The sequence below is a fragment of the Leptospira kanakyensis genome (genome assembly GCF_004769235.1).
Lineage (GTDB): Bacteria > Spirochaetota > Leptospiria > Leptospirales > Leptospiraceae > Leptospira_A > Leptospira_A kanakyensis.
On the sequence record NZ_RQFG01000018.1, the window covers coordinates 115,343 to 173,013 of the forward strand.

The 57,671-nt window shown below is 38.8% G+C and carries 56 protein-coding genes (2 of these 56 running past the window's edge); 24 read left to right on the plus strand and 32 right to left on the minus strand.

Annotation, left to right across the window (positions count from 1 at the left end):
- A protein-coding gene (locus EHQ16_RS13030) for a LamG-like jellyroll fold domain-containing protein (RefSeq protein WP_135633919.1) crosses the window boundary here: on the minus strand, positions 1–4,093 show its 5' portion. The gene continues 1,784 nt to the left of window position 1, outside the view; 4,093 of the gene's 5,877 nt are visible here — the first part of the coding sequence; the start codon lies at positions 4,091–4,093; its stop codon lies beyond the left edge, outside the window.
- Between the two features lie 219 nt (positions 4,094–4,312).
- Complete coding sequence (locus tag EHQ16_RS13035) at positions 4,313–5,287, minus strand: cysteine synthase A (protein WP_135633917.1); 975 nt, start codon at positions 5,285–5,287, stop codon at positions 4,313–4,315.
- A 47-nt stretch (positions 5,288–5,334) separates the two neighbouring features.
- Between EHQ16_RS13035 and EHQ16_RS13040 the strand changes: the two genes are divergently transcribed.
- The 4 genes from EHQ16_RS13040 to EHQ16_RS13055 are packed head-to-tail and all read left to right on the plus strand — an operon-like array spanning position 5,335 to position 9,176.
- Positions 5,335–6,654: an MFS transporter gene (locus EHQ16_RS13040; RefSeq protein WP_135633915.1), complete on the plus strand. Its 1,320-nt coding sequence runs from the start codon at positions 5,335–5,337 to the stop codon at positions 6,652–6,654.
- A 42-nt stretch (positions 6,655–6,696) separates the two neighbouring features.
- On the plus strand, positions 6,697–7,239 hold the full coding sequence (locus EHQ16_RS13045; protein WP_135633913.1) for an SRPBCC family protein: 543 nt from the start codon (positions 6,697–6,699) through the stop codon (positions 7,237–7,239).
- A 15-nt stretch (positions 7,240–7,254) separates the two neighbouring features.
- Positions 7,255–8,319 carry a glycoside hydrolase family protein gene (locus EHQ16_RS13050; RefSeq protein ID WP_135633911.1) on the plus strand — a complete coding sequence of 355 codons (1,065 nt, stop codon included), beginning with the start codon at positions 7,255–7,257 and terminating at the stop codon, positions 8,317–8,319.
- The gene (locus EHQ16_RS13055) at positions 8,316–9,176 is read left to right on the plus strand and encodes a pirin family protein (RefSeq protein WP_135633909.1); all 861 of its coding nucleotides are present in this window, start codon (positions 8,316–8,318) and stop codon (positions 9,174–9,176) included. The genes EHQ16_RS13050 and EHQ16_RS13055 overlap by 4 nt, the downstream gene beginning before the upstream one ends.
- Before the next feature lie 17 nt (positions 9,177–9,193).
- Here EHQ16_RS13055 and EHQ16_RS13060 read toward each other — a convergent pair whose 3' ends face one another.
- The 4 genes from EHQ16_RS13060 to EHQ16_RS13075 are packed head-to-tail and all read right to left on the minus strand — an operon-like array spanning position 9,194 to position 12,025.
- Positions 9,194–9,496: an LIC_10421 family protein gene (locus tag EHQ16_RS13060; RefSeq protein WP_244242076.1), complete on the minus strand. Its 303-nt coding sequence runs from the start codon at positions 9,494–9,496 to the stop codon at positions 9,194–9,196.
- 55 nt (positions 9,497–9,551) lie between these two features.
- Positions 9,552–10,568: a mannose-6-phosphate isomerase, class I gene (gene manA / locus EHQ16_RS13065; RefSeq protein ID WP_135633907.1), complete on the minus strand. Its 1,017-nt coding sequence runs from the start codon at positions 10,566–10,568 to the stop codon at positions 9,552–9,554.
- Between the two features lie 11 nt (positions 10,569–10,579).
- Positions 10,580–11,290: a DnaJ domain-containing protein gene (locus EHQ16_RS13070; protein ID WP_135633905.1), complete on the minus strand. Its 711-nt coding sequence runs from the start codon at positions 11,288–11,290 to the stop codon at positions 10,580–10,582.
- A 15-nt stretch (positions 11,291–11,305) separates the two neighbouring features.
- A complete protein-coding gene (locus EHQ16_RS13075) occupies positions 11,306–12,025 on the minus strand; it encodes an LIC_12936 family protein (RefSeq protein WP_135633903.1) in 720 nt (239 codons plus the stop codon).
- Positions 12,026–12,143: 118 nt separating this feature from the next.
- On the opposite strand from EHQ16_RS13075, the gene EHQ16_RS13080 reads away from it, so the two are divergent.
- Entirely contained in the window at positions 12,144–12,488 is a 345-nt protein-coding gene (locus tag EHQ16_RS13080) for an STAS domain-containing protein (RefSeq protein WP_135601399.1), read from the plus strand.
- 6 nt (positions 12,489–12,494) lie between these two features.
- Here EHQ16_RS13080 and EHQ16_RS13085 read toward each other — a convergent pair whose 3' ends face one another.
- Positions 12,495–13,064 (minus strand): LIC10729 family protein, encoded by a 570-nt coding sequence (locus EHQ16_RS13085; protein WP_244242077.1) that lies wholly within the window; start codon positions 13,062–13,064, stop codon positions 12,495–12,497.
- A 36-nt stretch (positions 13,065–13,100) separates the two neighbouring features.
- Here EHQ16_RS13085 and EHQ16_RS13090 point away from each other — a divergent pair, with 36 nt between their 5' ends.
- A complete protein-coding gene (locus tag EHQ16_RS13090) occupies positions 13,101–14,033 on the plus strand; it encodes a bifunctional riboflavin kinase/FAD synthetase (protein ID WP_135633899.1) in 933 nt (310 codons plus the stop codon).
- Here the strand turns inward: EHQ16_RS13090 and EHQ16_RS13095 are convergent.
- The 6 genes from EHQ16_RS13095 to EHQ16_RS13120 form a co-directional block, all read right to left on the minus strand.
- Positions 14,019–14,783, minus strand: a complete 765-nt coding sequence (locus EHQ16_RS13095) for a hypothetical protein (RefSeq protein WP_135633897.1) — start codon at positions 14,781–14,783, stop codon at positions 14,019–14,021. The genes EHQ16_RS13090 and EHQ16_RS13095 overlap by 15 nt on opposite strands.
- Positions 14,784–14,791: 8 nt before the next feature.
- On the minus strand, positions 14,792–16,306 hold the full coding sequence (gene rodA, locus EHQ16_RS13100; protein WP_135585541.1) for a rod shape-determining protein RodA: 1,515 nt from the start codon (positions 16,304–16,306) through the stop codon (positions 14,792–14,794).
- A complete protein-coding gene (gene mrdA / locus EHQ16_RS13105; RefSeq protein WP_135633895.1) occupies positions 16,306–18,243 on the minus strand; it encodes a penicillin-binding protein 2 in 1,938 nt (645 codons plus the stop codon). Before mrdA ends, rodA begins: the two co-directional genes overlap by 1 nt.
- Positions 18,240–18,755 carry a rod shape-determining protein MreD gene (gene mreD, locus EHQ16_RS13110; RefSeq protein WP_135633893.1) on the minus strand — a complete coding sequence of 172 codons (516 nt, stop codon included), beginning with the start codon at positions 18,753–18,755 and terminating at the stop codon, positions 18,240–18,242. The genes mrdA and mreD overlap by 4 nt, the downstream gene beginning before the upstream one ends.
- Complete coding sequence (gene mreC / locus EHQ16_RS13115; RefSeq protein ID WP_135633891.1) at positions 18,752–19,933, minus strand: rod shape-determining protein MreC; 1,182 nt, start codon at positions 19,931–19,933, stop codon at positions 18,752–18,754. The genes mreD and mreC overlap by 4 nt, the downstream gene beginning before the upstream one ends.
- Positions 19,934–20,007: 74 nt before the next feature.
- Positions 20,008–20,628: a hypothetical protein gene (locus EHQ16_RS13120; protein WP_135633889.1), complete on the minus strand. Its 621-nt coding sequence runs from the start codon at positions 20,626–20,628 to the stop codon at positions 20,008–20,010.
- A gap of 89 nt (positions 20,629–20,717) precedes the next feature.
- On the opposite strand from EHQ16_RS13120, the gene EHQ16_RS13125 reads away from it, so the two are divergent.
- From EHQ16_RS13125 to EHQ16_RS13135, 3 genes are all read left to right on the plus strand, one after another.
- Positions 20,718–21,125, plus strand: a complete 408-nt coding sequence (locus EHQ16_RS13125; RefSeq protein ID WP_135633887.1) for a hypothetical protein — start codon at positions 20,718–20,720, stop codon at positions 21,123–21,125.
- 241 nt (positions 21,126–21,366) lie between these two features.
- Positions 21,367–21,819 carry a hypothetical protein gene (locus tag EHQ16_RS13130; protein WP_135633885.1) on the plus strand — a complete coding sequence of 151 codons (453 nt, stop codon included), beginning with the start codon at positions 21,367–21,369 and terminating at the stop codon, positions 21,817–21,819.
- Positions 21,819–22,781, plus strand: coding sequence for a hypothetical protein (locus EHQ16_RS13135; protein ID WP_135633884.1), 963 nt, complete (start codon positions 21,819–21,821; stop codon positions 22,779–22,781). Before EHQ16_RS13130 ends, EHQ16_RS13135 begins: the two co-directional genes overlap by 1 nt.
- An 82-nt stretch (positions 22,782–22,863) precedes the next feature.
- Here EHQ16_RS13135 and EHQ16_RS13140 read toward each other — a convergent pair whose 3' ends face one another.
- From EHQ16_RS13140 to EHQ16_RS13160, 5 genes are read right to left on the minus strand one after another with little or no spacing between them, the layout of a single operon-like run.
- The gene (locus EHQ16_RS13140; RefSeq protein ID WP_135633882.1) at positions 22,864–23,658 is read right to left on the minus strand and encodes a hypothetical protein; all 795 of its coding nucleotides are present in this window, start codon (positions 23,656–23,658) and stop codon (positions 22,864–22,866) included.
- Positions 23,659–23,685: 27 nt separating this feature from the next.
- The gene (locus EHQ16_RS13145; protein WP_135633880.1) at positions 23,686–24,276 is read right to left on the minus strand and encodes an LOG family protein; all 591 of its coding nucleotides are present in this window, start codon (positions 24,274–24,276) and stop codon (positions 23,686–23,688) included.
- Positions 24,277–24,324: 48 nt separating this feature from the next.
- Positions 24,325–25,161, minus strand: coding sequence for a DUF4846 domain-containing protein (locus EHQ16_RS13150; RefSeq protein WP_135633878.1), 837 nt, complete (start codon positions 25,159–25,161; stop codon positions 24,325–24,327).
- Between the two features lie 16 nt (positions 25,162–25,177).
- Positions 25,178–26,200 (minus strand): zinc-dependent alcohol dehydrogenase, encoded by a 1,023-nt coding sequence (locus EHQ16_RS13155; RefSeq protein WP_135633877.1) that lies wholly within the window; start codon positions 26,198–26,200, stop codon positions 25,178–25,180.
- A 55-nt stretch (positions 26,201–26,255) separates the two neighbouring features.
- Positions 26,256–27,083 carry a hypothetical protein gene (locus tag EHQ16_RS13160; RefSeq protein WP_135633875.1) on the minus strand — a complete coding sequence of 276 codons (828 nt, stop codon included), beginning with the start codon at positions 27,081–27,083 and terminating at the stop codon, positions 26,256–26,258.
- Positions 27,084–27,169: 86 nt separating this feature from the next.
- Between EHQ16_RS13160 and EHQ16_RS13165 the strand changes: the two genes are divergently transcribed.
- Positions 27,170–28,810 (plus strand): ankyrin repeat domain-containing protein, encoded by a 1,641-nt coding sequence (locus tag EHQ16_RS13165; protein ID WP_135633873.1) that lies wholly within the window; start codon positions 27,170–27,172, stop codon positions 28,808–28,810.
- Here EHQ16_RS13165 and EHQ16_RS13170 read toward each other — a convergent pair.
- Together EHQ16_RS13170 and EHQ16_RS13175 are read right to left on the minus strand one after the other, a co-directional pair.
- Positions 28,807–29,244: an ABA4-like family protein gene (locus tag EHQ16_RS13170; protein WP_135633871.1), complete on the minus strand. Its 438-nt coding sequence runs from the start codon at positions 29,242–29,244 to the stop codon at positions 28,807–28,809. The genes EHQ16_RS13165 and EHQ16_RS13170 overlap by 4 nt on opposite strands.
- Positions 29,241–30,164 (minus strand): hypothetical protein, encoded by a 924-nt coding sequence (locus EHQ16_RS13175; protein WP_135635476.1) that lies wholly within the window; start codon positions 30,162–30,164, stop codon positions 29,241–29,243. Before EHQ16_RS13175 ends, EHQ16_RS13170 begins: the two co-directional genes overlap by 4 nt.
- A gap of 71 nt (positions 30,165–30,235) precedes the next feature.
- Between EHQ16_RS13175 and EHQ16_RS13180 the strand changes: the two genes are divergently transcribed.
- Complete coding sequence (locus tag EHQ16_RS13180) at positions 30,236–30,907, plus strand: TetR/AcrR family transcriptional regulator (protein ID WP_135633869.1); 672 nt, start codon at positions 30,236–30,238, stop codon at positions 30,905–30,907.
- Here EHQ16_RS13180 and EHQ16_RS13185 read toward each other — a convergent pair.
- Genes EHQ16_RS13185 through EHQ16_RS13195 form a run of 3 tightly spaced genes read right to left on the minus strand, consistent with a single transcriptional unit; the run spans position 30,882 to position 33,958 of the window.
- Complete coding sequence (locus tag EHQ16_RS13185) at positions 30,882–31,466, minus strand: DUF6272 family protein (protein ID WP_135633867.1); 585 nt, start codon at positions 31,464–31,466, stop codon at positions 30,882–30,884. The two genes, EHQ16_RS13180 and EHQ16_RS13185, sit on opposite strands and share 26 nt — an antisense overlap.
- 31 nt (positions 31,467–31,497) lie before the next feature.
- Positions 31,498–32,436, minus strand: a complete 939-nt coding sequence (locus tag EHQ16_RS13190) for an adenylate/guanylate cyclase domain-containing protein (RefSeq protein ID WP_135633865.1) — start codon at positions 32,434–32,436, stop codon at positions 31,498–31,500.
- A 10-nt stretch (positions 32,437–32,446) separates the two neighbouring features.
- On the minus strand, positions 32,447–33,958 hold the full coding sequence (locus tag EHQ16_RS13195; protein WP_135633863.1) for a PP2C family protein-serine/threonine phosphatase: 1,512 nt from the start codon (positions 33,956–33,958) through the stop codon (positions 32,447–32,449).
- A gap of 119 nt (positions 33,959–34,077) precedes the next feature.
- Here EHQ16_RS13195 and EHQ16_RS13200 point away from each other — a divergent pair, with 119 nt between their 5' ends.
- Complete coding sequence (locus tag EHQ16_RS13200; RefSeq protein ID WP_135633861.1) at positions 34,078–35,238, plus strand: GNAT family N-acetyltransferase; 1,161 nt, start codon at positions 34,078–34,080, stop codon at positions 35,236–35,238.
- Between the two features lie 21 nt (positions 35,239–35,259).
- On the opposite strand, the gene EHQ16_RS13205 is transcribed toward EHQ16_RS13200, so the two are convergent.
- The 5 genes from EHQ16_RS13205 to EHQ16_RS13225 form a co-directional block, all read right to left on the minus strand.
- Entirely contained in the window at positions 35,260–35,607 is a 348-nt protein-coding gene (locus EHQ16_RS13205) for a slr1659 superfamily regulator (protein ID WP_135601374.1), read from the minus strand.
- A gap of 13 nt (positions 35,608–35,620) precedes the next feature.
- On the minus strand, positions 35,621–36,178 hold the full coding sequence (locus EHQ16_RS13210; protein WP_135582949.1) for a slr1658 superfamily regulator: 558 nt from the start codon (positions 36,176–36,178) through the stop codon (positions 35,621–35,623).
- Between the two features lie 12 nt (positions 36,179–36,190).
- A complete protein-coding gene (locus EHQ16_RS13215) occupies positions 36,191–36,970 on the minus strand; it encodes a class I SAM-dependent methyltransferase (RefSeq protein ID WP_244242078.1) in 780 nt (259 codons plus the stop codon).
- A 140-nt stretch (positions 36,971–37,110) separates the two neighbouring features.
- A complete protein-coding gene (locus tag EHQ16_RS13220; protein ID WP_135633859.1) occupies positions 37,111–37,971 on the minus strand; it encodes an LIC_13355 family lipoprotein in 861 nt (286 codons plus the stop codon).
- A 71-nt stretch (positions 37,972–38,042) separates the two neighbouring features.
- Positions 38,043–38,612 (minus strand): hypothetical protein, encoded by a 570-nt coding sequence (locus EHQ16_RS13225; RefSeq protein ID WP_135633857.1) that lies wholly within the window; start codon positions 38,610–38,612, stop codon positions 38,043–38,045.
- 461 nt (positions 38,613–39,073) lie between these two features.
- On the opposite strand from EHQ16_RS13225, the gene EHQ16_RS13230 reads away from it, so the two are divergent.
- A complete protein-coding gene (locus EHQ16_RS13230) occupies positions 39,074–39,835 on the plus strand; it encodes a lysophospholipid acyltransferase family protein (RefSeq protein ID WP_135633855.1) in 762 nt (253 codons plus the stop codon).
- Between the two features lie 39 nt (positions 39,836–39,874).
- Here the strand turns inward: EHQ16_RS13230 and EHQ16_RS13235 are convergent, their stop codons facing one another.
- From EHQ16_RS13235 to EHQ16_RS13245, 3 genes are read right to left on the minus strand one after another with little or no spacing between them, the layout of a single operon-like run.
- A complete protein-coding gene (locus tag EHQ16_RS13235; RefSeq protein WP_135633852.1) occupies positions 39,875–40,507 on the minus strand; it encodes a TetR/AcrR family transcriptional regulator in 633 nt (210 codons plus the stop codon).
- A gap of 60 nt (positions 40,508–40,567) precedes the next feature.
- The gene (locus EHQ16_RS13240) at positions 40,568–42,406 is read right to left on the minus strand and encodes an alginate export family protein (RefSeq protein WP_135633850.1); all 1,839 of its coding nucleotides are present in this window, start codon (positions 42,404–42,406) and stop codon (positions 40,568–40,570) included.
- A gap of 34 nt (positions 42,407–42,440) precedes the next feature.
- Positions 42,441–43,427 carry a sodium-dependent bicarbonate transport family permease gene (locus EHQ16_RS13245; protein ID WP_135633848.1) on the minus strand — a complete coding sequence of 329 codons (987 nt, stop codon included), beginning with the start codon at positions 43,425–43,427 and terminating at the stop codon, positions 42,441–42,443.
- Between the two features lie 257 nt (positions 43,428–43,684).
- Between EHQ16_RS13245 and EHQ16_RS13250 the strand changes: the two genes are divergently transcribed.
- The 11 genes from EHQ16_RS13250 (at position 43,685) to EHQ16_RS13300 (ending at position 56,685) form a co-directional block, all read left to right on the plus strand.
- Positions 43,685–45,124: a helix-turn-helix domain-containing protein gene (locus tag EHQ16_RS13250; RefSeq protein ID WP_244242079.1), complete on the plus strand. Its 1,440-nt coding sequence runs from the start codon at positions 43,685–43,687 to the stop codon at positions 45,122–45,124.
- Between the two features lie 38 nt (positions 45,125–45,162).
- The gene (locus EHQ16_RS13255) at positions 45,163–46,773 is read left to right on the plus strand and encodes a SulP family inorganic anion transporter (RefSeq protein ID WP_135633845.1); all 1,611 of its coding nucleotides are present in this window, start codon (positions 45,163–45,165) and stop codon (positions 46,771–46,773) included.
- Between the two features lie 132 nt (positions 46,774–46,905).
- On the plus strand, positions 46,906–47,757 hold the full coding sequence (locus tag EHQ16_RS13260; RefSeq protein ID WP_244242080.1) for a TPM domain-containing protein: 852 nt from the start codon (positions 46,906–46,908) through the stop codon (positions 47,755–47,757).
- 61 nt (positions 47,758–47,818) lie between these two features.
- Positions 47,819–49,165, plus strand: coding sequence for a TolC family protein (locus EHQ16_RS13265; protein WP_135633841.1), 1,347 nt, complete (start codon positions 47,819–47,821; stop codon positions 49,163–49,165).
- Positions 49,155–50,099 (plus strand): efflux RND transporter periplasmic adaptor subunit, encoded by a 945-nt coding sequence (locus EHQ16_RS13270; RefSeq protein ID WP_135633839.1) that lies wholly within the window; start codon positions 49,155–49,157, stop codon positions 50,097–50,099. Before EHQ16_RS13265 ends, EHQ16_RS13270 begins: the two co-directional genes overlap by 11 nt.
- A gap of 3 nt (positions 50,100–50,102) precedes the next feature.
- Complete coding sequence (locus tag EHQ16_RS13275; RefSeq protein WP_135633837.1) at positions 50,103–52,049, plus strand: ABC transporter permease; 1,947 nt, start codon at positions 50,103–50,105, stop codon at positions 52,047–52,049.
- The gene (locus EHQ16_RS13280; RefSeq protein ID WP_135633835.1) at positions 52,046–52,672 is read left to right on the plus strand and encodes a TetR/AcrR family transcriptional regulator; all 627 of its coding nucleotides are present in this window, start codon (positions 52,046–52,048) and stop codon (positions 52,670–52,672) included. The genes EHQ16_RS13275 and EHQ16_RS13280 overlap by 4 nt, the downstream gene beginning before the upstream one ends.
- A 77-nt stretch (positions 52,673–52,749) precedes the next feature.
- Complete coding sequence (locus EHQ16_RS13285) at positions 52,750–54,723, plus strand: right-handed parallel beta-helix repeat-containing protein (protein ID WP_135633832.1); 1,974 nt, start codon at positions 52,750–52,752, stop codon at positions 54,721–54,723.
- Positions 54,724–54,738: 15 nt separating this feature from the next.
- The gene (locus EHQ16_RS13290; protein ID WP_135633831.1) at positions 54,739–55,050 is read left to right on the plus strand and encodes a PLDc N-terminal domain-containing protein; all 312 of its coding nucleotides are present in this window, start codon (positions 54,739–54,741) and stop codon (positions 55,048–55,050) included.
- 19 nt (positions 55,051–55,069) lie between these two features.
- Positions 55,070–56,137 (plus strand): multicopper oxidase domain-containing protein, encoded by a 1,068-nt coding sequence (locus EHQ16_RS13295; protein WP_135633829.1) that lies wholly within the window; start codon positions 55,070–55,072, stop codon positions 56,135–56,137.
- Between the two features lie 23 nt (positions 56,138–56,160).
- Positions 56,161–56,685, plus strand: coding sequence for an SCO family protein (locus EHQ16_RS13300; protein ID WP_135633827.1), 525 nt, complete (start codon positions 56,161–56,163; stop codon positions 56,683–56,685).
- Here EHQ16_RS13300 and EHQ16_RS13305 read toward each other — a convergent pair.
- Positions 56,663–57,671 carry the 3' portion of a sensor histidine kinase gene (locus tag EHQ16_RS13305; RefSeq protein ID WP_135633825.1) on the minus strand. Its footprint extends 908 nt past the window's final position, so only the last 1,009 of its 1,917 coding nucleotides appear in the window; the start codon falls outside the window, past its right edge — the gene reads right to left on this strand; the stop codon is at positions 56,663–56,665. The genes EHQ16_RS13300 and EHQ16_RS13305 overlap by 23 nt on opposite strands.

Sequence of the window (57,671 nt, forward strand, 5' to 3'; positions counted from 1 at the left end):
GTAATCCGAGTTCTGCTCCATTCGCATAACCTGCATTATCTGCTATAAATCGAATACTAGAACCCGGACTTCTATCGCGACCTGGTGCAAATCCAGTGAAACTCCCATACATGGAAAGGGTTCCACCTACCGGGCCTGTAGGATTCAAATTCCCGTTCATTTCATATTGCATTAAGAGTTCGATGGGCCGTGAGGAATAAGAGTTTCCAACAAGGGCGGAATCAGCGTTTCGAGCCAGGTCATTCACTTCCGCTTCATTTAATACTTTGGAATAATACCGAACATCCGCAATCCGTCCTGGAAAAAAATTGGCAAGAGAAGCAACACCGATGGAAAAATCTCCCGTTGGTGCGTTGGTTGAAAATTGTTTTTGAAACACCAAATTACCGTTCATATAAATGCGGTAAACGTTGTTGTTATCCACTGTCATGGCTACGTGTGTCCATTGTCCAGGGATGACATTCATAGGAACAGGATCAAGAGGGTTCCCTCCCCTAAGGATCCCGAGTTGGTTTTCGTTCGTGATAATGAGTCCATGACCGTTGGCACTGGCTGTTCCATTATAAACAATGACCTTGGAGGAAGCAGGACTTGTTCCATCCCATTGAAACCAAGCTGTCATGGTGATGTTGTTTACTGAACCGGCAGGTAAAGGTGCAATCCCTGCGTTGCCTGTGGACGTGGCTGCGGCTCCCGTAGTTTCTCCAAATCGGCCGAGTCCAAATCCAGGACTACCCACAGCAGTGATGGTTTGGCTATTTACATAATTTTGAACGGATCCATTCAGAGGGTAATAGGCTAAGAGTCCAGAGGCATTGAGAGACCTAAGTGCATGTGCGGTTCCAAATACTAAAATATTTCCAATGTTTGCAATGTACATCGGAGAGTCGATGATTGCATTCACACCTTCCCCATCCGCAAGACCAGTCCCACCGGAACCTGCAATGGTAATCACCTCACCCGTTGCCATATGGACACGTCTGATGCGATGGTTTCCATAATCTGCTACATATAAAAAAATACCATCATGAGTAATCCCATGTGGCATCACAAAGCTGGCGTTAGTTCCTGTAGCATCAACAAATCCAGTACTGGTGTTGCCAACAAGGATTGTGGTGACACCAGTGTTTTTATGAGTTTTTGTAATGTTATGAGTTCCCAGGTTGGTTGTATAAATATAATCACCAGAAATTGTAATTCCTTCTGGTTGGTTGATATCGCCACCACTCGTGAGTGTTGAAACTTCTTTGGTTCTAAGTTTCATGATGCGGATTGCTGAATTGTTTCTGTCAGCAATGTATAGTTTGTCATCATCGAAAACAATTCCTGTAGGAGAAGCAAACCTTGCGAGTGTAGGATCTGTGGAATCCACATTGGCATTGGTCGGCGAAAGAGTTGAATTGTCTCCGGCAAATGTTTCCGTGAAACCAGAGCTAATCAAAACTCTTTTGATTCGATTTCCCGTGAACTCTGTAACATAAAGATAGGTTCCATCGGTTGTGATTCCTCTTGGAAAATTGAAAGCACTGACAGCGCCTGATCCCGCTGTATTGCCAGGAGTTCCATTTCCTACAAGGGATGTCACTGCACCTGTGCTAGGAGTGAAGATTCGAATTTTATGATTTCCTGAATCAACAATGAATCCTCTAGTTCCATCAAAAGTAATCCCACCAATACTGGAGAACGTCGCGGAGGTTCCCGTCGCATCTGTGGATCCAGCTGTAGTTTGTCCAGCTGCCGTATTCACCAGACCCCGGTAGTAATGGATCTGCAAAGGTGCTGGTTTTTTTGCGGTGATGGTATTTCCATACCGATATCCTGCAACACAGTTCACTGCCACATTGGTAATGTTAGCTCCGAGTATTGTTCCCGAATGGTTGGACTCGATGGCACAAACATATCCCGGCGGTTCTGCCGTGATGCTAATGTCATAAGCAGTTCCACTCGCAACGGGAGTGGTAAAAGAAATGGGAGTGGATGTGGAGCCACCAGGAACATTGATGGAATCGATTCCATTGGTAACAGTGAGGCCTAAAGGTAAAGGAACCGTACTTGTGATGTTCCCGCTCATGTTATACTGATTGACCGAACAGATGATGGAAACATTGCTGATGGCCGTCGAACCAACGGTTCCAGTTGCATTGCCTACACTACAAGTTTGCCAAGGGTTTTGTGGACTAGAGAGAACGGTTACAGAATAATTGGAACCAGTCGGAATGGCTGTGTTGAAGGTAAATGTTCCATTCCCCGCAATGGTCAAATCATCACCCAAATTATTTTGTAAAACAAAGGTATTCACTCCAAAAGGAATGGTAAGCATACTGATGGTTCCACCCACTGTGTACACATTGGGTTGGTAGTTTAGGTTTAAGATATCACTTCCCACATAGTTTACTTTACACATTCGCGCCTTTACATTTTGAGAAGAACCAGGAGTAGGGAAAACATAGTTCCCTGCTGTTCCCGAAGAACAAGTATTTGCCGTCATTCCACAAACGGGATCTGTGGGAGTTCCCGCGGCCCCTTCTTGGCAGACCCATGTGGTTCCTGTCGTTGTGGTCGAAAAACTCACAGTTTGGCCTGAGTTCAATAGGAAACCTGTCGCCAAACTAGGAGTTGGTGTAGCAACTTTCAAAGTGTAGGTTGAACTTACAACTTGAGATTCCACCCAACCCGTTTTACAATGGATGGCTTTGATGACACCGGAGTTTGTATCCGTGATCGGAACTGTTGATGTTGTCATTGTTCCTGTAGAACAGGTGGGATCCACTTGGCCTCCGTTTCCTAAAGTATAACGATACTCGGAACCAGGGATGAGAGTGGAGAGGGTCACCGTTCCATCATCATTAAAAACAGATCCAGTGACAGGTGAAAAATTAGCAGTAGGCAAACTACAATTCACTACGGCGGTTCCCATATCGGAAACAGTCCCTGAATGTGTGGCACCGGCGGTAATCGTACATACTTGGTTAGGTGCTGAAGTAGCCACCGCAATTTGGTAATTGGATCCACCCGGGATTGTTGCGGGAAAGGTAAAGTTTGTCACTCCTGCATTGATCGTGACTTGTTGGGATACAAAGGGAGTCCCCCCTGTATTGACCAAATCCAAAGTTACAGAATTACTGAGGATACTCGTTGTAGTTCCCCCTGGGCTCGAAACAGTCCCGCTAATGAGATAGGCATTACTACAATTGACAGGAATGGTATAAGCTCCATTGGCAATTGTGACGGAACTTGTGGAGATCGAACAAACTCCCGTGGTGATGATACCACCTGGGTTATCAATTCCAATGGAAAATGTTCCCCCACTCAAATAGGTTCCAGGAAAGGCAAAGGTTCCATCGGAAGTTACATTGATTGTGTTAGAACCATCTAACGTCAGTTTGAGTTCGTTCCCTACAGAAAGAGTACCTAAAATCCCTGTGACTTGTGCGTTTACGGGAAAGGAATTGGTATTACAATTGATAGTAGCAGGTAAGTGTGCTGCTGCCATAGTTCCTGTCGTCATTGCCGGTGTTGTGATCGTACAAGTTTGGCTTGGATTAGTGGGTTGGCTTATGATGCTAAAATTATAAGTTTCACCAGCAGGGATGGGTGGGAGAGAAAAACTTGTGGAATTGACATTGATTACGTCAGTGCCTGCACCAGTTACATTTTGTACTTGGAGCCCATTCCCCAGAATCCCTGTGACCGTTCCATAAATCAGATAAAGTGCATCTCCACAAACAATTTGGATCCCTTCTATATTTCCGTTTAACACGGTTCCTGATCCTGAAGATACAATGCATTTTTGGATGGGAGCGGAAGGTTGTGTTTTCACGGTAACGTTGTAAGGGGAACCGGATTGGATTTTTTTGGAGAAGGTATAGGATTGGTTGGTAGCGACATCCACGACATCGCCGCCATTTTCAATTTGGAGTCCGGATCCCATAAGACCTGATACACGGAAAGAAACAGAATAGGTTAAGGTGTTGGATTGTAAAAAACGAAAAGTCGTGTAGGTTTCCAAAAATGACCGATTGATACTTGGGAATTGGCAAGCAAACAGCGGTAATATGATGGAAATAATGAATATTTTCGGCAGAAATTTCATAAAGTAACGTCGATCAGAAAAAGATTTTCCTTATCTTTTGTGACTCTTTCTATTATCGAATACTTAAAGGAAAGAATCTATAAAGTCCAGATTATTTCTTTCCTTAAGTTTCTATGACTCGATTAAATTTTACAAAACCTAGTACATAGCGATAACTAGCGCATACTTTTGAGAGAGAGTTTCATTTAAAACTCTTTTATTAACAAACGTCTGTTTGGTTTAATTGAGGCCTTTCGAAGCCAAAAACTCAGGATTGAAAATTTTTGACTGGTATTTGGCTCCACTGTCACATAACACGGTGACTATGGTATGGCCTGGGCCTAAATCCTTGGCAATTTGGTAAGCGGCAGCAAGGTTTATCCCCACACTTCCGCCCATAAACAAACCATCTTTTTTTAAAACCAAATTTAAAATCCGCAGGGCTTCTTTGTCATGGATCCGTATGGCGTCGTCAGCCGGCATCCCTTCCATATTTTTGGTGATCCTACCTTGTCCAATCCCTTCGGTGATGGATGAACCTTCGATGGTGATTTGTCCTGTTTTGACAAAGGAATAAATTCCAGACCCATGGGGATCGGCAACAATGCATTTGATATTCGGATTTTTGGATTTGAAGTAGAGGCCAGTTCCCGCGTAGGTTCCCCCGGTTCCGAGGGAAGCCGTCCAAACATCGATTTTGCCTTGGGTTTGTTCCCAAATCTCAGGCCCTGTAGTTTCAAAATGAGCATTCCTATTGGCTAAGTTATCAAACTGGTTGGCCCAAACAGAATTGGGAGTTTCATTGGCAATTCGTTCCGAGACTCGTACATAGTTTCCTGGATCAGAATAGGGAACCGCAGGGACGAGGGTCACATCGGCACCTAACGTGCGTAGCATTTCAATTTTTTCTTTGGACTGGGTTTCTGGGATAACGATGACTGATTTATAACCTTTGGCATTACAAATATGAGTGAGTCCAATTCCGGTATTACCAGCAGTGCCTTCCACTACAGTGCCACCGGGCTTTAGGAGTCCCTTCCTTTCGGCATCTTCTATGATGTACAAAGCGGCTCTATCTTTGACAGACCCACCCGGATTTAAAAACTCAGCTTTGCCTAAAATCTCACATCCTGTTTCTTCACTAAGTGAATGGATGCGTATGAGTGGGGTGTTCCCAACAGTATCAATAAATCCGTTTCTAATATTTGTTTTCATGAGAATCGACTTGACTCCTTCTCTTTAGACTTTCATCTTCCTAGTCTATGTTACAAACCATTCGCCGGTGGTTCGCTCCTGCTCCGTCCATACCCAAAAAGTCCGAAAAAGAAATCCAATCTCTATATCCGAAATTTCGTTTCAGAGTCTTGGAATCAACTTTTCTTGGTTATACGACCTACTACCTAACTCGAAATAACTTCTCTCCCGTATCCAAAGAAATAGGAGAAGCGTTATCTTATTCGAAAGCAGATATAGGTGACATCCTCGCAGTGACTGCCATCACTTATGGGATTGGAAAATTTTTAATGGGAGCACTCTCCGATCGTTCCAATCCAAGAAAGTTTATGGCTGTTGGTTTGTTTCTTACCGCCATTTTGAATTTTTCATTTGGATTTGCGAATCATTATTGGATTCATCTTTTTTTATGGGGAGCCAATGGTTTAGTGCAAGGAATGGGTTGGCCACCATGTGGACGTTCACTGGGTCATTGGTATTCAGTAAGAGAACGTGGAACTACGTTTGCATTTTGGAATATTGCACATAATATTGGAGGCGGGCTTGTCGGAGTGGTTGCTTCTCATTCGGCACTGCAGTTTGGTTGGCAATATGCCTTTTTTGTTCCGGGGATCATTGCCCTTGTTGGATCAGTTTATATATTCATTCGACTTGTTGACACACCACAATCTGAGGGTCTTCCTCCTGTCGAAGTATACCGAAATGATTACCCACCAGAAGAAAAAGAAAATCACGAAGCAGAACTTTCCACCAAACAATTGATTGTTGAGCAAGTTTTACTTAACAAATACATTTGGTTATTTGCAATTATTAACTTTTTTGTTTATATCATTCGTTATAGTTTGATCGATTGGGGCCCCACTTACTTAAAAGAAACAAAAGGGGCTGATCTTTTGGGTGGTGGATATTCCACACTCATTTTAGAATTTGGAGGAATTGGTTCCACAATCCTTATGGGCTGGGTATCCGATAAATTCGATGGGAGAAGGGGAATGGTAAGTTTACTTTGTATCATTCCTATTTTCTTTGCCTTTCTTGGAATTTTATGGAATCCACCCGGCAATATTATGATTGATTATATACTATTTGGTTTGATCGGACTTTTTATTTATCCACCTGTTATGTTGTTAGGTGTTGCTGGGATGGATTTTACTTCTAAAAAAGCGGTAGGTACTGCCGCGGGTTTTATTGGTCTTTTTGGATCTCTTGGACGAACAGCTCAAGGCAAAGGTCTTGCCATCCTTGCTACCAATTACTCTTGGGATGTGGCTCTCGGTGCCATTTTGGTATCAACATTGATTGCCATCTTACTTCTTGTTTTCAGTTGGAATTTACGACCACGTGGGTAAATAAATTGACTAAATCAAAAAAATAGATAGGATATTTAACTTATGACACTCGGCAAAAAAATTTCTATAGGAATCATTGGCCTTATCGCCATCCCACTCATTGTTGCACTCTTTCTACCTACGGGGTACCAGGTGGAACGTACCATCGATATAGCCAAACCAGCTTCCGATGTATTTGATTATATTCGTATGTTAAAGAATCAAGACCAGTATAGTGTTTGGGCCAAAAAAGATCCGAGTATGAAGAAAATTTATACAGGAGTAGACGGCTCTGTTGGTTTTATTTCTCGTTGGGAAAGTATGGATAACGAAGTGGGAACGGGCGAACAGGAAATCAAAATGATCAACGTGGATGCCCTTGAGATGCAAACGGAACTTCGGTTCATCGAACCAATGGAAGCTACCGAAAAAAGTTATATGAAGGTCTCTTCATTGGACCAAAAAAAATCCAAAGTCATTTGGGGTTTTGAAGGTTCTATACCTTATCCCTCCAATTTGATTTGCCTTTTTATGAATTTTGAAGAATTAATTGGAAAAGACTTTGAAGAGGGACTATCCAACCTTAAAGTTGTCTTAGAAAAATAAGGATATTCATTTCTATTGAACAAACAAAATATCTATTGGCAATTATACCAAGATGATCCAATTCTAAAACCCGGATTCCCATCCCCAATTTTGGCGGATCCGAGTTTTTTATTTCCTGAAAATTGTCCCGACGGCCTTTGGCACCTCTTTGCACACAATGTATTGGGAGTGCAAGAATTCCTCTCCGAAGATGGGATTCAATGGAAAAAAAGAAAAACTGTGGTGTGGAATGCCATGCGTCCCTTTATCTTTTTTGAAGACGGAACTTACTATCTCTATTACGAAAAATATAAATTTTTACATATCCTAATGTCTTGGTTTCCTTATCGGAAATGGAAGTCTCATATAGAAGTGCGAACGAGCAAAGACTTGAAGTCTTGGTCTTCTCCGAAAACTGTCATTTCACCAAAATTTCCTTTCCATAAAGATCCAAAATTTGGAGACTCAGTCAGTAATCCATGTTTGGTGAAGTTTGGCAAAAAGTACAGAATGTACTTTTCTTCTTCCTTGGTTTATATTCCTGATTGTGGTTTTTGTGAACCTAAACATATCACTGTAGCCGAATCCGAATCCCCACTCGGACCATTTTCTTATTTCTCAGATCCCATCCTTTCTCCCAATGAGATGGATCCATTTTGTAATCTCGGTGCAGGTTCCTTAAAGGTGATTGAATGGAAAGGTCGTTACCTTGGATTTCAAAATGGAATTTTTTGGAATCCAGTGAGGAAGGAATCTTGTTCTGCCATTCTCTTTTTACAAAGCGATGATGGTCTTAATTTTGAACGAATCAACCAAACACCGATTCTTGGGCCAACAGGACGAGGATGGAAGGCAAGCCATGTTTATGCTTGTGATGTAAAGTATTCGGAAGCCGAAAAAATCTTTATCCTGTATTTTAATGCGAGAGACAAGGCACATTGGTCCAAAGGAAAAGAAGCCATTGGTCTTTTTGTGGGTAAGGTGGAAGAATCAAATCTTTCTACTAAGAAATCCAACAAACAAATTCAAAAAAAGAAACCCAATCCAAAAAAGAAAATAGCAAAGCCAAAATCCAAAGTGGTTAAGTCTAAACGTAAATGACAAATTCACTCAAAGGACATTCCAAAGATTTAGGAGACAATTTCGTCATCCGCCGCGTTCTTCCTGCGATGGAAAAACGTTCGGTGGGACCTTTTGTTTTTTTTGATCACTTTGGCCCAGTGCCAGTTGTTACAGGTGAAGAACTTGTGGTTCGTGCCCATCCTCATATTGGTCTTGCTACCATTACTTTTTTATACGACGGGGTCATCACTCACCGGGATAGTTTAAAAGTGGAAATGGACATTCGTCCCAATGAAACCAATTGGATGGTGGCAGGTTCTGGAATCGTACACAGTGAACGCTCCAAATTTGATCCCAAATATGAAATATTAGAAGGTATACAAACATGGATTGCTCTTCCAAAAGAAAAAGAAGAAATAGATCCTAGTTTTGAACATTTTTCAGAAAAAGAAATGCCCGTTTTATCCAAAGATGGTTTGGTGTTTCGTCTGTTAGGTGGTAGTTTCCTTGGATTACAATCCCCGGCAACAGTCCATTCCCCTTTGTTTTATGCTGACATCGAAATCAAACCAGAAGCAGGTGAGGTAGATTGGATTCTGTCTGACAAAGAAGAGGCTGGACTCTACGTTTCTCGTGGTTCTATCGAATCCAATGGAGAATCCTACGCGGTAGGATCTATGGTTTTGTTTGAAAAAGGTTCAACTGTAAAATTTAAAGCCAAACAAAACAGCCGTTTGATGTTACTAGGAGGGGAACCCTTAACAGAAAAAAGAAATATATTTTGGAACTTTGTTTCTACAAGACAAGAAACAATTGAAAAAGCAAAGGAAAGATGGGCAAAAGATGAATTTCCAAAAGTTCCAGGAGAAACCGATCGAATTCCTTTGCCCAACTAAAGGGTAAAGATCGATTTTTATTTCAGATCATCTGCGGCTTTTTTGTATTCTTCCGCTTCCGCTCGAAATTCTTTTGCAAGGCTCAGGCAATGTTCTTTAAACTTTGCTTGGCTGATTGCTTTTCCACCATTGTTCCCTGCCATTTTTTCGTGTCTTACTGCATTGGCTTCCTTCTCTTTCGCAATTGAATTTAAGTAGGAACGTGCTGCCTGTTTACTTTCTGGAGAATTTGCCTCTTTAATCATCAAGTTTTCCAGTTCAGACAAAGCAAATACAGATGTAGATGCTAACACGAGTAATAGGGAAATAATTTTTTTCATAGTAACCTCTCTGGTGACTATTATACCAATTTTACCAGATTGTCAATAGGGTCGGTTATTGATATTTTACGTGATCCAAACCAGCTGACATAAAAGCCAGTTTGGTTCCAGTTTCGGCAAAGGCAGAAATGGTTTCTGAAAAACCAGAAGCTGTGATCATAAATGACTCGTTAGGGCCCACCAACTTTTGTAATTCAGGAAAATAAACCGATCCAGAAATTGTATAAAAAATTCCAAACGTGACAGGGTCGCATAACGGTGAAAAGTTGAAATTTTGTGCTTGGTTAAACTCCCAAGATTCCAATCGAAACTTGTCATTAGAGGTAAAAAGATATCTTGGAAAAGGATGGTAAGTGATGAGTTCTTTGATTTTTTTTTCAGTACCATCAGAGTTTTGAAAATTCAAAACCGCCAGCGCTTTTTCTAAATGGAGTTCTCTTGGATTACCATCATCACCCAACCTACCATAATCATACACTCTATAAGTAGAATCGGAAGACTGTTGGACTTCTAAAAGGAGAACTCCTCCTCCGATAGCATGAATGGTACCAGGATTTAATAAAAAAACATCTCCTGGTTTGACCTTCCATTTCCGAAGGACAGTTTCTCCGAGATTTTGTTTTACAAGTGATTCGTATTCTTCGCGGGTTGTGTTTGTATCAAATCCAACAACGAGTTCTGCTCCTGGATCTGCGGACAAAACGTACCAACATTCTTTTTTGCCATTGGATTTAGGGTCATATTTGAGTGCATAATCATCGTCTGGATGTACTTGGACGGAAAGTTTTTCTTTGGCATCAATGACTTTGACAAGTAAAGGGAGGCTAGACTTGGCAAAAGGTTTGCCTATTACTTCATTTGGTGCTTTTCGTATAAGATCTGTTAGTGGTGAATTTTGAAACTCAGGATTTTGGATGGGAGAAATGTCTGATCCGTAAACGGAAACTTCCCAAGACTCACCGATTTGTCCTTCTGGAATGTTTCGACCGAGTTTTGTTTGGAACTTTCGGCCTCCCCAAATTTTTTCCTTATAGATAGGGTTTAGAAATAGGACTTTGGGAATCTTTTCCATCGATTTCCTTTTTAGACGGCACTCCTAACCCGTAAAGGGATATTTTTGTGAACCAAGAGTTTCACCCTTAGGTATTTTTTCTTAAAATGGGTAAAGGAGTCAGGTCGGAATTTGGAGAGATCAAACTCAAAAACCTTTCCATGGATTAGGGCCGATCTTGGAAATTCTACCTTTAGATTTTTGTATCCTTTGTAACTTCCTCTTCCACTGCAGGCAGGACAATGTGGGTCACCACCCATACAATCGCGGCAAACTATTCTCACCGTGAGCGGGATGACAGCAATCACAGGTCTTATAATTTCTGATTCTTTTAAATCAATGATCAAATCATAATCAATTCCTGTAACTTTGCGTCTATCTTTGTTGCGGAAACCTTTTCGCATTAACCCGCGTTTGGCGAGTTCCAAAATTCCTGTTGTGAATCGGACACGAGAAACTGGTAGGACTACTGGATGTTCTTCGAGTTTACGTTTTAAAAATTCACGTGCGTAGTTTTTTTTGAATTCTTCATCATACAACTTTCGTCCTTCACCGCTCAAGGTTTGGTAAGCAGAGTATAGACTTTGGAATTTAGAATAGGAGCCAGTGAAGGGGTTGTCTGGATGGAATTGTTTCACCAGATGACGGAAAGAGGATTTAATCTCTTCCGTCGTGGCTCCAAAAGGAATCTCTAGGACTTCGTAAAGGTTGGTAGGTTGCTGTGGTGGTATGGAAAAACTCATGCCACCCTCATTGGATTATGGTTCTTGGAAATCTCCACTGACGGATACTTCCATAACGGATTCAGAAACCATTCTAGTTTCCAAACTACCTTTTGCTTGGATGTATCTGTCAATGGTTCTTGCAACTTCACGGAGTCTATCTCGGTAAGCGGTTGCTAAACGTAATCTTTCCCATGGGCTTTGGATTTTCTCTAATTCGAAGTTCAGAGTGTTGTCATCAGCATTTGTCACCGTGCGAACAGAAAGAACAAGTCCCTTCACTCCACCAGATGTATTGTTTTTCAATTCACGGTAAGTGGTCACGGGGTCTTTGCCTTTTTCAGTCAGTGATTTTCTGGACCAAAAGGAAATTTCATCTAATGAGAATCCACCGCCTTCTGCTCCGCCACCACCTTTCAATTTCATAACAAAACGACTATGTAATACATAACGTGGTTCGAATGGGAGGTGGATTTCCCTTGCATTGGTGACTTGGCCATAACGACTGTCTTTGATTTTCTTTTCGAAACTTAGGAATTTCACCTTATCGTTGATGACAGCATGGTAATCATCGACTTCTTTTCCGATTCTTTCAATCTTCTGCTGTTGTTTGGCGTTATAAGGAATGAGAGCAATGCTTCCATCCGGGTTTAACTTTTTAGAATCTGCTTGGCTTACAGGTTCATTTTTTTCATCCGCGGCCATTAGACCAACGGTGAGTAGAAAGGATAAAATTAGGACAAACGAGATGCGCATACGAACTCCCAGATAGTAGACTCTATATATATTTTCGACTTTTGAAATGAAATCATTAATTTGTTAAAAATAAGGTTGATAAAAAACGCAAAAACCCGATCCTTGCGGAAGGTCTCCCATGGAAATAAATCTAAAAAAAAATGCAGACGCCTATGTGATCAGCATTTCTGGAAGTTTGGACATTTACACTTCCCTGGATTTTAAAAACTTCCTGGAAACCAATGTTCCCACCCAACCGACTGAAAATCTACATGTCATCATCAATTTAGAGAAACTCAATTACATTGATTCCTCTGGAATTGGAATGCTCATCAAACAGTTGAATTATGTCCAAGAACTGAAGGGAAAATTCTCCATTGCCAATATGAAACCGGCGATTGAGAAGGTTTTTAAAGTGGCAGGCCTAACTAGTTACTTCCAAACCATTGGTGAAGACGAATACCGCGAAAAATACGCAGTTTAGTCGTTTCTAATCCTCTCTCGTCAGTCGATTTTCCAAAACAAAGGCATCCCAAACCCCCCAGAACCGTCCCAGTGAGTTATTGCTAGGAACCAGGTCTACATAGATCTTTCCGTCAGGATATTCCGATGGCTCTAGAGAAATTTCGACGGGATTGGGAAAACTTTGGTTTCTGTCCGCATAAATAGAAAGTTTGGGCCTTCCATTCACAAGGATGTTTAGTTTTCTCGGTTTGAATTTGGAACCTTTTAAGGGTCTGTAACGAGTTATGTCTAAATAGAGATAAACTGTAGATTTCGAAACAACGGATTTTTCCAAAAGGAAATGAAGCCCTGTTTCTGGAACCATCCGACAAATGTAATCTTGGAGTCCGAGGTGGGGTGCATCTGGTTCCAATTCGTAGGATTGGTAAATGGCCCAGGTTTTTAATTCAGGGTAGGTGGCAATGTCTTCGGGGAGTAAACCTTCTTCCAATCCAAATTCCTGTTTGGGAATGATCGAGTCGGATGCGAACACAGAAACCAAGTTTGATAAAAAGATTGCCGTAAGGAGAAGGATTCGTAGTTTCAATGGAAGCACCTAGTACAAGTATCGGATTACGAGACAAGTCCCCCTTTGAAAATTATTCGCTCTTTAGAATTGATCCAAAACGAGTTTCGAAATGGCTCCTCTTTGACTCTCGGCAACTTTGATGGAATCCATGTGGGCCATCAGACCTTACTCCTTCGTACTGTGGAGAAGGCCAAGGAACTGGGTTTACCTTCGGTAGTCGTAACATACTTTCCCAACCCTTCTGTGGTTCTTGGTAAAAAACCTAATTTTAAATATCTATCTTCGGAAAAGGAAAAAGAAGAACTCATTCGCGGGTTTGGGATCGACTATTTACTTGTTTTGGATTTTACCTTGGAACTATCTAAAATGTCAGCAGAAGATTTTTTAGAAAAAATCATGATCCAAACTTTGAACGCCAAACATATTGTGATCGGTTATAATCATTTTTTTGGAGCACAGCGTCGTGGTAATTTTACGTTACTCGATTCCAATAAATCTAAATATAGTTATGCGGTTGAACTAAAAGAAGCTGTTTTAAAAAAAGAAAGCAAAATCTCTTCTTCTCTCATCCGTGGATTTTTGGAAAAAGGGGAAATGGAGGAGGCTAAAATCCTTCTCGGTAGAAATTATCATATCACAGGGATTGTTTTCGAAGGTGCCAAACGAGGAAGGACCATTGGATTTCCTACAGCAAATATAAAAGTCCCCGAAGATAAACTTCTTCCCTCGATTGGAGTTTACGCTTGTTTTGCGAAGTTTGATGGAAAAGATCATAAAGGAATGGTGAACATTGGCCACAATCCGACTTTTGATGGTTTGGGACTCCATATAGAAGTGAATGTTTTTGATTTTGATGGTGATTTGTATGGGAAAGAAGTCGAATTAGAAATTGTTCATAAAATTCGAGAGGAAAAAAAGTTTAGTGGTTTGGATGAGTTAAAAGACCAGCTAACAAAAGATAGAACCACTGCTGTTGAAATTTTAGATTTTCACTAAGTGGTATAATTTTCCTTTTCGTTTGATTTTTCCTAAAATTTGCCCATTGGTAGAATCTTTCTCCAATAAACCTTCTAAGGATGTTTTGGAAACCGCCCAATCTTCTTTCAGTTCATCAAAATAAAATCCAAATTCTTTTTTAGAACTGTCCTTCATCAGAATTACATTTTTTTGTTTTTTTTCGCCTTCTTCCATCAACACAAAACCAGGCCCAGGGAATAAGGGTACGGATTTATCTTTTATCCGTAATTGTTTTTTAAAGGCGGGAATATCTCGTAGGATACGATAACTCTTTTTAGGAATTAAAAAGTTTACACCTTCTAACACATAACAGATAAAAATCATTTTTCCGTTTAGGTTTTTTGAAAGGGTTGGTGTTTGTTTTTTGTCGGAGATACGATTTGCGATCCGGGTGATTCGATTTTTTAATGCAGAATCTAAAAATTCTATTTTGTCTTCCGATTTAATTTTATCTAAAATATGAAAGAGTGAATCAAACTCTTTCTGTTTGTATTCGTTTTTGATTTGGAACTTATGAAGTTCTGTATTTAGGCGTCGGCTTCTTTGTAAAAAATAAGGAGATTCGTTAGATTCGGAAAGTTGGATCAACTTTTCTGAGTAACCCAAAATGTTTGTGAGGTGGTCTTTTGATTCTCTTTCCAGTTCTTCCAGACGGATCAATTCATTTTCTAATTTGATTTTGATCTGAAAGAACTCTTCTGCCCCCAATACTTTTTTGGTTGGTTTCATGGCGGTGTTTAGTTTGCAAACTTACGTTTTTTAATGGAAAGAATGATTCCCACAGCAGTCATTGCCATCACCAAATGCGATCCACCATAACTCATAAATGTGAGTGGAACACCTGTTACCGGGAGAAGGCCAATCACAATCCCCACGTTGATAGCAATGTGGAAAAATATCATAGCCACAATTCCCGCTGCAAGGAGTGAGCCAAACCTGTCCTTACTTTCAAAACTAATTTGTAAACCTCGGAGTGGGATCGACATTAGGAAAAATAATAATAACACACTACCAAAAAATCCTGTTTGTTCGGCCCAGGATGCAAAAATAAAATCTGTTCCCGATTCGGGAACATGGGGAACTCTTCCTTCCGTCATCTCTCCATGAAAAAGTCCCTTTCCAAAAACCTTTCCCGATCCAACCGCTGGTTTGGAGGCTCTGAGTTGGTATCCCGCACCTTGTTTGAATTGGTCAGGATTTAAAAAAGCAGTGAGACGAATGACTTGGTTTTCACGAAATGGAATGGATTTGTGAACGGCAATGGCCGAGAGGATGGAAAGTCCCAAAATTCCAATTGTGATATAGTAGTTTCTAAGATGTTTCGAACCACGAGCAATTCGGATAAAAATCATCACCAAACTAATCAAAGCCAGTGTTCCACCGAGACCAAACATAAAGGCTTCGTTGGATAGAATTTTATATCCGACACTCGCATATTCATCTTTGACTATTTCTGCCGCTTCGCGGATCATCTGGAGATTTTTTGGATTTTCAATTCCAGGTAAGGTGAGACCAGAAACTTTTTTTCCATCTAAAATTAACCAAATTTTACCTTGGAGTTGGTTCACAAGCGAAACCAATTCTACTTTGTTATCTTTGCGAAGTAAATCGATGAGTGGTTGGATGAGTGTTAGCTGAGAGTAAGCAAGATACATGGGAACCATGAGTGATATTCCACCGAAGGTAAGTAAAGATCCAACATGTAAAATATCTGCTCCACCTAAGTACAACATGGTGAATAACATAGGTAAAAATGAAACAGCAGTTCCAAAGTCTGGTTGTAAAATGATGAAAAGCATTGGCACCAAACAAATGATAAATGGTATGATGAGTACCGTAATTTTGTGCATTTCCTTTTCTTTCAAAACCAAATATTGACCGAGAAGGATCACTGTGGCTAGTTTTGAAAACTCGGAGGCTTGGAGAGTGATGGGTCCAAGTTTTAACCAAGAACGAGCACCACGTCCAGAAGGAAGGTATCCAATTCCTGGAATTAGAGTGAGGACAAGTAAAACAATAGAAAAAATATAAATGAAGAGGGCATAAGAACCTATCAACTGGTAGTTGATCCTCGACATAAACCACATGGAGATGAGTCCCACAAAAACAAAGGTGAACTGTTTGTACCAGCGCCCAAGTCCATCTGCTGTATTAGCTTCCTGGGTGTATAAGGTCAGAACTCCTGCCATTGCCACGAGGACAACAGAGATGATGAGAAAAAAATCGAGTTTTTCTGTATTACGATCAGCCATTAAAATGCCTCTTGTTCAACGGGTGCTTCTTCTTCCATGGTTTTGGCACGTGATCTATCTGTTCTTGGGAAAGATCCTGGTGGAAAAGCCGCTTTAAATACTTCACGGGCCGCAGGAGCCGCAGAGGCCGCACCGCCAACACCATATTCTACGAATGCAGCAACTAATATCTGTTTTTCGGGCGGTGCATTGACAGGTGCATATCCAATAAACCAAGCATGGTTGGAGGAAGATGCTCCTCTTCTTCTCGTTTGTGCAGTTCCCGTTTTACCTGCAATTTCTGGTAATGTTGGTGAGTTGAGAACACCAGATGCTGTTCCAGAATAACCAACTAAATACAATCCTTCTTTGAGGGCTTCCACAGTAGAACGTTTGAGAGGAATGTCTCGTAGAATTGTAGGTTCTGTTTTTTGGATGAGAGAGTTATCAAGGGGGCTTCTAATTTCAGAAACCACATAAGGTTTGTAAATTTTTCCATTGTTGACAACAGCCATATAAAACAAAGCCATCTCAATAGGAGTGACAGAAATAAATCCCTGTCCAATGGAGAGGTTGACTGTATCTCCATCAAACCATTTGTTCCCATAAGTTCGTTTTTTCCAATCGGAACTGGGAATAAAACCAGTTGCTTCTCCGGGAAGATCAATTCCTGATTTTTTGTCTAAACCAAATAACCGTGAGTAGGCGAGAATAGGTTCTGCACCTAATTTGTATCCTAATTGGTAAAAGTATACAGAGTTAGATTTTTCTAAAGCTTGGGCAAGATTGAGTTCCCCATGGTTTTTTTTGTCCCAGTTATAGAATACTTGGTCAGGTACACCTTTGAAGGTTGACTTCAGAGTGAAGTTTGCCGGACAAGAAAACGTTTGTTTGGGATCAAAATTGATTTTATGTTCACTTTCCATGGCCGCAAGACCCACTAGGGTTTTGAAAGTAGATGCCGGTGGGAACCTGGATTGGATTGCTAAATTTAAAAAACCACCATTGTTTGTGACACGAGTGAAGTGGTTGGAACGATCTAATTTATTTTTTCCAGAAAGGATATTGGGATCGTAAGAAGGATTGGATGCCATTGCCAAAACTTCCCCTGTGGTTGCTTTGATCGCAAGGACCGTTCCTCGAACACCTTTTAGCGCACGATAGGCGGCAATCTGCATATCACGATCGATAGTTAAAATTAAATTGTTTCCAGGGACAGAATGTTCGATGACACGTTCTTCTTCGATATTTCCTTCTGTGTTTCTTTTTTGGATACGAAATCCATCTTGTCCACGAAGGGTTGTGTCATAAAGAGATTCAATCCCACCTTTACCGATGAGTTGGTAGGTTTTAATTTCTTTTTCTTGTAAGTCACTTGTGGTTGGTTTTCCTACATAACCAGTCACATGCGAAAGTGCAGGCCCCATGTGGTAAACCCGTGCTGGTGAAGAAACTAAATAAACATATCTGTTGATATTATCCAAAACAAGAATTCGTTCTTGTTGTTCGCGTGAGATTCCTTCTAAAAGTACAAAAGGTTCTCTCGAACGAATTTTTTTGATCATCCTAGAGTCTTGGAGTTCTTTTTCGTAATAAACGATGGGGATGGAAAGGGCTTCACAGAATTTGTAAATAAAATCCTTCACCTTTCTGGGATCGTTTTTGAGCAAACTTGTATTCAGAATGACATCAAGGGAGGCAGAGTTAGAAACCAATGGTTGGCTTGTTTCCGGAGTGAGAAAATTACGATCAAAAATATTTCCACGGTCTGCGGGAATGGACTCACTTCTACGGACAAAACGTTCGGCTTTTAACGAGTTCTCACTGCCTTGGACAATTTGTAAATTGAACAATTGAAGGATGTATGCAGTGAGTGTGAACACCACCATCCCCGTAAAAAAATACAATCGTTTGCGGAAACTTGTTTCTAAGCGAAACTCCGATGCCGACTGGCTCATTGCCTCACCTCATCTGCATCCAATCGGAATGCCCAAGAGAATAAAAAGAATAATGCCGGTCCAATGAATGCGTTGTACAGGGACACATACAAAAAGGAATAACTTTGGTTGGAATGAAAGAACATCAAAAATAATAAATAGGTGATGATCCTGGAAACAAGTGTGAATCCAAGTATATAAATGGTAATGGAGATATAGTTCTCTGTATAAGAACTTCGCATCACTTTTCCAACAATGTATCCAATGATGGCATAAGAAAAGGAATGAAGTCCTATTTTATAATAAACAATATTGTCTCCACCAATTTCACCACCTAGCGCGGTATCGGTGAGAAGCCCACCAAAAAATCCTAACCATAATCCATAGAGAGGGCCTTTTCTTAGGGCAAAAAAGACAACAAAGATCACCATAAAGTCAGGTCGGATTGCATTTCCTAATTCAAATACGTTGGATCCATTCAAAAAATGGGAGAGTAATAATCCGATGATGATAAATAGTTTATCTAAAATCATGGTGTCACCTCCTTAGGGCCTTCTTGTGTGGAAGGTGTGGATGGGGCAGTTGGAGTGGAATCAGGTACATTTGTATTCACAGATGGTTTTGTGTATTGAGGAGTTCCGAAAGTAGAAGGAAAGTTACCCTGTCTTTTTTCTGGTTCTTTTCCTTTTTTATTATAATCTTTTTCTTTAGGAAAATCGATTTCACCAAAATAAGGGCCATCAATTTGAATTGTTTTTTCGGCAGGCCATTCTTCTCGCCATTTTTCAGGTTGTTTCTTTAAAACAATTACGTGTAAAAGTTTGTCAAACTCAACAAACGGACGTAAGATGGCCGTTTTAAAGGATCCATTTCTTGGGCCTTCTTCAATGATGGTTCCAACAGGAATTCCCGATGGGAAAACTCCTGATCCACCCGAACTAAACACTGCCTTTCCAATTTTACTAAATCCTTCTGTAAACATTGTGCTCGCGGAGGTTGGTGGTGGATTTGGGCCCATAGGAAAGTTACCTATGGCTTTTGGATCAATCACAATCCCTGCATCAATATAATCCAACAAAACATCGGTTCCGCGACCACTGTTTCCATTGAGTGATGCCCAGAGGTTGGTTCCTGGAATTGACACTCCCATGGAGAAGTTGGAATTGATGATGGGTTGGATGACGGCAGATCCTTTAGAAACAGCGATGATTTTACCAACAAGCGCTTCGGTAAATTTACCTTTTTCGTCCAGTGATCTCGCCACAACCGGCATATAAGGTTTGATCCCTTCTTCGGAACCTTTGTTGATGATGATGGTTCTGTAAATTGCGTTCAAACGAACACTCAGCACTTCTGCTCTGACAGAAGGATAATCGATATGTAGAGGAAAGTTCAACTCTTGTCTGAGGATTGCATTTTCTGCCTTCAACCTTTCCACATCTTTGGAAAGCTGGCGGTATTCTTCCATAACGTTCAAACAAGAATCGCGCTCTTCTCTGACTCGTTCGAAGGATTCGAGTTTGTTATAACTACTTTTGATAAGGGTTCCAAAGGAATCAAAGGATCCGGAAAAAAAGTCGCCTACACCCTGAAAGCTGGCAATCCCTCTTACCATGAAGTTGCCGTTCCAAATTAGGGAAGTAAAGGAAAACAGGAATACGAAGAGTAGGGAAAACAATTCGTCATTTTGATTGATGCGATTCCACTTCATGGACTTATGTCACATTAATTTTATTGGAAAGAATCTTTCAAGCGCGAATCGAATTTGGTCAATTTTTCAATTCGCTAAGGGTTTCGGTGGAAGTACAGAGAGGTCGGGATCTCCCACCTGGCCTCTCCTCGAATGGTTTGGAGCCCTTTTGGGTTTCGAAAAACGGTGACTTGAACGTTTGTCGCCCTTGGTAGGGCAGCTCCGTGGAGTCCTAATTTGAGTCGGACTTCTCCGAGGCTAGGATCAACCACTTGTGCGAAATAAGTTTTTGTCCCCAGCTGCACAATGGCAAATTCTCGCAGGCTAAACAGCGGCCTTGGGTCATTTGCCGTCCCCAAGAATTTTGAGACCAGGGAAAGGAAGGCAGGAAAGTCTTTTGCATCCAGAGAAGATGTATAACTCAGCAAATGTTGACGGAGGTATTCTTTTGCGTGGTTGTGTGCGAGTAACACGCGGTGGCGTCTGTCCAGTTGGGTGTAGAAGGATTGGAGGAGGTTTCGTTCCTCTCTGTTGCAGCCGGCACGGAATGCCAATCTGTCGAGACGTTTGCTATGCATTCGGATTAGTTCGATTCGATGAGTGAGGTAGGCACTCATCCGAAAGGAAAGATAAAAAAATAAAACGAGAAGGACAAGTTGTAACAGGGCAAATTGGGGATCACCCTTCCAAATCCAAACTGGTTTTTCTGGAAACATTGGAGATTAGACGAATGGAAGTCAGTTTTTGTGCTTTCTATATAGGCGTATGATAAAGTAACTAGGAGTTAGATGGATGGCAGCTAACAATGGAATTCTCTAAAATCAACAAGAATCACCTTGCCATCGTCATAGTCTATTGGATTGGATTTTCTATTGGAACAATATCGCACACTGTAGACATTGCAACCATGGTTTTTTTGGGTTATTCCTTTGCTCCTCTTCCATTCAATATTTTTTGGACTTTGTTAGTTGTTTTCGACCCACTTGTCATTCTATTTTTTTTTCTGAGATTCCAATATGCAATTTCTCTGGCTGTCATCATAATGATTTTTGATATTTCCATTAACCTGGTTTATGGTTTTATCACCAAAAACAATCCAATTTTGTTCGGATTGATCACACAAATTCCCTTTGGGTGTTTTGTATTTATGACAGCAAATTATTTGTTCCCATACCAATCGATGAAGGATTTTTTGTATCCAAAATGTAACTGAAGATTTTTTTCTCGGTTAACCAAGGTTTTAAGAAGGGATTTTGTTTTTTAAAAAATAGTAGAATCTCTACAAAAAATTCTATCAAAATAAAATAATAATCTAAAAATTTGAAAAAGAGACCATCGCATAACAATGGAAAGCTAAATTTCCTGATCCTAACACCTCTTTGGAGGTCAGGTTTTCGGAAATTTTGCCAAACCGAATTTGTTAGGCCAGGTAATTCTGTTTGTGAATTAATTTAATGTATCCGAAATCATTTTTACTCATTTGTTTATTTTTTTTCAATTGTTCCTTTTTTTCCAATGATTCATATTATATAGATGGCCCGAACACAATCAGTAAAGAAGACGCAGAAAAAAAAATAGCAAAAACAATATTCCTTAAAACTGTTAGTTGCGGATATAACGCGGCCCGAGCCACTGCCATTTCAGAATTAGGGAATGAAGAAATCGAACCTCAGCCTTTCTTTCAAATTGGCGGTGGTTCCAACTCACATTCCATCATTTATGATTCTAACGCATTAGACCATTGTTTAAAATCAATCATACTTATGCCTTGCCCTAGTAATGGGATCGAAACGAATGCGGGTGATGAAGAGTATGTAAAAACACTTGTTTTTACTCGTTACCAATCCTGTACGTTTCAGCCGATCGATAATTGGGAAATTAATGAAATGATGAAAGGAAGATTATAATGGAAAACAAAAATCAGGTTTCTATCCAAATTCTTTCAAAGTGGTATTCGTTTGTTGCTGTTATTGTATGGATATTGAATGATTTGTATTTCAAATCTATATTTCATAATGATTTAACTGGTAAAATAAGCGATATTATCGGATTATTTTATACTCCCATTCTACTCACAGCTTTCATCATCTTATTTTGTAATTATAAAGATTATAGAATCAAAGAATCAAAAATTTTATTTATTACAATGGTTTTGGTTGGAATTACATTTGTTTTTTTAAACTTAAATCAAAAAACCAACGATTTATTAACTAAATACGTATGGTTTTTTATTCCTTCGAAAGGAATTGCTGATCGAACAGATCTATATTGTTTGTTAGTTTACATTCCTTTGGGTTTTGTTTTTAATCATTTCCAAAATCGTCGCTCGGAAAAACAATTTAAAGTATTAAAATATTTAACACCTATCTTTGTTAGTTTTGCTATGATCAATACATCTTCTACTGATAACTCAGATAACGATATGAGTAGATTATTTCTTTTTACGATTCTTGCAGATACAAATGATAAAATCGTAGTTCTGACTCCCCAAGATGGCGAAACATTCCAAAAATCACAAACGATAAACTTCAATTGGTCTTATAAAAACTATTATGGAATTACGGAGCCATCATTCTATGATCAGGAAAACGGCTGTGGGGTAACACAACAACTATTTGAATTAAAAAATTATACCACCGGAAAATTTCAAAATTATGTAGTGCAAATTGCAAATAACGAAGCATTTTCTCCTATAACGGCGGAAATTAATTCAAACGGAATGGAAAAAAAAGCGGCTGGGCAAATCAATAACTCTGGCACTTATTACTATAAAATTGCGTTACAATATAAAAATAAAGATGGCTGTTCTAATGCCAATTTTCTAATTTTTTTACCTCAGCCGGTTAAGAAAATATTGATTCTTGATTGACCAGTTATTTTTAGAATGCGAAAAGCGCGGTCGGTTGATCGGTAAAGGTTGTGCCACCAAACAAATCCGAGGTGCCCTTACCTCAATCCATCAAATCTACTTCTTCGAAATTTTGTGTTTGGTGGCGAAACATCCAAAGTTTATCACTTGAATAAAAATTGATAAAGGCATCACGCATTTCAAATTGATAAACGCCACGAAGTAATAAGTTTTCTTCGAATTGGGTTTCTGATGGTAAATCGATCACAATCATTCTGCGTGTGGTTGTGATGGCAACTTTGTCATAGAGGTTTGCAAAGGAACGAATGATCTCTTGTTCTAGACTAATGGTTTCCCAATGATTTGTATAACTATTAAACAAATACAATTTTCTTTCGCTCATAACGAGAGCTGCTTTGTGGCCCATAGCAACGCGGTAACGTTCCTCTCCAAAATGATGTCCTTTTTCCCATTCAGAGCTTGAGTTGCTAACACCGAGTAAATTTTTATTTGTTACTAAAATACAAAGATCCCCATAACACTGAGAATGCCAAATATGTTCGCCTCGAGTGGAATAGGAAATTTCTTGCCCATCCGATAAAAATGCCTTATAAGAAAGATGACCTTCTACAAAGTTTAAAGTAGTTTGTATGTAAGGATAAGCTGTGCGGTCTGTGACGCGACTTTCAAAAGTAGTCACGTGGCTTTGGACAGGTGGTGGTGCGTTGAGAATTCGATTGGCCTCGGGTGTCAGTTGGCGAAGAGGTGTGAGGCGAGTGTCTTGATGACCTTGTCTAGGCTCGTTCCCATCATTTCTTGGATTGGCCACAACATACCAGCTTGTAAACATAAATCCGACCAAAATGAAACGAATCATCACATATAACAGATTTCGCATATTGAATTGCCTATTGGTAATAGAATCTCAGACGGTGTCTTCGGACAACCATTTCTCCGTCTTAGACGGTGAATAGTTTTGGAGGGTGGAAAGAAGATCCTTTGCAGTTTCTAGAACTTGTACGAGGGCCGCATTTTCTTTTTTTAAAAATCCAGAACTTACCATATTTTGTATGAGCGTTAGGAGGGGATTGTAAAATCCCAGCCAATTGAGAATGATGATTGGTTTGTGGTGTAGACCTAACTGAGACCAGGTGACTACTTCAAAAAATTCTTCCATGGTTCCAAACCCACCTGGTAATACGACAAAAGCATCTGACAAATCAAACATCTTGAGTTTTCTTTCATGCATACTGTCCACAAGGATGAGTTGGTTGAGTTTGTTATGTTCGATTTCTTTCTTTTTTAGAAATTTTGGTAAAACACCTGTGACTGATCCGTTTTTGGATAAACATCCGTTGGCAACAGCTCCCATTAGACCAACACTTGCTCCTCCATATACCAATCCAATTTGGTGTGTTCCTAAATATTCACCTAACTCAAATGCTGCGTTCATATAATAAGGATCTTGTCCAGGTGAAGACCCACAATATACGGCGATATTTTTAAATTGTGTCATTGATAAAATCCAAGATATTAGACATCAGTAAACTTTGTAACTAATACTTCATTTTACAAATCCATAAATTTCTTTTGCCGGAAATTCCCATTCTGGAGTTTTTAAGGATTGGTTTTGAGGAACTTCAAACCATGGTGAGTATTGGCTATCTGATTTCAGAATGTGCATTTCTTGGGAAGGCATATAACTTTGTGCAAGAAGAAATAAAGTTTGCCCATCTTTTCCAGTGACTTGGTCTACAATCAAAACCACATGTCCAGGAGAACCAGCTTCTATCCAAACATCTCCTGGTTTTAATTCACCAATTTGTTTTTTCTTCAGTTCTGATTTTAGAGATATCGTTCCCGCATAACTATAAATAAATCTTAAGTATTCTTCGAATACATCGCGACCCGTTCCCTTTTTGAATTTTCCCGTTTTCCATTTGGTTTTGTTTCCGTTGACCTGGACTCTCTCACCCTTAGTAAAACGAGAAAATCCAACTTCCATTCCGTTACTGATCTTAAATTGGATTTTGTCATATTCTTTTAAGGAATAAAAATATTCTGCCCTTAGTTTCATCACTGCATCAGCACATTGGATAAGGTCGTCTCTCAGTAGTGGAAAATCCAAAACAGCAACATGGACTTGGTTTGTTTTTTTTCGGCCATCAAAAAGAAGGACGGGGCTACCTTGCGGTTTTAAGGGAAGATTTTGTAGATAAGTCGCAAAACTTCCATTCGGATAAGATACTCGCTTGAAATTGTTAGGTGGCGGAAAACGTTCCGTAATGGAGTCTGCAAATGAGTTTTGAATGGTAAAAAAGAAAATGGCAAAAACAAACCAAATGGTAAATTTACGGTTTTGGATTTGGTTTTGATTCAAAATAGCGAGAGCGGATTTCATTTTGTTTAGACTTGTTTCATTTTGTAATCACTAACTTGATTGATTCTTCAAGCCATGCCTCTTTGGCATCGCTGAAGGAAACTTGTTTGGTAACAATTTTTTCTGGGGTAAATACACCAGATAGAATGTAAGGGTAAAGTGCTTCCATCGAATCTTTGGATTCCACTCGGCCCAAGTGGATTTCGACACCTTGGTTGTACATTTCTAAATATGGGATTTGCCACTCGTTCGTCCAAAAGATAGAGGCTGAACTAAAAATAGCATTTCTTCCCAAGGAACGAACAGCAAAATCCCATCCCGCTTTGTGTGCAGAAGCATCACATACCAAATCATATTTTTTTGTTGGTTTGGGGAAACTGGTGAAATGTTCCACAGAAATTCCCAAAGATTCAGCCAATTGGATTCGCATAGAATCTGTATCAACATAGACCACTTCGGCTTTTTTTGTTTGGTGGAGAAATAAAGCTGTATAAAGTCCAATACTTCCCGCAAGTCCACCCACAACGAGAACCTTAGGATCTTTTTTTTGATGCAAAAATCTGCCTGCTAGTTTCCAAACTTCTGCAATGTTATCACTTAGGCTTGCGATCCCAACGGGGTTTATTTTAGGATTTATCGGAAATAACATTTGTTTGGCGAATGGAATTTTGATTTCATCAGCAATGGCCCCACCAAAAGAATGAGCGCCAGGTGGCATCCCATACCCAGAAGTGTAAGGTATAGATTCGCAGGAATTGGAATGGTGATTCAGGCAAGCGGGACAGGATCCGCAAGAAATTTGAAAGGTGCTTGCCACCGTCATTCCCACTGGATATAAATCCGTCAAATCTTCGGAAACAGTTTTAATTTTACCAACAAACTCGTGTCCTACGGGGAAGGGAGCACGAAATAAAGTTTCGCCACGAAGGATGGGTAAATCCAAATCACAACGAGCAATGGAAATGGGTTCCACAATGACTTGGTTCTTGCCAGTGACCGTGAGTGGTTCTACTTCTTCCCATTCTAAAATTCCTTTTTTACGAAACATCAATCGACGCATATCACCCTCTGTATACCGATTGGTCTATTTTGTTTTGGTTCAAAAAATAAAACAACTAGAATTGTTTAAACCAATCGGGAACTTTTGGAAGTTCTGATTCGTACCAAGTCCAATCTCCGAGTACGGTTGTGATTGGTTTATCCGAATCCAAAGCCAACTGTAAACCCCGGCCCAAATCTTTTCGTTCCGTCGGACGATAGGGAGTATTAAACCCAGATTGAAATGATTCTTTTTCATGTTCCCAAGCATAGTGGAGAAAAAAATCCATAAACTTTTGGTCAGAGGTTTCAAATCGTCTTTTTAATGTTAGTAGGTTAGGGTCATTTGTTTTTTTCATTGTTCGTTGGAGGACAATAGAGATTCCCCGGACACTTTTTGAAAAAAATGTACCTGCTCGAACAATCTTTCTTTTTTTCGGATTTTCCAATGCCCAAAGATCCGCTTTGTATTTGGCAACTCCCATAGATCCGTAAAAAGACAAAGTATGACTGAGCCAATAAAACGCTGAATAGGCGACCGAAACCTCTGGTTTTAAAGTTTTTTCCAATTGCAAAAGTGGATACAAACAAATCCCGAGAGTGTCTTCAATTTGTTTGGGACTACTCTCAGCAATCGGGAAACCCACTTCACCGAGTGCCGGTGTGTAGACTAGTGCTTTGAATTCGGGAGAAATATTTTGGGATTTGAGGTCTGCCAAAATCTTTTCGGCGAGTCCTGGCTCGGCCTTTTTGTCAAAAAATGTAAGATCTGCATTCGACACTGGTTCATTTGTTGTAGTTGATGTTATGATATAGGCAGAAGGATCCTTCTCTTTGAGAGATTTGATGGCACTTTGGCCAGCTTCCCCCGAACCTCCGATGACCAAATATTGATTTTGTCTCATGAATTCCTGCCTGAATGGTTAGAAGATTTGAATTTTCGATTGATCCGTCAAAACTCTCCTGTTTTATTTATCGGAACAAGCGAAATATGAAAACGATCTTATCCTGTTCTAATTGTTTTAGTGGCCATTCTGTTTCTACTTCCAAATTGGAGGGAAAAAAAGGGAAATACCGCTGTAAAAAATGTTCTACTTGGAACCATTTTGATTATCATGTTCACACCAAATCGGAAAACACCGACTCACTTGTGTTATTTGACCTTCATTTTAAAGATCAAATACCTGAACACAAACTCCAAGGCCAAATTTTTGGAAGATATACAACCGATTTTATTACAGATTGGTCGAACGAAGAATTGGTTTTTTTAAAAGATGAAGAAGGAACCGAAAATGACGTCAGAATTTCAATTTCAGGATTACCGGAATTATCCAGATTAAAAAACTTACTTTTTGATATCACAACAGAATCACCTTCTAAAACTTTAAGTATCATTATCAATCAAAATGTAAATGTGTCGCAAGTTCGATTGTCAATCACAGTGGTTTCATTAGATGACCATTCTGTTTCAGGAAAATTGTATTTAGCTATCGCTGATGAATGGAATACCTTATTACATGGAAGTTTTACGGCCACTCATATCTATAAAATTCAATTTGATGAACATGGTGATCCTGATAAAAAAATTCCAGAATTTATCTCAAATGAATTATCTGCAAAAATTTATGCCCTCTCCGGAAATATTTTGGCATTACAAGAAATTTTTTCCTTATTAGACGATGAACATAAAGATGAATTATTAACTCTAGTAATGTATCATTGGCCGGAAAATCAAAATACAGTTTCCGAGGTTCATTTTAAAGAAGAGAACTTACAAGTTGTATTCCAACTCAGCCAAAAGAAATTAAATGAGACCTTAATCTATTTACTCTCCAACCAAGTGGTTCCTAATTTGAATCATTGGAAACTTATCCATGAAGTAGTTTGTCATTCGGAAATGGAACCTTTGTTCATTCCACTTTTGAAACATAAATTTCCAGAAGGATATGAAAACCACTTAGGTTCTAGTTTGGAATCCAAAAACGATGACAAAACTTTGGACTGGCTAGATGGTGATGATGTTTATCTTTTGGATTCTTTTGTTCGCACTGTTGGTTCTTTGGATTATGTAATCAACGATTCTATTCGTAATCCTCTCGGTTTTTCTCTTTTACAAGAATCATTTGCCCGTGCCAGATATAAGTCCTCTATGCGACTTCTGGAAAGAGGAGCAGACCCCAACCATTTAGACGCAAATGGAGAAACGGCAATCTTCAAGTTGTGCCAAGATAGTACTTTGCGTTTACAAGAAAAAACGGCTCTTATGGATGAACTCATTCGCAGAGGAGCCAAAGTGAATATTCAGTCGGTGAATGGGATGACTCCTTTGCATTGGTGTTCCGTTTTTGGAGAGCCAAGTTTAGCAAAGAGACTCATCACTGCCGGTGTGGACATTCATACATCAGATAACAGTGGTAGTACGGCACTTCATGAAGCCTGTAAATTTGGAAATTCAGCGGTTCTTGCTTTGTTATTGGAGTCTGGTGCTAAATCCAATGCAAAAACATTGGATGAAAAAACAGGTAGAGACCTTGCCTTTGAAAATTTAGAAATTGCTGAATTGGAAGGAGATGAGGAGAAAAAGAACAGATGCCAACGAGTTCTTTCTCTCCTGGATGTTTACGGTGGTTAGGTTGTTTTTCCCTTTTTGATTGTAGTTTTTATAACAAAACGTAAGACCAAATACAAAACAAAACCGGCTGGCCCAAAGTAAAATGTTAGAGCTAAAACGGGGATCAGTAGGAAACGATTGATCCCTTCTTTGATACTGTCCTCTACTTCCCAAGTTCCAAGAAACAAATCAAACGCCAGGTAATGAACCCATCCTCCGAGTAAAAAAAAGTCGTTCGCAAATAACGATCTAACTGATTCCAAACTAGAAAAATCACCGTTTGCCTCTCCATTTCCAATGAGGATGGCAAAAATATAAACTCCGCCAAGGAGTAATCCAGATATAAAAACTCTTAAAGGACGAATCACTTTTGTTTGGTTTGGTGAAAGAATTAAAATCAACCAAGAAAGAAGTGTAATGCCGTTGGCAATTTTAAAAATTAAGGAAGGGTTCATACAGTGGCCTCATGTGAAAATATTTTTGGTTGTATCACTAATTTGAAAAGACAAAGGAAAACGATCACTATCGAAATTCCATAAATACTTGTGTAAACTGGATTTATATAAAATACAGATTCACCATTTAATGTTTGGATCACCATCACCACATTCATTAGTAATAATACAATCCCTGTGGTTCGAACAAGTAGTAGGTTCTGAATGGAATTTCTTTTTCCCATTAAAAAAGCTGCTAGAAAAACAAAAATCTGCATTACATGCATTCCAAAAAAATGAGGGACACGCATATCTCCAATTTTTGTACTCCAACCAAAAAATATGATTCCTTTCCCTGGATCACCCGTACCAAAATTATGTGTGCCGCTCGCTTGAAAGATTCCTTGTTTGATGGATTCCATTTGATCAGGGCGAGGTGAAGTCATAAAAAACGCAATGATCATGGCAAAACCGGCAATGCCTAGTCCCCAAACAAGGCTTTCTTTGACAGATTGAAAAATGGATTCCTTTTTAAAAATTTGGTAACCAATCCAAAGATGGAAGACCCAAAAGATGGAAATACTTGTCCCCATTACTGAATAAACAATTTGGTTCCAAGTAGTTGTAATATTGAAGTGACTCGCCTCTCCGCGTGCTGCCTGTAAGGTGATAAAAAAAATTTCAATGGCAGAAGTGACGGTTAATACCATTTGGATTTTCTGTTGGTGTTTCCAATCTTTTAAAAAGGTAAAAATCACCCAAACAGTAGTGAAAGAATACAAACCCACGGACAGGGTAAATTTCAGGGGTTTGGTCCATACACTTGTCCCTAAAAGGGTTCTTGTGTCGAGGAATAGGAGGGGGAGGATGGCAACTGTGAGTACTGCCATAACCATCCCATTCCAAAAAAGTGGTTGTTTTCTGTAGTTGGCAAATTCCATAATGTAGACAGTGTAAATATGAGTGTATACTCTGTCAACATGCAAAGTATACATTGTAAACATTTTTTAATATGAAACTAGCCAAAAAAAAACAATCCCGTCCGAAAGCAAATTCTGACACCTCTGCAAAATCAAGTGGGTACCACCATGGAAACCTTAGGGAGGAAGTTTTAGAACATTCTAGAAAGGTTTTAGAATCAAAAGGTGTCTCTTCTCTCAGTTTAAGAGATATCGCCAATGATTTGGGTGTGAGCCATACCGCCCCCTACAGACATTTTCCTAAAAAAATGGACCTTCTGCAAGCTTTGGTAACGGAAGGATTTCGAGAATTGACAGAAGGGATGGAGAGGGCCTGGAACCACTCTGATGATCCATTGGAAAAGGTGAAAATGGCAGGTGTGGAATATATTTTTCTTCTCTTAAAAAATCCGAGAAGGACTGAACTCATGTTTGGTGGAGAAATTTATGTTTCGGGAGATCCAATTTCTGATGATTTACGAGAGTGTGGCAAACTTGCCTATTTAGGGATGTTTAAAATTGTAGAGTTTGGCCAAAAGTCTTTGAAATTAAAAAACTCAGTTCCCACTGCCACATTGATGATGAGTTTTTGGAGTGGTGTGCACGGCTTTGCCGTACTAAACGAACGAAAATGGAAACAAATTAAATCCACTGCAGACGAAGCTATCTTTCGTAAAGAAGTGGATCAAATTTTAGAGATTATGATTGAGGGAACCCGTCTGTGAAATAAATGACGTGGCTGGTAATGGTAGTTACTTCCCCTTCGGATTCAAATGAAACTTCCATTTCTACTGGATAATCTTTTAAAACCATAATGAGACCAATACCAGATCGATGGGGATCATTTTCGTTGGTTTCTAATTTTTCAATATACAAACTTTCTAAATTGTCAGTGGAGAAAATTTCTTTTAGACTCTCCTCATAAGCGGTGACATTGGATTCATTTGTTTTGTTACTGACAAAGATTTCAAAAGTTTTACCTCTATGAATGAGTGAAATTTCAATATCTGCCTTTTTATCGTAAGAATATTTGGCAGCATTTTCCAAAAGTTCGTTAAACACCGTTGAGATGGAATTCACAATATCGGAGTTTTTCATGTCCATCGATTCAGAAGGGACATTGGGTAAAAACGAGAATCCGTAAAAATAACCAATAAAATCAGAAAGGATCCCAATACGGCGCCAATAACGCATTAAATCCAAAGGTTTTAAATGGATTTGGATTTTGGATTCAGGTTCCCTGTTGATACTGTTTTTGGATTTAAAATTGCCGTACTTTCGCATAGTCGTAGTTCAACTAAGGAATCTAGACGATTTATCGTAATGCGGCAAGCGCTTTTTCTAATGCATATTGCATTAATCGGCGTTCTTCGGGATTTGTGCTCAGTTTATCAAAATGGAGTGGTTTGAGAAGGAAACCTTCATTATCGAATTTTAAAAAAGGATTTTCTTTTTTCTCTTGGTCGTTTTTTAAACTGATCACCTGAAAGGTTTCTATCGGTGTGTGGACACCTTTGACAACAATCTCACCTTTTGGTTTGGTATCGATGAATTCGTCTATCAGTGATTTGGTTGCGTTGGATATGAGGATTTCCCCAGCATCTGAGGCATGTTCCAACCGAGAGGCCACGTTGACTGGCCCACCAATGATGGTATAATCCATCCTTTCGTTGGTTCCAAAGTTCCCAACCGTCACATAACCAGTATTGATCCCAATTCTGCAAGTTAGGTTGTGGTTGATTCCTGATTTTCGCCAGTATTCATCTAACGCAGGCAAACTATCTCGCATTTCAATGGCCATCTTAACACAGTTTAACGCATGTGTTTTATCATTTTCGAAACTAGGTGCTCCGAAAAAAATCATGATCGCATCTCCAATGAATTTATCAATGGTTCCACCATATTTGATGGCAATACTCGACATCACATCTAAATATTTGTTCAGACAGTCCGAAAGAATTTCTGGTTCAATGGAATCTGTGATGGTTGTAAATCCGACAATATCAGAAAAAAATATAGTGAGTTTTCGTCTTTGGTGTGATATGGAAGTTTCTCCTTCGCTACCACCAGTCACCATTTCATAAAGTTGAGGAGATAAATAACGACGCATACGATCCAAATACATTTGGATCGTTTTGTTATTTTCTAGGAGTTCGTTTTCGATTTCTGTCGAATGGTCAATGATGTTTTGGTAAAGGACTTCTAATTCTGCATATTTTGCGCGTTCTTCCTCCAACATTGTTTCATTGTCCATATAGTATCCGTTATCCTCTTTTTCTCATAATCATAATGGTGATGTCATCATAAACTTCCATTCCATCAATGAAAACGTAAATGTCCTTAAAGATTGCATCTAAAATAGCATCAGTTGTTTCTAGTGCGATATGTTTTTCTAAAGATTCGATGAGACGGTGAGAGCCAAATTGTTCTCTTTTTGAGTTTTCTGCTTCCGTGGCTCCATCTGTATATAAAAGAATGATATCTTTTGGATTGAGATGGATTGGTTTTTCATGGATAAATTCATCGATAGATTCTGTTAAACCAACTAACATACCATTGTCGACAGTATCAATGATTTCGGTTTTTTTAGTGGCATGGCGATAAACCATAATGGTTTCGTGTTGTCCTGCGGTAGTAAACACACCATTTTTATAAGAAAACAAGGATAAGGTAAGGTTACGAATGTCATTCATACGCACATGAATGTTCGAAAATAGAATGGAGTTGATGGAACGAAGTGATTCTCGTAACGAAATCACTTTTGAACGTAATGTTGTGATAAACGCAGACTGCGTCATAAGCATCACAACTCCGGAGGCAAGACCATGATCGGTTACGTCACCAATTCCAATATAAACTGTTCCATCTTCGTGGTGGACAACATCATAATAGTCTCCTCCCACTTCATTGGCCGAATCCATTCTCGCTGAAATTTCTAATTCTTGGATTTCTTTTAATTCTTCATTACGGGGAAGTACCATGGCTTGGATTTGCCTTGCTACATCTAACTCCATACCGAGACGCATATTCTCTTCTAAGATGGCTTGTTTTTCTGTATTAAAAATTAAGTCAGCTTGTTCTTGAGTTGTTCGCGAAGTATTGAGAATGGCATAAAGGATCAGCCCCCCTGTAACAATCATGTATAGAAGGATGAGAAAAATTCCCATAGGAACAGCACTGACTAAAAAGAAGGTGCTATTTTTTTCTAAGAATGTTGGTTTGAGAAACTCTGATAGTTCAATGAGTTTTGCATTGAAACTTGTCATCTCTGGATAGAAGTAAATGGTCAGTGATGCATACTCAACGATGAGAACAATGACAGCAAAGATGATAGTCTTAGTATTATTACGTATGGAAGCCAGTGCTATCAGGATGAAAAATACATAAATCATCGGCGCTGCATAAACAAGGCTTGGATTTTTTTGAGAATATGCAGTATACCCTGTAACGAATGTAAGGAGAGTGATTTCTAAAAAGGAAGATAGAAACTTAAAGATATTGAGATACTTTCCCGATTTCTTTAAGGAATACAGAACAACAAAGTTATAACAGAGGAGAACTAGGATGGCAGAAATCTGGTAGTAGAACTCGATTCGGGGGCGACCAGAAAGAAGGCCTAAGGTGGCAAAAATAACCAAAAATCCTAGGAAGAAGAATCGGAACCGGGTCGCAAAGGTTTCGGCACGGAATTCTCCTTGGTAGGCAATCTCTTTAAGTTGTTTCTTGTAATAGTCCGAGAGGACGAATCGATTTTCGTTGGAAGGAGATTGCGGCATAGAGTAAAGGTTTCTTTCTATATATTTCGTGCAACAGAATGCGGAAAATTAGCTTATAAAGTCATACATTTTGCATAAATTGCAAATGATTTTTCATTTTTTTAAGGGGGAAGACTAGGATGAGTCAGATCAGAGTACATTTGGCAACAACAGAGGAAGATCGTAATAAAATCTACCACCTCCGATATGATATTTATGTTCAAGAAATGAACAGAGTCCAAGAGTATGCTGACCATTCCGCAAAAATGATCAAAGAGCCCTTTGATGAGACGGGTCATCTTTTTCTCGCAGAAACGGAAGAAGGCGAGTGTATTGGGACAGTTCGTATCAATTTCCGAAAAGATGGAATTTTGGAATGTGAAGAATTATATGAGATGGATCTTTTCCGCCCCTTTTATCCGGACAAAGTTTCTATGTCGACCAAACTCATGGTCAAACGTGAATATAGACACACTGCTGCTGCCAGTATGCTCTGCATGAAAATTTATGAACATGCCAGGGAAAATGGGATCGTCATCGATTTTATTGATACCAATCCTCATTTAGTTCGATTGTACAACCAAGTGGGTTATCGAATGTACAAAAAGAACATCCACCATCCTGAATATGGGATTGTGATTCCCATGGTTTTTTTACTGGATGATAACGAGTATTTAAAACAAATTCATTCACCATTTCTTCGTTTGGCGAAACGTTTCCCTGCCGGAACGGAACTTGCTCATTTGTTTGAAACAAATTTTACTGATTATAAAGACATACGCCCTCTCTTCTCTATGGATGGAGATGATGTTTGGCAAAATATTGTTCATGACATGATGCTCCCTCCTAGTCAGTTCCTCTCTTTTCTAAGAGGGTTTTCTGAAGAGGAATCAAAGAAGTTACTTTCCATGTTGGATTTAATTGATTATGAAGATGGGGACATTGTGTTCCACCAAAACCAAGAAAGCCAAGGTCTCTTTTGTGTTTTAGAGGGAAGTGTGGAAGTGATTGTCAATAGGGATGATGGGGTTCGTTCTACCATTTCCATTTTAAACCAAGGGGAAATTTTTGGAGAATTGGGATTTGTTTCTAAGTCCAACCGCAATGCAGATATCATTGTTCGCGATCATGCTAAACTACTGATCCTTACACCAAACGAATTCCAAAAATTAGAAATCCAAAGTCCGACCTTAGCAATCAAACTACTTACGAATTTGTTTGTGATTTTAGCTCAGAGATTCAATGAAATGTCCCGCCGCATGCTCGAATTTAGAAGGTTGTACGAGATGGGCGGAAGGTAATAAAAATAAGGATTTTGTGGTTTAGGAAATTTCCAAAACCACTTGGTCCCAAAGTTTTTTGAAGTTGGAGAGAGATTTTGACTGCCAAGAAACGTTTAAGGATCCTTGGATTTTGATTTGGTAAGCAGCACTTTTCCTAGAATCAATAATGAACATAGAGAGGGTAGTGATCCCCGAACTGTTTACAAATTGTAACTCTCTAAAGTCCATAGTCAGAAGCGAACCTTGGCAAAGTTTCGCAACATCTCTTAAAAATAATTTTATGGGTTCATAAGCGGGTAAGTTCTGCAATCGGATGGAACCTGTGAATTTGACAGTCTTAGTGGCTTCGTCGTATTGAATATTGTAATCTAAGTCTTTGATTTCCATGAAGCTTCGCCTATTATATCTCTTCTACGTTGATAATTGCTCTTACCGTGATTTCATGAGTATCGGCATCGACCTCATGGAAACTATAACCAAAACGTACCGGGTAGTCCTTTAACATCATAAGTAGACCCAAACCTGATTTGGTATCGCCGTCTTCTTTGGTTTCGAGTGTAGAAAAATACATCTCCTCCACGTTCTCCGACAAGAGTTTATTTACAAAAATCTCAAAACTATCTCGTAAGGTTTTTGACGCCACATTTAAAACATCAATCCTTAAAAGATTTCCATATTGTTTCAATTCTACATTGATTCTACCTTCTCTTGCTTTTGAGAATTTAGAAGCATTTTCAAGAAGTTCGTTAATGATGGTAGAGAGGGAATTAGCTTTGGTTTCACTGGCTTCATAACAATAGGAATAAAATCCAGCTACAAAGTTTGCAGTAAGTCCGCAACGTCTCCAATACGTAGTCATATCGATTGGTTGGAAGATCAATCGAAGTTGGCCATCAGCAGGCAAATTTTCTGGAATGATGTGGTATTCCCCGATAATGATGGGTGATTTTTGATTCAATTTTGCCTCCGTTTATTTTTGGTACAAATGTGTTTCAAGATTGATCGTGAATTTCACACGATTGGACATATAATCGGACTGAAGTTTGGAATACAAATCTTGCATTCCTTCTGGATGCCCCATAAAGGACATCATAGACCAACCGGTCATCATTCCCAAATGAATTTTTGGGTAATCCACGACGGGTTTGTCATCATTACCATCATTGGACGCAATAAAATCTGTTCTTGCAGCTAGTTTGAATCCAAGGTTTTCCATAATTCCCGGAACTTTTTCCATCACATACCTGTCTGCTGGGTGGATGGTGGCGTGTTTGGCAACCATATCCAAAAGCACTTGTGGGCCGGTGAAGGATTTATCGTTCGGGCAGTGGATGAGAACCTTTCCACCCGGTTTTAAAACTCGGTAGAATTCTTTTAGAGCTTTTTCTGGTTCTTTGATATGAATGAGAACCATAGAATTAAAAATAAAATCAAAATGGTTGTCTGGATAATCCAGAGCGCGAACATCGGAGACCTTCCAGTCTACTTTTGGATGGCCTAGTTTACAATACTGCACCATTTCTTCCGAAATATCGCAGGCAGACCAACGAACGTTAGGATTTTTTTTCATTAAGAAACTAGTGAGTACACCAGGTCCTGCCCCAGCATCCAAAGCAAGGCCAGATTCCTTTTCAAAGGAAATGGAATCCAAAAAAGGATCTAGGAGGAGTTTGAGGAGATTTGCCTGTGCAGACAATCTCGGCATCTCATCCTGGATGGATATTTTTTGTGTGTATAGGTTTTCGCTCAAAGTTGATACGCGCTAAGATGTGGTTCTAAAAAAAGAAACCTTTTTTAAGGATTGGTCAACTGAAATACAGGTCGGTTTTTTAGGTTTTTTTTAGTAGAACCGCGAAGACGGTATGAATTTGACATAATGACTTAAAAAAATCATTGGAGTTCTCGTGCCACGACTCCATCAATATCGCTTCCATTGTAACTTCCGGGCGGCCAAGGGAATTTGTTCCCCGTGGCGGGATTATTTACATTGCTTGCGGAAGTAATTTTTATAAACTTAATTCCGTTTAGTTTGATATTGTTTGCTAGGGTTGTGTCACAACCTATATCATTTGGGTCGGCCGGGTCTAAATTGTCCAAATCAAACCCATCACCACCACCTAACAAAAAGGAACCACCGGTATTGATAAAAAGATCCTCACTGGAGAATGGTTTTGTGGTCATATTATAGTAAACCGGTCTAAGTCCAGCAAATCGAGTCCAACTATCAACTAAGTTCACATTGGCCCCCGAGTAACTGGGGTTAAAACCACAATAATTAGTTCCATCGATAGAAACTTGAACTACGGAAGGATCCATAGCGTACGTATTCGAATCATCGGAAATCCGGAAACTATTGTCATAAACCACAAAGTCCAAATCCGAAACATTTTTTACGGTTCGGCCACCCCAACTGAGAACCATGGTGGCACCAGCCCCAGTAATGTCCAAAGCATAGACATCTAGAGACCCCGCAAGTTCACCAGCTCCACAAATTCCATTCACCGCTTTTGTAGAATCGGAAAACGCAGAAACGGCTGCACTGGCACTAACAACGGTTGTTGCAATGAGTATATCACTTGGTAATGGAGATTTGGGACAATTACTGGCACTGGCCGCCGCATTCAGTAAAGGGATTAATGCAGCAAGATTCTCCTCACCAGAAGCAGAGGAAGATTTTTTACATGAGGAGAAGGATACAATGAACAAGAGAAACAAAAGACATAATGTTTTTGATTTCAATGATTTTTGCATCGCATCTCCCATATTAAGAAACTATTCCTTAAAGTCCAGTCCAAGTTGAATTCAAATCTTTGAATTATGGTTTATACTTTTTTGTCATATCTAGAAAAAGCAGAAGCGCCACAACCGGAACTACCTGGATTAGTTTTAGTGGATGTATCTGCTTGGGCTTTGGCTTCATCATATGTTTTCCCAAATGCAACAGTACAAACCCAATAAGAATTATTTTTATCTGTGTTTTTGAAAAAGAATACTTTGTTGTATTTCCCTTTGTTTGTATCACCGGCAAAACATCCACCGTTGTTTTCTGGGTTTTGAGTGATGAAACTTCCTTCTGCGTTGTTGAATTCAATGATGATATAACAACCTGAATACCCACCAAATCCAGAACTATCCTCAAGTTGCACTCCTTTTTGTCCAAATTTGGCAGAGAAGGTAGTGAGTGTATTTGAAGTAGTTCCACTTCCTGTAAAACTATTCCACATACCATTTAATGCAAAATCTTTGGTTGATTCGGCTGATTGACCAGCTAACAAACCAATGAGTAGATTGTTATTTGCATCTGTTTCAGAAACTTGTTTTTCTGTTTGGCAAGCGATAAAATTTGAAAGTAAAATCAAAGAAAGGATAGTGGTTTTGATTGTTCTTTTCATAGAAGTCTCCTAATGTTTAAGTTTTTAGGGGACTCCAAACCAAAAACAAACAAATGATTGTTAGATTCTAATAAATCTATATCGAACTAAAAATTTGTCTGTAATGGTTTCGGGTGCCCCGATTCCTTCGGGGCCCCTTATCCAAATGGAAGGCATTTGGAATCAGTGTGTAAAGTTCCTTTACCACGAGGTAAACTTTACGGGGAAGATCTGGCTCACCAAACTTTGGTTTGGATTACAGTTGCGGGTCAGCACAGGAATTTCACCTGTTTCCTCCCTGAAGGTAATTTCAAGGTCTTGAGAGCCAGGTTTTTTGTCAAATGTAAAGAACTGCCTTGTATTTTGCAGAAAATCATTACAATTTGATTTTTTTTTAAGATTCTAAACTGGAGAGACAAATTTACTCAGTGAATTTTGCAACCAACTGAGATCAACTTGTTCTAACGAAGTAGAGGGATTATATGTTTTACGTTTTAGGTCGTCTGATTGGTTTTATTTTTATGTGGGCATTTGTAAAACCCATGCGCCAAATTTATGGAAGAAAAAAGGTGACTCTGGAAAATGATCACATCTTACGAGAGTTTAGTGGTAAATCAGTCATTCTAATTGCGAATCATATCAAACCGAGAAACAAATTTTTGCGATTGATTACTCTTCCTTATGATGCCTTTGTAATTCGCGGTGTTTTGAAAAGATATGGAATTTATACAACAGCTCTTGCGAGTATTGATTCCGGTAAAAAACCAAAAGATAGTTTTCAGAAAGCCAAAAAACAAAAAATCGAACAGCTCATCAAAGGGATTGTTACATCGATTGACTTAATCCCCGTGAACCGTAACGAATCAGACCCACGCACAATGAAAGAAATGAAACAACGGATCGCTAAAGGAAGTTTAGGTATTGGTATTTTTCCTGAGGGCACTTGGTTTCGGGGTTTTAGAAAATCTCGAAAACTCCATCCCGGTATGGCTGTACTCAGCAAACGTTATGGTCTACCTATCATTCCTATGTTTTTAGATGCGTATAATTTGAACAAACCCATTCGATTGTCAGTTGGTAATCCCATTCGTGAAGTGAAAGATGCTTCGGAAACAATCAGTTATATACGAAGTGAACTCATTCGAATGAAAGACAAAGGAACTTCCATTTTAATTCCAAAAAAAGAAGTGGGAGTTTTGAATGAGGAAAATGACGGGTTAGAAATTTCGCCCAGTGTGAGTTAAGTTTTTTTAATGGCAGAGATTTTTACGGACTAATGCCAACTATTTACTGTTAGGGTAATGTTTGCTGAGAAGTTTTTGAAAATAGGAAATCCCTTCTTCAATGGGATTTCCAGAACCTTTTCTTTTACGAAGCATTCCCGTCATATCCAATACAATCACCCCATACATCCAACTCCACATCATCCTTGCGATGGCAGGATATTCATTTTTGGGATAGGGAATTTCACCGGATTCAAAACCAAAACGAACGGTTTCCAAAAAGAAACGATAACTTTTTGGTAATTGAGGAAATGCTTTTCTATGTACTCCACCGTAATCGGTCACAAACATTACTTTGTGTAATTCACGGTTGTTACTTGCGAAGTTAAAATACCCGCGGGCAATGGCTGCCAATTTTTCAAAAGCAAAATTGGAATCTACTTCCGTAATCGCTTTTTTTAACATAGAGAGAAGTTCGTCCTCTCCTGATTTGATTAAATCTTGGACAAGGTCAATTTGGCTTTCGTAATAAGAGTAAGGACTGGCAACACTACAACCCAATCGGTTGGCAATCTTTCGCATGGAAAGACCTTCCAGCCCTTCTTCCTTTAAAATGAGGAGGGAGACGTCTCTAATTTCCTCACGAGAGAGGCTATTGCGAATCCGTCTTTGTTTGTTTGAAGCTTCCAACATGGATTTGAATCAGTCTGGCCTCCACACTATTCAAATCCATACAAAAATCGAACGTTTTTCTTAAAAAGCGGCGTTGATTTGGGCATAGGCCATATAAGCATCCCGTGCCAGTTGGTTTTTGCCTTGTAAGTAGTTTTGGTTCCATTCAAAAGATTGGGTTGTCGAATTGTATTGGATTTTGCTATTTCGATAGTTACGAACCGAATCTCCCGCATTCAAATACCCAAACCCCATCCATAAAGAAACAAAATCGTTAATTTGCCCATGCCAAGTTAAATCCACTTCTGTATAAATTCGTTTCCCAAGTGCATAAGGTGATGAATAAGAATTATTAGAATAATTCTCCGTGCTACCTTTGTCGGAGGAAACAGGATATGGATTTTTTTCACTTAATAAGCTAGTTGAATTTGCCGCTCCACTGATGGCATACCATGCGTCTTGTTTTTCAGCTTTATCATTTTGGAAATAGGTAACTTGAAATTCACCCCAAGTATCTGTTTTGTAACTGATACTTACCGATTTCGAATATAAGTTTTGAGCATTGATATTTTCTGAAATTCCGGCCACACTATTAAAGTAGGGAATGACTCCAAATCTTGGATTGGCTAGGGTTTGGAATGTTGATACAGAAGCATCCGCTCTATTTTTATCACCAGATGCATACAAAACCTGACCACCTAATCTCAGTTTTTTGAAGAATGTGTAACCAGTTTGAAAAACATGCATTTGTCCTGTATATTTTTCTCTTTGGGTTCTGGAATTATCATATTCATTAGGGAGATATTCTTTGAGGTAAGGGTCTTGGATTCGTCTACCGCTGGTTCCTGTTTGGAAAGCAGATTCCCAAGTAAAATCCCAAGATTTTCCTTCAGGTAAAAAATTTCCTTTGGTTCTGTTTGTAAGACGAAATCCAGTCGTGAGTAAGTTTTGGTTTTGTCTACTTCGGTTCATGGCTTGCGGATCATCGACGGAGGCCTCGGGAAGACCGGTGACGGGATTCATTGGATTTTTTTTCCACTTTCGAACCACTCCCAAACTATATAGATCCAAGGTAACCCAATCAGGGATCGTAAAACTATTGTAAGTTCCGAGTAATGTTGTATCTGTTCCGGTCGCGGCGGAATTTAATTTTGGATCGTTTGAGGAAACTACGCCGTTGGTTCCACTTTGGGTCCAATAGGGCCTTGCCATCAAAAAGTGAATTTTAAAATTATCGTAATTGAACATGAGCCGTGCCCCATCAAAGGATAATCCGTTCACTGTCCAGTTACCACCACCTATCATTCGTTGGTCGCCGTATGCCCAAATTTGGCGTCCAATTTGTAATTTGGAACGAAGGGGGAGTTGGTTTAAGGTGACAAATGCTTCCCGAATTCCGGTTTGGTTTTGGGAAACTGCGTTGGTTTGGTTTTTAGAATAAATATCTGCTGTATTGTTAAAAAAGTTGGCTCGTATGTCGCCTGAGGATGCTGGTGATTCTCCTCCCCAAACACGTGCATCTTGCAGAGTCACTTTTGCTTGTACATAGGGACTGGGATCAAAGATAAAATAAATGGAAGAGGTTTGAACGGTTCTATCTATATAACCTTTATCAGATGCATTAAAATCCATATTGTATCTGGATTCTTGTCTCGGCCGTAAATACAAACCAAAACGTAATACATCGTTTAACCAAAATTGTCCAGAGTTTGCTGAGTGTTTGGATAACTCGGGTTCCACAAACATGTGGCGGTTGAATTCGGGATCAATTCCCTTTTCCTTCATTGTTGAAACATAGGGTTTGGTTCCCTCTGTTGTTCCTTGCGGATTCGGTGTTTCCGTTGGTTCTGCCACTGTAATTGTTAGCGGCAAAAATACCGCTAACAATAGAAAATAGAAATAACCTTTTGAAATAAACATGATGTATCTCCTTTTCTGATTTATAAATTTTAACTTAAACGGTTCCTGCGATTACTTTAAGAATGTAAAAGTATAATGGAATTCCGATGATGATATTGATCGGAAAAACAATCGATAAAGCTACCGTTAAATAGATACTTGGATTTGCTTCTGGAATGGAATCTTTCATTGCAGCAGGTACCGCGATGTAAGAAGCGGAAGCGCAGAGAACCACAAACATAAGTGCGTCCCCAATGGGCATCTGAATGATTTTAGTTAGTAGGATGGATATGACTACGTTGATGATCATAATCGCAAGGGCAGATCCAATCAGGAAAAAACCTACTTTTTTCATTTCCCGCATTTGTTTTGCCGCATCAATTCCTTTATCTAACAAGAAGAATGTAAGTAGACCTTTAAAAATATCTTCTGTAAATGGTTTGGTTGTATTCCATCCAGACTCACCTGATAAATAACCAACGATCAAAGCTCCAATCAGAATATAAACGGAAGAACTAAAAAAAGCTTCGTGAAGTAAATGTCCCCATTGGATTTTTTCATTTTGATTTCCGTTACTTTTCTTTTTGCCCAATCGATCAATGATCACAGCAAGGACAATGGCCGGTGACTCCATTAGAGCCATTCCCGCAACGATGAATCCTTGGTATTCATATCCATAACTATGTAAGAAGGCACCTGCTGTTACGAAGGTCACTGCACTAATGGATCCGAAACTTCCAGCGAGTGCTGCTGAATTTGCATGATCGAGTTTTGCTCTAAAGATAAAGTAAGAGTAAATCGGAACAAAACAAGCCATGAACATACAGGCAATCAACGTAAGTAAATGTTCTTCGGCGAAAGGAGATTTGAAGAGTTCATGCCCTCCCTTGAAGCCGATCGAAAACAAAAGATACAAAGATAGGAATTTGGAGACTCCCTCTGTGATCCTTAGGTCTGATTTGAAAAATACGACACCCATTCCTAAAAAGAAAAAAAGCACCGGTGGGTTGAGAATGTTGTTGAGTGCTGCGTGGAAATCCATAATTTCCCCCCTCTGATTGTCATCATTTTAGACACCTATTTTGTCCAAAATCATAAAATTGGACAAAAAATAATGGATTTCCAATTCCATCAAAATTCGAATTCGCTTTCTCGGTCGCTGAATTTGCAGAGATTGGTGTTTCAATGCGACAAATGGCTAAAATCATCCTACTATTGGCAATCCTTGCCGGTTTGGGGGGATGTCTCTGGAAACCCGAAAGTTTCTACGGCCGGAACATCAGCCGGAATGTCCAATTTTTGGTACCCCACAGGACAGAAATTCCCAAAATCTGCAGCCATGAATCCATCCAATCTTTGCGGGATTTTGTCTGGATGGACAATCTCAGTGCTGATTCCTTACGGGGGAAACGAGAACTTGGGGGGCAATGGGTTCGTGTTGAGATCAAAAATGAAACAGCGGTAGATACCTATTTTAGCATTCTCATCCAATGGATCAATATCCTTTTTGTCGAACTTTGTTCGGAAAACGAAGATGGAGAGGTGACTACTTCTTATAGTGGATATGTTTGGGAAGATTGGATGGAGGTCTTATCTCCTTTCCCGCATTTTAATGTTACACTGAAGGCCAATGAAAGTCGATATTTCTATATTTATTTAGTTTCCAATGAAAACTTAAATTTTCCGATCCGCACAGTTTCGCAGGCAAGTTTCCGGTCGATTGTACTCTTTCGGTTTTTAACATTTTTGTTTTTCACCATGATGGGTATTGTTTCTTTTGGGTGGGCCATATCCGAATATTTAAAATCAAAAGAAGGGGTTTACATTTCGATTTTAGTTCATTTTTTAATGTTTTTCCTTCTCGTGTACTCTGTGCACGGTAAAGAGATTGCCTCCATATTTGGAAATTCCAATGACTTAGTCAGACATTCTTATTATATCTTTTTATCCATTAACCATTTTATATTTTTTCTTTATTTAAAATCTTTTGATCGGTTTCTCGGAAATCGTTTTTCGAACCATATTGGGTTTTGGATTTCTGGATTTGCGGGATTTCTTTATTTATTAGTTCCTCTGTATCCAAGAGTGTATGAGTTTAGAATTTTTCTAGTTCTATCTATATTTGGAACCGCTGCCTATTATTTATTCAAAACTCATCATACTTTGTTATCAAAAGAAGAAAGTGATGTTCGGCCCTATGTATTTGGTTGGTTCTTTTTTCTTTTTTCCGTCTTCTTAAAGACATTGTTCCATTTTGATTTTTATCCTTACCAACCCTTCTTTATTTATGCGGCGGTATTTTATCTTCCCTTTTTAACAGCAGGTTCTTTTTTGTTTTTGCGAAATTATGAAAAAAGGGATAAATCAAAAACCAGATACCGATCTCTTTCCTTAAAGTTAGATAAAGTAGAGTTTAGAAGTAAGTTGGAATCTTTGTTAGCTTCTGAAAAAATATTTTTAGATCCAAACTGTAACGAGGAAATGATCGCTTCTAAAATGGGACTCTCCTATCACCAGTTAAGTGAACTTGTCAATTCAGAATACAATTTCAATTTTCCAACTCTATTAAACCAATATAGAATCAAAGAAGCTATGGCCATACTCAATGAAAGGCCAGAGCTGAATATTGCTGAGGTGGGAAAACTTTCAGGATTTGGATCCAGATCGGCGTTTTATCTGGAATTCAAAAAACAGTCTGGAGTAAATCCAAATCAATTTCGGAAAAATAAAAACATATAGATATACAAATAGTTAATTAGAGAAAGAGGACGTTCCCTATGGACAGTAAAGACAATATAAAAGATTGGTTACCCGGGTTAAAGGAAAATTGGAGATCGGACATTTTGTCCGGTTTTATTGTGTTTCTGATCGCGTTACCCCTGTGTTTGGGTATCTCGCTTGCATCGGGAGCTCCACCGATGGCAGGAATATTTTCAGGGATTGTGGGTGGGATTATAGTTTCTCTACTCAGTGGTTCTCACCTTACTATCAATGGCCCTGCGGCAGGACTCATTGCTGTTGTTCTCAATTCAATTATGGTTTTAGGTGGTGGAGATCCGAAACTAGGTTTTGAATTAACACTGGCAGCCATTGTGATTGCTGGTGCCATCCAAGTGGTTTTGGGACTAGTAAAAGCTGGAAATTTAACCGTTTATTTTCCAATCTCTGTAGTTCATGGAATGATGGCTGCGATTGGAATCATTATCATTTCGAAACAATTTTATGTGGCCCTTGGAATCACTCCTAAGGCCAAAACCATTGGTGGGTTGTTATTAGAAATTCCATTTAGTTTTTCTCTTGTGAATCCGGAAGTTGCCATCATCGGACTTTCTGCGATTGTGATCATCGCCATTTTGGCAAAAATCAAAAATCCTCTACTCAAAAAATTACCGGCACCACTAGTTGCTGTGTTAGTTGGGATTGTCCTTGGTATTGTTTTTGATTTGGCAGATGAACATTCTTATACACTTCTTGACCAAACCTATAAAATTGGCCCTGAAAAATTAGTAAATCTTCCTGATCATATTTATGATGGAATCACCTTCCCGGATTTTTCTAGATGGAAAGACGGAATTTTTTGGGTTATGGTGATTACCATTGCACTCATTGCAAGTATTGAATCATTGTTAACTGCAACGGCAGTTGATAATACTGATCCCTATCGTCGTAAATCCAATATGGATCGTGAGTTGGTTGCAAAAGGTGCTGGTAACTTCTTTTTAGGTTGGATTGGTGGATTACCAATCATTGCAGAAGTTGTTCGGTCTTCTGCCAATATTGAAAACGGAGCAAAAACAAGATTTTCCAATTTTTTCCATGGATTGTTTTTACTTTTTTTCATTTTGCTTTTGCCAGGCCTCATCCATCGAATCCCACTCGCATCACTTGCAGGAATTTTGATTATGGTTGGAGTTCGATTGGCCTCTCCACATGTTTTTAAAGAAACTTATGATAAAGGTTGGGATCAAATCGTTATTTTTACGGTGACCGTGATTCTTACAATCGTAGAAGACTTATTAGTTGGTGTATTCTGTGGGATCATCACCGCCATTTTGATCCAAATTTATTTTGGTGTTCCACTTCGGTATATTTTTGTTGCCGATATCACCGTAAAATCTGAAAACAAAGTCCACGAATTATATGTCAGACATGCTTTGTTATTTTCAAATATGATTTCATTGAAATTGTTATTTAGAAAAATTGCTCCCGGCGAACGGGTGGATCTTCAATTCGATGAGAATGTAAAAATGATAGGATTTTCGGCCATCGAGTTTTTACAAAGTTTCAAACGAGACTATGAATCTAGAGGTGGGCAGGTAAATTTGATTGGATTTGAGGATCTAAAACCTATCTCTACCTATTACGGAGCAACCCGAATCCACAAGTAGTGAACAAAAAATTCTTGTAACATAGTGTTTTAAAACCAATATTCTTTTATGCAGAGGATATTGGTTTTTTCTTTCCTTTTCTTTTTTCCCTTCCTCCTTCAGGCAAAGGATGTACCTCGGCTTAAGGCTCGCGTGACAGATGAAACATGGACTTTGAGTCCGGGATTTGTTGCTGCTTTAGAAAAAAAACTACGAGATCATGAAAGTAAAACAACTAACCAGGTTGCAGTTTACGTGATTTCTTCTTTGGAAGGAGAAGTTTTAGAAAACTATTCCTTTCGAGTTGCAGAAACATGGAAATTGGGACAAAAGAAAAATGACAATGGGGTATTGTTGTTAATTGCATTGGATGATAGAAAGTTAAGGATTGAAGTTGGTTATGGTCTGGAAGGAAGTTTAACGGATGTTATTTGCCATCATATCATCGAAAAAGAAATTAAACCCTATTTTAAAAAAGGAAATTTTGAATCAGGAATCCAAAATGGCGTGAATTCAATCCTTGCAGCCATTGAAGGCGAATATACAGTTCCACCTGCTGAGGATTTTTCTCATCTGGGTCCTTTGTCTTTTTTAGGACAACTTTCGGGTGCTCACCTGGAGATGCCAATGATCATGAGAGTTGTCTTAACTATATTTGTATTTTTTGTATTGAGTATATTTACTTATGCGGCAGCTACCACACCTTACTTTGGATGGTTTTTATATTTCTTTTTATTCCCTTTTTGGAGTTTATTTCCTACAGCCATTCACGGGGCCAATGTTGGTGCGAGTGTATTTTTAATTTATGCTATAGGGACAGGACTTTACAAACTGTATCACCTGTTAACGCCACATGGACGAAAACGAATGAGAGAAAAAATATACCATGGGTCTTCTCGAGGGTCTGGAAGTAGTGGTGGATGGTCAAGCAGTAGAGGAAGTTCCGGTGGGTTTAGCGGTGGCGGTGGTAGTTTTGGCGGTGGTGGAAGCTCTGGAAGTTGGTAAAATTTTTTTTAAAAAATATAATCTCGGGAACTTTGGCAATCAAACTAAGGTTTAGTATATAGTGAAGTTGATTAAAATTCTACTTTTTGTTTTAGTGATTTCCTTTTTGGATTCGCTTTTTGCCAAACCAATCCAGATTAAAGAACTTTGGCAGACCGCATTACAATCCAATCCAGAATTTTTATCTGCGAAAGCTGACTATGACAAAGCATTTTTTGAAAATGAAAAAAGTTACGCAGCGTATTTACCGACAGTCAATGTTTTGGCTTCGGCAAGACAATCGTCGGCCAATTTTAGCGGATCAGGGACTGTAAATGATCCTTTGGTTAATGGGTCTAACGCAGGTTCTAACACAAGTGGACAATCAAACTCCGGGGAATCAAGACCGACTGCTATCAATCGTTATTCCGTTGGACTTAGTACAAATCAAAATCTTTTTGCTGGATTTAAAGACAAAAGTGGAATTGAAAAAACAGAAGCTTTACTTCAGGCCGCAAAACAAACATTACATGATTCCAGGTTGAAAATTTGTTTTGAATTAAAATCTGGTTATTCACAAATGTTGTATGCCAAAGAACTGCACCAACTTTCTGAAAAAATTAAAGAAAGACGGGTCAAAAACCGTGATTTGGTAAAACTTCGTTATGAAGTAGGTAGGGAACATAAAGGAAGTTTTTTGCTAAGTGAATCCTTTGTCAAACAATCGGAGTTCGAAGTATCTTCTGCTTTTCGGCTTTTTGAAAGTAATTTAAACGAAGTAGAAAGAGTGATCGCTAATCGTTTGGATGTAAATATTACTTCAGATTTTTTATATGAGCCTACAATGGAAAAAAAATTTTCTGAAAAAGAAAAAGAAACCTTACTAGAATCACATCCATCTGTTATGGCCGAACAATCAAAAGTGAGAGCTGCCCAAGCAAATATTGGAATAGCAGAGGCAGGGTTTTATCCGGATCTAAATTTAAGTGCTACAGTGACAAGGCAAGATGATGTTTGGTTGCCTAAACCTAGAAACTATAGTTTTGGTTTGAATTTGACCTATCCTCTGTTTAATGGTGGTAGAGATTATTATAATGTTAAGATTGCAAAAACAGAATACGAAAAATCAATTCACACAAGGGATTCTAAAAAAAATTCCCTTTCTTTTTCTCTGGAACAATCGCATCTGAATTTTAATAATGCATCGGAACAATTGTTTGTATTGTCCGAATTTTATAAAGCTTCGGAAATTCGTGCAATGATTGCAAGGTCACAATATTCGAACGGACTCATCAGTTTTGAAAATTGGGATATCATTGAAAACGATTTAATTAACCGAGAAAAAAATCTTTTACTCGGTAAGAGAGATTTGGGATTGGCAGAGGCTACTTACTTACGAAATTTAGGAAAGTGTTTTGATGAAGATTAAACTGATACTCATTGCAGTCGCTGTAATTGTTATTTTGATTGCGGTTTATTTATTTGGTTTCGGAAAATCAAAACCGAGTTCCAAACTAGAGTCCTCGAAAGTGTTTCTCGGTGATTTGGTTGTAACCGTTCGTGCCACCGGAACAGCCATTCCCAAAAATAGATTGGAAATCAAACCTCCCATTGCTGGACGTGTGGAATCCATTTTAGTAAGTGAAGGAACACAGGTTGGTCGTGGTAAAATCATCGCTTGGATGAGCTCCACGGAAAGAGCCGCTCTCTTGGATGCCGCCCGTGCCAAAGGGGAAGTCGAATTAAAGAAGTGGGAAGATTTTTATAAACCGACACCAGTCATTTCACCTTTGCGCGGTTTGGTGATCGCATCAAATATCAGTCCAGGTCAAACCGTGACCCAACAAGATATACTTTATGTTCTTTCTGACAATTTGATGGTGCAAGCAAAGGTAGATGAAACCGATTTATCAAAAATAAAAATTGGCCAGACCGCAAATGTAATCGTTGATTCTTATTCAAATTCTCCAATCAGAGCCAAGGTATCTCATATTGGTTATGAAGCGGTAACCGAAAACAATGTGACCATGTACAATGTGGATTTAGAATTAAAAACAATTCCAGACTATTTGAGAAGTGGAATGTCGATTACTATCGACTTTATTCTTTCTGAAGAAAGAAACGTATTGTTGATTCAAAATGAATTCGTGAAAGGAAGTAGTGGTAAGGGAAAGGTAACAAAAAAAGTGGATGGTGAACTTGTCGAAACTGCGGTTTCTATAGGGAACTCAGATGAACAGAATACTGTTATCCTTTCTGGAGTTTCAGAAAATGAAATGGTTTACCGAAAGAAAAAAATTCAGGAAGAAAAAAAGACTAGTTCCGGTGGACCCTTCTCCTCACCAAAAATACCAAAGAGATAACTATTGTTAGCAATTGAAATTCGTAATTTAAATAAATCTTATACCATTGGAAATTCAAAGTTTCCTGTTTTAGCTGGTATTGATTTAGAAATTTCGCAAGGGGAATTTGTTGCGATAATGGGTCCTTCTGGATCAGGCAAATCTACTTTATTGCAAGTGATGGGTTTACTAGATCAGGTGGACTCGGGCACTTATAAATTATTTGGTCGGAGAGTGGATGGTGAATCCTCCGATGTTTTGTCTGATGTACGTGGCAGTATGCTTGGTTTTGTTTTTCAACAGTTCCATTTATTATCCAAATCCAATGCCACTCAAAACGTAAGTTTACCATCTTTGTATACAAATGTAGATTTTAATCAGGAAAGAGCCTTACAGCAGTTAGAAAAAGTGGGACTTTCAAATCGTGCTCTCCATACACCGAATGAACTATCAGGTGGCCAACAACAGAGAGTTGCTATTGCACGTGCATTACTTGTGGATCCGCCCATCATTTTTGCGGATGAACCCACCGGAAACTTAGATTCCAAAAGTAAAATTGAAATCATGTTGGAACTACAACGCCTTCACAAAGAAGGAAAAACCATAGTGATGGTTACCCATGAACCAGAGATGGCAGAATATTGTGATCGTATCATTCATGTGAATGATGGGAAAATACTTTCTGATGAAGGAAAAAAGAAAAAAAAAGATCAGGTTATATTACCTAAAGTTGATTTGAAAAGAAAACAGGGATGGCCACTTTTTAAAGGAATATTTCTTCAATCCTTGTTTTCTTTGTCATCTAATCGTTTGCGTACATTTTTATCTGCACTCGGAATCCTTTTTGGAGTAGTTTGTGTGATCTCTGTTATGGCACTGGGAGAAGGTGCTAAAAAATCTGTAGAGGAGCAGTTCTCTTCGTTAGGTGCCAATTTAGTCATCGTGCGTACAGGGGGAATGCGAAGTGGAGGAGTTTCTCTGGAAGCAGGTTCTGTCAACCGATTGGATGTGTTTGATGTGAATGCTGTTGCTAAAAAATTTCCTGAAGTAAAACAAATCTCAGCTGTTGTGAATGGAAGAGCCCAATTGGTTTTTGGAAATAGAAACTGGAATAGTTATATTACTGGAGCAAATCCAATTTATGAAACACTTCGTAATTTGGAACCTGTGGAAGGAAGGTTTTTTACAGAAGAAGAAAACGGGAAACGAGCTCTTGTTTGTCTTGTGGGAAATACAGTTGTCAAAGAATTATACGAAGGTAAAAATCCCGTGGGAACCTACTTAAAGGTAAATCGAATTTTATTTCGAGTGGTGGGACTCCTTCCCGAAAAGGGAAGCACTGGATTTCGCGATCAGGATGATGTGATTCTTATCCCGCTAAATACTGCTATGCGAAGATTGTTAAATAAAGACTCCGTTGATAGTTTGGAAATGGAATTGGAAAAATCTGAATCTTCAGAAGAGTTTACAACTTCTCTAAAAAGATTTTTACATGAACGCCATGGCACAAACGAATCGATGGGAAATCTTTACCAGGTAATGAATATGGCGGATATTCAATCTGCTGTTTCTGAAACTAATCAAACTATGACAACCTTACTCATTGCCCTTGCCACGGTATCACTGATGGTAGGTGGTATTGGAATTATGAACATTATGTTGGTTTCTGTAAAGGAAAGGACAAAAGAAATTGGACTTAGAAAAGCACTTGGTGCCCGTGAGTCCGACATTCGTATGCAATTTTTAATCGAATCCACTTTGACAAGTTTGACTGGAGGGATCGTTGGACTTGTATTTGGAATCCTTGCCGTCATTTTTTTGCAAGAATACTTTGGTTGGACTATAGTTTTATCCTTTCCTTCTATTGGATTTGCTTTTCTATTTTCTATATCGATCGGAATTCTTTTTGGTTGGTGGCCTTCTGAGTATGCTGCTAAACTTAGTCCGATTGTGGCATTACGATCCGAATGAATATCAAACTAAACCCACGGAAAGTTCCTCAACAGAAACGGTCGAAAGAGCGGTATCAAAAAATTGTTGATACCGCTATTGAACTGTTAGGTGAAGTTGGGTATGACGATCTGACTACTGATTTGATTGCAGAAAGAAGTGGGATTTCCGTCGGTTCCATTTATCAGTTTTTTCCCAATAAAGAATCCATAATTTATTCACATGCAGAGTCCTGTTATTTTATCCTTCATGATTCCTTTTTTAAACTTTTAGACGCGGAACTCAAAAAGAAAAAAAAATTCTCTCCTGATTTTATATCGTTCACTTTGTCCGCTTTTGAACAGGCATTTAATGAAGTGAAAGGTTATCGTTTGATCAACTCAATCTTATATACAAACCAAGCTTTGTTACAATTGGACATTGAAAGTAACGAACGTTTTGCCAAATCTCTCGCAGAAAAAGTAATCCTCCAACTTTTCCCTAAAGTGGAGAAAAAATTTGCTTACTATCGTGCTCTAATGATTGTAGAAACAGTAGACTCTGTATTCAAAATTGCCCAAAGAAAGGGAAAACCATCTGAAAAAAAGGCAGTCCTTTCCGAACTGAACAATCTTTTGTTTGTATATTTTTCCTCCTTCCTTTGAATTCCCATTGACAAAGTTTTAACACAGTTGTAAAATTCTCGAAATGTGAGGAAATCCTCATGTTCTGGGAAAGACCTATGCAAAAGACAAAAAAGATTCTATTAGGAATCTTCATTACTTTATTCATAACGTTTGGTATGAATCATTGTAATTCGGAAGATCCTGCCAATTCGGCATTTGTCCATGTCACGATGATGGACAATGCCTTTCACCCGCCTGTCATTCGCACATTCAAAGGCGGTAAAATTCGATTTGTGAACGAAGGAAACAATCCTCACAATGCCATTTCCATCACCAAAGATTGGACAACAGAAAAAACATTTGGCAACTTAGCCATGTTCCGCGGTGCTCATACCGATGTGTTTTTTCCTGAAGAAGGAGTGTTCCCTTACTTTTGTTCCTTCCATGCTTCTCCTGATGGTAAAATCGGGATGACCGGTGTTGCCGTGATTGGAGATGCCGCTTACAATCCGCAGACAAATATCGCCAAATCTAAAATTTCCAAGAAATGGTCTGGAGTGACTCGTAAAGTTCCATCCCAATACAAAACCATTCAAAATGCTGTGGATGCAGCATCTCCGGGAGATCTAGTACTTGTTGCAAAAGGAATTTATAAAGAAGAAGTAACGGTTACCACTCCTTCGATTGTGATTCGTGGAGAAGATCGTAATGAAACTATCATTGATGGTGAGTTTTTACGTGGGAACGGAATTATGGTTGTTGGTGCTGACGGTGTGGCTGTTGAAAACCTAACCACAAGAAATGCAACACTCAATGGTGTTTATTGGACGGGTGTGAAAGGATATCGCGGATCATATCTAACTGCATACAATAACGGTGATTATGGTATTTATGCTTTTGATTCAGAAGATGGACTTATGGAACACTCGTATGCTTCCGGATCTCCTGATTCAGGATTTTATATTGGTCAGTGTAATCCATGTAATGCGATCATAAATGATGTAATTTCAGAGAACAATGCCCTTGGGTATTCGGGAACCAATTCAAGTGGAAACTTGTATTTGTTATCTTCTATTTGGAGAAAAAACCAATTGGGAATTGGACCAAATACATTGGATCGTGAGTTACTTCCTCCACAAAAACAAATTGTGGTTAAAAAGAATATTGTTTATGATAATAACAATACCAACGCACCTTCCAAAAAATTAGAATACCCATCCATTGGAAATGGTATCGCACTTCTTGGAGCACTCGAAAATCTTGTGGAAGACAATTTAGTTTTTAACCACAACAATTATGGTATTTTAGTCACTATGAATATCGACGAAAATATTTGGATCTCCAATAACAACGTCGTAAGAAACAATAAGGTATACCATTCCGGTCGTGGAGACATTGCTCTCAGTGGGCCAGTGAATGTGGGAAACTGTTTTGAAGGTAATTCTTATGGAGTTTCGAGCCCTCCGCTATTAGAATCACTTCAGTCTTGTTCCGGGCTTCGTTATCCACATATAGGAGATATGTCGTCTAGTATCGGTTTACTTGCATTGTTTGTTCAGGCTAACCTTCGTGAATTTGTGTTAGGTTCTTATAAAAACCAACCAATTCCACCGGCACAAACAAATATGCCAAAGGAAAGTTTGGTTACTGTTGTTCCTGCACATGATGTTTTTCAAACAAACAAAGGTTTGATTGATACAGCTGAGCTACCTAAACTCGACCAAGCGGAATTTGATGCAGCAACTAACAAAATGTATACTTCTGGTTGGAGAGTTCATTTCCCTGGAACATTAAAAACATGGTATTTCCATATCATGGGTTATTTGTTACCATTTGCTATTTTTGCTGCTTGGACAGGACTTGCTATGTTGGATCGATTCTCAGCTAAAGGTGCAAAACTAGATTTTTACTTTTGGTTGGTATTACTCGTTCCTTTTATTGGTTCTTTGATTTATTTATATTCCAAGGAATCTAAAATTTCACCTGTCGTTCGAAATACCGTTGTGTTCGGTGGTATTTTACTTTTTTTAACAATTTTGGCTTATGCTGGTTATGCGATGACCGCAGTAACGGAACCGGCTTTAACTTAATATAGGAGTTTATTTATGGAAACAACGTTTGCAAACCCAAGTTTTTGGACATACTTTATCGGATCTTATGCGTATTACCTTCCCTTTGTTTTAACAATGGTTTGGGCACCTTTGGCTTTGTTTGGACTTTCTAAACAAAAAGGAATGGATACAACAAAACAAATCATTTGGTCTCTTGTGATTTTGGTAATTCCTGTAGTTGGTCCTGCAGTTTATTTGTTAGCTGCTGACACTGAGTATGAGAAAAAATTCAAACAGATAGCAGTCGGCGGTGGCCTCGGTGTTTTAATCCTTGTTTGGATCTTAAGTTTAATTTCTCACATCTAATATTTAAGAGAGTTTGATTATGGATCGGAAGAGTTTTTTAACTACATTAGGATTTGGAATTACAGGACTTGTTGGATCTCTTTTTGGATCCATAAAATTCAATTCTCGTAACTCTGAAGAGATTTGTGGCCCTTCCGATTCGACTTCTTCTGGTGCAGTGAACTTCGGAGTGGTGACAACTCCCACAGTCAGTGATAATTACCAAAATTCGATTGGGGCAGGTGGGAGTTTACGAGGAACCAATACTTATGGAAGTATGGCACACCCACCGTTTTTTATCAAAGAAGAATACACCGAACGGTTTTACTACCCACCTAACTATAAAAATTCGAACTCGAAAGTGAAAGATTTTAACCTCAATCTTTTTCCTTTGAGTATGAATATTGCTCATAATGTAAATTACCCTGCATGGACATTTGATGGTTTAGTTCCAGGCCCAGTGCTTCGTGCCAACTTGGGAGATACACTCCGGATCCATGTCAAAAATTCGAGTCCAGATCCTCATTCGTTACATTTTCATGGAACACACGATCCTATGGAAGATGGTTGGGAACCCATTCCAGCATTTGGAGAAAGAACATATCAGATAGAAGCGGGTCCCGTGGGGCTTCATCCTTACCATTGCCATGTTCCACCACTGATGGTTCATACCGCCAAAGGGTTGTATGGTGCTTTACTTGTAGACCCTCCTATCAAAAGACCACCTGCACATGAATTTGTTCTGACATTTTCTGGATGGGATACAAAAGGTAAAGGTCGTAACGATTATTATACATGGAATGGAATCGCAGGAATTTATGATCGTTATCCGATGAAAGTTCCTGTGGGAGAACGCGTTCGGTTTTATATCCAAAATATGATGGAAAGAGAACCAATCATTACTTTTCACTTACATGCTCAAACATTTGATATCATTCGTAGTTTAGGGACAACGATTCCTGATGGACATTCTGATGTTGTTTCTATTGGCCAAACAGAACGTGTTGTGATTGAGTTTGTGCTTAAGAAAAAAGGTCGTTATATGTTCCATCCGCACCAAACACATATGGCTGAAAATGGAGGAATGGGTTGGATCGTCGCAGTATAACTTTTTTTAACATAATATTTTTGATGAGTTTCTGTTTGTGTTGTCAATCGAAAGAAGATACAATCAAAGAAGAATGGAAACATCTATCTTTTGTAAGACCAGATGGAAGTGCACTTGAACCTAAATTTTGGTCTGAAAAAAAATCAGTTTTGTATTTTGGTTTTTCTCATTGCCCAGATATGTGTCCGCTAGCTTTGACAAACTTTGGAAGGGCCTCTTTGATACTCGGTGAAAAGTCAAATCGGTTCCGATTTATTTTTGTTACCTTAGATCCAGAAAGAGATTCCCCATCCACATTAAAAAATTATATCCAAAACTTTCCTGGAAAAAATTTAACCGCACTTTCTCCCAATGCGGAGTCATTGATAAAACTTACAGATTTATTTGGGATTGTGAGAGAAAAAGTAGGGACTGGAAACAATTACCGAATTGATCATTCAAATTTTATTTATGTATTAGATGAGGAATTAAATACACTGACAAATTTTCCTGGTGGAGTATCTGCCAATGCCTTAGCTATCAAACTTAGGGAACTTGCTGAACTTTAGATGTTAGTATAATTTCGATTTCTGTTCGTGCACCTTCCGGAAAATTCCGAGTCACTTCAAAACTAAACTCTGAATATAGATTCCTTAATCGTTCTTTGATATTTCCGAGAGAACGTTCTAAAAGTTTTGTTTTGTCTGCGAGTAGTTCTTCTGGAATTCCTATCCCATTATCATAAACCACAAAACTAAAAACAGAATCTCGGATCATTTTAGCATGAATGAAAAGTTGGAACTGTTCTTCGGCGGATCCTCTAAACCCATGTTTAAAAGAGTTTTCTATGATGGGTTGGAGTAATAATGGAGGTAGTATTACTGAAGAAAAATCTCCAGATTTTTTAAAGTCAATTTGGACTGTGTCATAAAATCTTAATTTTTGAAGATGGAGGTAATCCTCTAAAAAATTCCATTCTTCTTCAAATGGAATCCAATCTCTGTCGGTTCTATCAGAAATAAATCGATAGTTGTTTGCTAGACTTAAAATGGCATCGCCGATTAACTCTGGTTTAATTTTATGAAGTGCATGAATAGTGTTTAAAGAATTGAACAGATAATGAGGGCTCATTTTTGTTTGGAGCGTTTTGAGTTGGCTTTCTTTAAGAGATTTTTCAGCTTTTAATAAATCCTCTTTGTATACTTGTGCTTTTTGTCTGTTGGCAAATATAGCACGTTCCAATGCAAATCCTTGGGAGATCACTCCGAAAAGAACACCCCAAAGAACTACTTTATTTGTAGAGTTATCGTTTGATTTGATTGCTAGAAAAATTTCTAAGATTACAAGGAGGAGTGTAACGCTAAAACCTATAAAATGACCAAAGGCTTCAGGATTTCCTTTTTTCCATGCTTCAAAGGTAATGTAAATGGGTCCTAGAATATTCAAAAGATTGAATACAAGGAAAAAACTTCTGCTGCTGATCAGAAGCGAATGTGCTACATCAGCAAAAGGAAGTGAAAAAACGAGTAAAGTTGTCGCAGAACAAATAACGACA

Bases quoted from the DNA above. Each gene is read 5' to 3' on its own strand.
- EHQ16_RS13035 (WP_135633917.1), bottom strand. From the start codon at position 5,287: ATGAAAACAAATATTAGAAACGGATTTATTGATACTGTTGGGAACACC.
- EHQ16_RS13040 (WP_135633915.1), top strand. From the start codon at position 5,335: ATGTTACAAACCATTCGCCGGTGGTTCGCTCCTGCTCCGTCCATACCC.
- EHQ16_RS13045 (WP_135633913.1), top strand. From the start codon at position 6,697: ATGACACTCGGCAAAAAAATTTCTATAGGAATCATTGGCCTTATCGCC.
- EHQ16_RS13055 (WP_135633909.1), top strand. From the start codon at position 8,316: ATGACAAATTCACTCAAAGGACATTCCAAAGATTTAGGAGACAATTTC.
- EHQ16_RS13060 (WP_244242076.1), bottom strand. From the start codon at position 9,496: ATGAAAAAAATTATTTCCCTATTACTCGTGTTAGCATCTACATCTGTA.
- manA (WP_135633907.1), bottom strand. From the start codon at position 10,568: ATGGAAAAGATTCCCAAAGTCCTATTTCTAAACCCTATCTATAAGGAA.
- EHQ16_RS13070 (WP_135633905.1), bottom strand. From the start codon at position 11,290: ATGAGTTTTTCCATACCACCACAGCAACCTACCAACCTTTACGAAGTC.
- EHQ16_RS13075 (WP_135633903.1), bottom strand. From the start codon at position 12,025: ATGCGCATCTCGTTTGTCCTAATTTTATCCTTTCTACTCACCGTTGGT.
- EHQ16_RS13080 (WP_135601399.1), top strand. From the start codon at position 12,144: ATGGAAATAAATCTAAAAAAAAATGCAGACGCCTATGTGATCAGCATT.
- EHQ16_RS13095 (WP_135633897.1), bottom strand. From the start codon at position 14,783: ATGAAACCAACCAAAAAAGTATTGGGGGCAGAAGAGTTCTTTCAGATC.
- rodA (WP_135585541.1), bottom strand. From the start codon at position 16,306: ATGGCTGATCGTAATACAGAAAAACTCGATTTTTTTCTCATCATCTCT.
- mrdA (WP_135633895.1), bottom strand. From the start codon at position 18,243: ATGAGCCAGTCGGCATCGGAGTTTCGCTTAGAAACAAGTTTCCGCAAA.
- mreD (WP_135633893.1), bottom strand. From the start codon at position 18,755: ATGATTTTAGATAAACTATTTATCATCATCGGATTATTACTCTCCCAT.
- mreC (WP_135633891.1), bottom strand. From the start codon at position 19,933: ATGAAGTGGAATCGCATCAATCAAAATGACGAATTGTTTTCCCTACTC.
- EHQ16_RS13120 (WP_135633889.1), bottom strand. From the start codon at position 20,628: ATGTTTCCAGAAAAACCAGTTTGGATTTGGAAGGGTGATCCCCAATTT.
- EHQ16_RS13125 (WP_135633887.1), top strand. From the start codon at position 20,718: ATGGAATTCTCTAAAATCAACAAGAATCACCTTGCCATCGTCATAGTC.
- EHQ16_RS13130 (WP_135633885.1), top strand. From the start codon at position 21,367: ATGTATCCGAAATCATTTTTACTCATTTGTTTATTTTTTTTCAATTGT.
- EHQ16_RS13135 (WP_135633884.1), top strand. From the start codon at position 21,819: ATGGAAAACAAAAATCAGGTTTCTATCCAAATTCTTTCAAAGTGGTAT.
- EHQ16_RS13140 (WP_135633882.1), bottom strand. From the start codon at position 23,658: ATGCGAAATCTGTTATATGTGATGATTCGTTTCATTTTGGTCGGATTT.
- EHQ16_RS13145 (WP_135633880.1), bottom strand. From the start codon at position 24,276: ATGACACAATTTAAAAATATCGCCGTATATTGTGGGTCTTCACCTGGA.
- EHQ16_RS13150 (WP_135633878.1), bottom strand. From the start codon at position 25,161: ATGAAATCCGCTCTCGCTATTTTGAATCAAAACCAAATCCAAAACCGT.
- EHQ16_RS13155 (WP_135633877.1), bottom strand. From the start codon at position 26,200: ATGCGTCGATTGATGTTTCGTAAAAAAGGAATTTTAGAATGGGAAGAA.
- EHQ16_RS13160 (WP_135633875.1), bottom strand. From the start codon at position 27,083: ATGAGACAAAATCAATATTTGGTCATCGGAGGTTCGGGGGAAGCTGGC.
- EHQ16_RS13165 (WP_135633873.1), top strand. From the start codon at position 27,170: ATGAAAACGATCTTATCCTGTTCTAATTGTTTTAGTGGCCATTCTGTT.
- EHQ16_RS13170 (WP_135633871.1), bottom strand. From the start codon at position 29,244: ATGAACCCTTCCTTAATTTTTAAAATTGCCAACGGCATTACACTTCTT.
- EHQ16_RS13175 (WP_135635476.1), bottom strand. From the start codon at position 30,164: ATGGAATTTGCCAACTACAGAAAACAACCACTTTTTTGGAATGGGATG.
- EHQ16_RS13180 (WP_135633869.1), top strand. From the start codon at position 30,236: ATGAAACTAGCCAAAAAAAAACAATCCCGTCCGAAAGCAAATTCTGAC.
- EHQ16_RS13185 (WP_135633867.1), bottom strand. From the start codon at position 31,466: ATGCGAAAGTACGGCAATTTTAAATCCAAAAACAGTATCAACAGGGAA.
- EHQ16_RS13190 (WP_135633865.1), bottom strand. From the start codon at position 32,436: ATGGACAATGAAACAATGTTGGAGGAAGAACGCGCAAAATATGCAGAA.
- EHQ16_RS13195 (WP_135633863.1), bottom strand. From the start codon at position 33,958: ATGCCGCAATCTCCTTCCAACGAAAATCGATTCGTCCTCTCGGACTAT.
- EHQ16_RS13200 (WP_135633861.1), top strand. From the start codon at position 34,078: ATGAGTCAGATCAGAGTACATTTGGCAACAACAGAGGAAGATCGTAAT.
- EHQ16_RS13205 (WP_135601374.1), bottom strand. From the start codon at position 35,607: ATGGAAATCAAAGACTTAGATTACAATATTCAATACGACGAAGCCACT.
- EHQ16_RS13220 (WP_135633859.1), bottom strand. From the start codon at position 37,971: ATGCAAAAATCATTGAAATCAAAAACATTATGTCTTTTGTTTCTCTTG.
- EHQ16_RS13225 (WP_135633857.1), bottom strand. From the start codon at position 38,612: ATGAAAAGAACAATCAAAACCACTATCCTTTCTTTGATTTTACTTTCA.
- EHQ16_RS13230 (WP_135633855.1), top strand. From the start codon at position 39,074: ATGTTTTACGTTTTAGGTCGTCTGATTGGTTTTATTTTTATGTGGGCA.
- EHQ16_RS13235 (WP_135633852.1), bottom strand. From the start codon at position 40,507: ATGTTGGAAGCTTCAAACAAACAAAGACGGATTCGCAATAGCCTCTCT.
- EHQ16_RS13240 (WP_135633850.1), bottom strand. From the start codon at position 42,406: ATGTTTATTTCAAAAGGTTATTTCTATTTTCTATTGTTAGCGGTATTT.
- EHQ16_RS13245 (WP_135633848.1), bottom strand. From the start codon at position 43,427: ATGGATTTCCACGCAGCACTCAACAACATTCTCAACCCACCGGTGCTT.
- EHQ16_RS13255 (WP_135633845.1), top strand. From the start codon at position 45,163: ATGGACAGTAAAGACAATATAAAAGATTGGTTACCCGGGTTAAAGGAA.
- EHQ16_RS13270 (WP_135633839.1), top strand. From the start codon at position 49,155: ATGAAGATTAAACTGATACTCATTGCAGTCGCTGTAATTGTTATTTTG.
- EHQ16_RS13280 (WP_135633835.1), top strand. From the start codon at position 52,046: ATGAATATCAAACTAAACCCACGGAAAGTTCCTCAACAGAAACGGTCG.
- EHQ16_RS13285 (WP_135633832.1), top strand. From the start codon at position 52,750: ATGCAAAAGACAAAAAAGATTCTATTAGGAATCTTCATTACTTTATTC.
- EHQ16_RS13290 (WP_135633831.1), top strand. From the start codon at position 54,739: ATGGAAACAACGTTTGCAAACCCAAGTTTTTGGACATACTTTATCGGA.
- EHQ16_RS13295 (WP_135633829.1), top strand. From the start codon at position 55,070: ATGGATCGGAAGAGTTTTTTAACTACATTAGGATTTGGAATTACAGGA.
- EHQ16_RS13300 (WP_135633827.1), top strand. From the start codon at position 56,161: ATGAGTTTCTGTTTGTGTTGTCAATCGAAAGAAGATACAATCAAAGAA.